Raw genomic sequence first — 57,671 nt, 5'->3', positions numbered from 1 at the left:
AGAAGATGAGATCTTACATTATAACGTAGACAGCTCCAGCCAGTATAAATATACGGTGGTGATCCAGAAGGAAGACCGTCCGGATGAGATCGGAAGCACATTAAAAACCTCGAGGTAGATAAGCGGACTGGGACAGCGAAGGATGTCTCTACAAAAATCGTACTGAACTTATATGAATAAGCAACTGAAAACTTACAAAAACTAAGCTTTTCAAAAAAAGAATTAATTTTACTTATGACATTTCCTGTATTATAATGGGATTATCAACAAGGAGTTAAAGCGCTGGATGTCACGGATGCACAACACAAAAACCGAAATTCTGTACCGTGTGCCAGCGTGAAACGAAGAAGGAGGAAATGTATGGGACGTTTGTATGTCAAGATCAAAGACCAGGATAACGTCGTTGTAGCCGTTCAGGATCTGAAGGCTGGAACCGAAGTTATGGAAGGCCTTGTGACCAATCAGGACATCCCGCAGGCTCACAAGATTGCCCTGTGCGATATTCCGGCAGGCGGCGAGATCATCCGTTACGGTGTTGTTCTCGGCTATGCCATCAACGATATCAAGAAAGGTGACTGGATCAACGAGCATATGCTGGATCTCCCGCAGAGCCCGTCTGTAGACGATATGGAGTACGGCACTAACCTGGTTCCGATGGAGGAGCTTCCGATGCCGACCAGAACCACCTGGATGGGTTACCGTAATGCCGAGGGTCCGGCAGGTACGAGAAACCTTCTGGGAATCGTAACCACCGTTCAGTGTGCGGCTGGCGTATTAAAGGTCGCAGTAGAGCGCATCAAGAAAGAGCTGCTTCCGAAGTATCCGAATGTAGATGGTGTTGTAGCAGTTACCCATCCGTATGGCTGTGGTGTTGCGATCAACGCACCGTTAGCTTACATCCCGATCCGTGCGATCACCAATGTCATCCGGCATCCGAACTTTGGCGGTGAGATCATGGTAGTAGGCCTTGGCTGCGAGAAGCTGACCTATGACCGCGTACTTCCGCCGGAGGATATCACCCCGGAGAACGTTCTGACTCTTCAGGACTATGCTGGTCATGACGCTATGATGAACGCAATCCTTGAAATGGCAGAGAAGAAACTGCAGAAGCTGAACAAGAGAACCCGTGAGGAGCTTCCGCTTAGCGATCTGTTAATTGGTATGCAGTGCGGCGGCAGTGATGCATTCTCCGGTATTTCCGCTAACCCGAGTGCCGGTTATGCAGCAGATATGCTGGTTCGCGGTGGCGCAACCGTAATGTTCAGTGAGGTTACCGAGGTTCGTGACGGCGTACATATGCTTGCAGCACGCTGCCCGGATGCCCATACTCGTGACCGTCTGGCAGAAGAGATGAAATGGTACGACAAGTACCTTGCAGAGGGCGGCGTAGGCCGTGACGCAAACCCGACTCCTGGTAACAAGGCAGGCGGACTTGCAAATATCGTAGAGAAAGCAATGGGAAGTATCGCAAAGAGCGGTACCAGCCAGATCGTGGAAGTACTTTCCCCGGCTCAGAAGCCGACCAAGCACGGCCTGATCTATGCAGCAACCCCGGCCAGCGACATCGTTTGCGGACCGAGCCAGGTTGCAAGTGGTATCGGTCTTCAGGTATTTATGACCGGACGCGGAACCCCGTATGGTCTGGATATCAGCCCGGTTATCAAAGTCTGCAGCCGTAACGAGTTAAAGAACCACTGGTTCGACCTGATCGATATCTCTGCAGGTGACGTAGCTACTGGCGAAAAGACCATCGCAGATGTTGGACAGGAAATCTTCGACATGATCCTGGATGTGGCAAGCGGAATCAAGCAGCCATACAGCGACCAGTACGGATTCCACAACGACATGTGCATCTTCAACCCGGCACCGATAACCTGATCCTGCCGTCAAAACAGAATCTGTATCAAATTCAGAGAGAACTGCTCCATCGTGGGCAGTTCTTTTTTTTTCTAATTTATTTAAAAATCAAATAAATCATGGAGATATATTGATAGATACAATTTCTCATTCCGGGAAATTTATGTTACATTTTATTGAGAATAAATGAGAAAACATGGGTAAAAAGGTATGGGGTATCATCTTCCAGAGCAGTTTGCGGGAAAAAAGAGAATTCTGGTCACAGGCTGTCCCATTGGCGGTGTTCTTCAGAAAACCGTAAAGACCATGGAAGAGAGCGATGCAGTTGTGGTCTGCTTTGAAAATTGCAGCGGAATCAAGGCGGCATTTCAGATGGTAGATACGGAAGCGGAAGATATCGTGGAGGCCATCGCTGCCCGGTATTTAGAAATCGGCTGTTCGGTCATGACTCCGAACACAAAACGGATCGGGCTGATCGAACGGCTGATCCGGGAATACCAGATCGACGGGATCGTGGAGATTGATCTGCAGGCCTGCACGCCGTACACGGTGGAAGCTTATACGATCCGGCAGCTTGCAAAGGAAAAGCATGTGCCGTATCTGGCGATTGAAACAGATTATTCCCAGAATGACAGCGGCCAGCTGGCAACGCGTATTGAGGCGTTTCTGGAACTATTATAGTGAGGAGGACTGTGTGCGCATGCATGAACAGTCGTGTTACAAAAGTTGCAGGGTGGAAAAACATGGAGAAGAAAAAGAATGTAATTTTGTCAGGCTGCAGAACGGAAGAAGATAATTTTTCCAGACAGGAACAGAGGAAAATGGCAGACTTGACCCGTCAGGAACTAAAAGATCTGGAAGCGAAAGAAAAAACAGAGCTGGAAAAGGCGTTTGATATCCTGATCCAGTGTCTGCCCAATGTTTGCGGACTGCTTGCAATCCTGGAATATCTGCTGATCCCGGACAACAGCACCAACCGGAATCCGAACACCTATCTTGGATTTCTGGTGCTGCTGATCCTGGTTTACGATATCTGTGGAATCGCTGCAGCATGGAAGCGCAGATCAGGCGATAAAAAAATGTCTGAGCGGTTCCGGTACCGGGCACCGCTCTGGTCGGCTTTATTTCTTTTATTTACCGGATATGATTATCTGACGTTGAAAACCGGGATCCTGACTCAGCCGTTTGTTCCCTGTATCAACTTTATCCTGAATGCTGCGTGGATCGACCGGGCCATGATCCTGGACTGCACGGTGCATACCCTGGGACTTTTGTTCCTGGGATATTTTTCCGGTGTAGCGCTTGGGCTTGTAACTGGAATTGTCTGCGGGTATTCCCGGAAAGCCCGCTACTGGATCGATCCGGTGATTAAATTTTTGGGACCGATCCCAACCTCAACGTGGATCCCGATCATGATGGTCATTGCCTCCTCGTTGTTTGGCGGAGCGGTGTTCATCATCGCGCTGGGATCGTGGTTTGCGGTAACGGTTGCGACCATGAACGGCATAGCCAATGTAGACCGCGATTATTTTGACGCGGCGAGGACGCTTGGGGCAAGCGAGCGCAGGCTGATCTTTGGCGTGGCGATCCCGCATGCCATGCCATCGATCCTTTCGGGCTGTACCCAGGCTATGAGCAGCTCCTGCACCGCGATCATGATCGCTGAAATGCTGGGAGTAAAGTCAGGACTTGGCTGGTATATGAACTGGAGCAAGTCCTGGGCCAGCTACGATAAGATGTTTGCAGCGTTGTTTGTGATCTGCTTCATCTTTACCGTAGTCACCAAGGTATTAGACCGGATCAAACGCCATGTGCTCAGATGGCAGAATGGAGCGGAAAAGAATTATGGATGATCGCAGTAACGTTGTGCTGAAGCTGAATGGAGTATCCAAAAGCTTCGCAAAGGTAGAACAGGATGAAGTAACCCATGCGCTGGATCATGTAGATCTGGAGATGGAAAGCGGGGAGTTTATCAGTCTGGTAGGACCATCCGGGTGCGGAAAATCAACAGTGCTGCGTCTGGTGGCGGGACTGATCCGGCCGACGCTCGGAAGCGTAACCGTGAATGAAAACGAGGTAGACGGACCATCCCCGCAGCGGGGCATGGTGTTTCAGAAGTCGACGCTGTTTCCGTGGCTCACCGTAGAGAAAAACATTGCGTTCCCACTGAAAGCACAGGGGAAATTGAAAGAAAATGAGGATAAGGTGGAACACATGCTGGATGTGATCGGCCTGCGGCATTTCCGCAATGATTACCCGGGACAGCTTTCCGGAGGCATGGCGCAGCGCGTGGCGCTGGTGCGGACGCTCATCAGCCAGCCGCAGATTTTGCTTCTGGATGAACCATTGGGCGCGCTGGATGCGTTTACCCGCATGAACATGCAGGATGAGATTTTGTCTATGTGGCGGGAAAAGAGGCAGCTTGCATTGATGGTAACCCACGATGTGGATGAGGCGATTTACATGGGAACCCGTGTCATTGTCATGGATGCAAACCCGGGACGGATCATCGCGGATATCAGGATCGAAGAAGATTTCCCGCGAAACCGTTCTTCGCAAGGCTTTATCGCGTACCGGAACATGATTTTAAACCGGCTTCATTTTGCCGGTGAGAAATAGATCATTTTTTTATTAAAGGAGAAGATATTATGAAAACAAACAGATCACTTGCATTATTTTTGTCCCTTTCCATGGGACTGTCTCTGACTGCATGCGGAGGGGCAAAGCAGGCTGAGGAGACGAAGGCAACGGAGAAAGAGCAGCTTGCCGGAGATTTGAATAACGATGGACAGATCGAGATGGGCCAGGACGGTGTTGAGGTTGAGGTCAATGTGTCGGATGTTCATATGAATGCGGCAGATGCCTTTGCAGCAGGAAAATGGGAAGCACTGTTTACCCCGGTAGATATGGAAGGCCGTGCGATCGACATGGCAGACTTTGACCTGACTCCGACTGAGGAAGAGAAAAAAGCCATGGAGAGCGAACCGGCATATGGTGAGCCGGTCCTGTATTACATGTCTGACGGATGTACCTCCGGCCCGACCGTGGCAGATGACCTTGGTTACTATGCAGAGGCAGGACTGACCGCAGAAGGCTTCAAAGGCAATTCCTACATTGAGGCACTGGGAATCCGCCAGGCAACCGTAGCAGTCGGCCATATCGCTACCATGATCGTTCCAATCACCAACAATGTGGATCTTACTTTCGTTGGAGGCGCACATATCGGCTGTAAATCTCTCTACGCACTGGCAGACAGCCCGTACAATACAACCGAAGATTTAAAGGGAACCCAGATTTCCGTACCGAACGGAATCGGTGCTTCTGACTACAACATCACTTCGATCCTGCTGGATGCAGATGGCATTGATCCGCTGAGCGATGTGACCCTGACCCAGGTTTCTTCCGATGCCTGCGTGGCAGCTATGGAGCGCGGTGAGATTTCCGCAGCCCTGTTAAGTGATACATTTGCGTATGCCATGATGAAAGAGGGAAAGTTAAAATGCATCCGTTCCCTGCAGGATGAGGATTTCGCAGGAGATGCCTGCTGTGTGATTGCTATGAACCGCACGTTTGTACAGGAGAATCCGATCATCGCAAAGAAGATCACCCAGGCAATCCAGAAAGCACATTCCTGGATGCGTGAAAATCCGGACGAGGCAACCAAACTGCTTCTTGACCGCGGCTGGAACGGCGGCGATTTTGACATGAACGTCATGATCAACAATGCCCTGCAGTTTGGTCTTTCCGATGAGTGCACTGGTGCATCTTTGAAGAAAATCATTGAGAAGTATGTCCGTCTTGGCCTGATCACTTCCACCGATGATGTGGAGGAAATCTACGGACTGGCATGGACCCCGGTTCTGTAGGTTTATCCGGGAAAACAAGAAGGATTGAAACAGGATAGGAATTTGCATATGACATATTTTACAGGCATCGATATCGGTTCTACTTCTGCCAAAACGATCGTCATGGATGACAAACAGAATATCTGCTTACGCATGCTCCAGCCTACAGGCTGGAGCTGCGTCGATACGGCCGGTGAAATCTTACGGAAGCTGGAAGCGGAAGGCATAAAACGGGAAAGCATGAAGATCGTAGCCACCGGCTACGGGAGAGCCGCGGGAGAACATTGCCTACGCCGTGGTGGATTCCATCGTAAACAAGGTAGCAGCACAGGCCGGAAAGCTTTCAATCGGAACGGGCACAGTCTGTCTGACAGGAGGACTGTGCGGAATTACGTTAACGATATTGTTTATTTTTAGCTGCACATATGACATGCCGCGCATGCGGACGGTGCCGTCGCGCATCCGCCCATGGCGGTTTCGCGCAGTTCTGCCGGAAGGCGTTTGCCTACGGTGTACATGGTTTCTAACATTTCATCGAACGGGATGAGCTGGGAGAGTCCGGCCAGGGACATCTCGGCTGCGATCAGGCGTTTGCCACACCGGCTGCGTTGCGGTTCTGGCACGGGTATTCGACCAGACCGCCGACCGGGTCACAGACAAGTCCCAGCATATTCATCAGAACGATGGTGGCAGCATCGAGGCACTGCTTCGGACTACCGCCGAACAGCTCTACGGCAGCGGAAGCAGCATGGCGGATGCAATGCCGACCTCGGCCTGACAGCCGCCGACTGCTCCGGCTACGGTTGCGTTACGCATCGCCAGATAACCGATCGCACCGGCATTGAACAGTGCTTTGACCAGGTCTTCATCGGAAAAGTGATGACATTCCTGAAGTGATAACAGCATGCCCGGAACTACTCCGGCAGAACCTGCGGTTGGGGCAGCTACGATCAGACCCATGGAAGCATTGGTTTCCAGAACAGCTACCGCGCAGGTGATGGCTTTTTCCAGCACTTCACCCAGGATGTTGCGGCTTGCAGCCTGGTGTGCGGCAAGCTTTCCTGCTTCGCCGCCGATAAGGCCGCCCATGGAGCGCACCGGTGTCTTGATCGGGGTGCGGGCAGATTCTTTCATGATTTCCAGGGCGCGGGCCATACGGCTAAGCGCCTCTTCTTCTGGCATCTCGCCTTCGGTTATTTCCCGGTTCAGCATGATCCTGGAAATCGGAAGGTTCTGTTTCTGACATAATTCTAAAAGTTCTTTTGCGTTTTTAAAATCCATGATCTTGTCACTCTCCCTTCCTTAAATCTGTACGATCATCACATCGTGTACGTTTGCATTTTCTTTTAAGCTTTCTGCTACATCTTCCGGAAGTGTTCCGTCGGATTCTACGATGGTGTAGGCAGTGTGCCCCTTTGCTTCACGGAACAGGCGCATGAAAGCAATGTTGACACCGCGGTCGCTTAAGACTTTGGTGATGTGGGCAACTACTCCTGGTTTATCCTGCTGGACAACAATGACAGCGCTGTATTCGCCGGTAAAGTCTATCGAAACACCGTTGATGCGGACAATGCGCACCTTGCCACCGCCAAGAGACTCTCCGCGGATCGTCATGGTCTGTCCGTTTTTGTTTGTCATGGAGATGTCCACAGTGTTCGGATGGATCTCGGTTTCCGTCTCATTCGGGGTGAAGGTGTAGGACAGACCACTTTCCTGCGCAATCTCAAACGAATTGCGGATGCGCATATCGTCGGTGGAAAAGCCCATGATGCCGCCGAGGAGCGCACGGTCGGTTCCATGTCCGTGATAGGTCTTGGCGAAGGAGCCGTACAGGGTGAAATCAGCCCGGATGACGTTTCCACCGATCATTTTCTGGGCGAGGAAACCGATGCGGGCAGCGCCTGCCGTGTGAGAACTGGAGGGACCGATCATGTTCGGTCCAAGTACATCGAAAACACTGATAAATGACATGTTAAGCCTCCTGAGTTTCTTTTATGATAAATTTGCGATAAATTGTATCTACAATTACGCCGATGGCATTGTCACCGGAAACATTGCAGGCAGTTCCGAAGGAATCCTGTGTGATGTAAAGCGCAACCATGATCGCGCAGATCGGGCCGTTCGGGTCTCCGGCTGTGGTGCCGAATACCATGTAGAGGAACGGCAGTGCGGTCATGATGGAGCCGCCCGGTGCACCTGGGGAAGCAACCATGGCAACGCCCAGGGTCATGATGAACGGAACAACGGTAGCAAGGCTGATCGGCAGCTGGTTCATCAGGCAGACTGCGGTAGCGCAGGCTGTGATGGTGATCATGGAACCGGCCATATGGATGTTTGCGCAAAGCGGAACGACAAAGTTACGGATCTGCTCGCAGACGCCATCGTTGGCTGCGCACTGTAAGTTAACCGGAATGGTCGCTGCGGAAGACTGGGTTCCCAGTGCAGTTGCATAACCCGGAAACTGGTTTTTAATCAGGGTCAGCGGGTTCTTCTTGCTGATGGTTCCTGCAATGATAAACTGGATGGTAATGCAGATCAAATGCATGGCAATGACAACCAGGAATACCTTCCAGAGGATGCCGAGGATTGCAAAGGTTTTTCCGGAAATGGTCATATCCGTGAAGGTACCGCAGATGTAGAGCGGCAGCAGCGGGATGATGACATTGTGAAGGACTTTATCAATAATAGAAGAAAAATCCTTGATTGCATTGTAAAGGGTATCTCCGATCTCCTTGCCGCGCATGGAAGACAGGCAGAGTCCTAAAACAAAGGCAAGCACAACTGCGGACAGAGTGTCCATGACTGGCTGGATGGTGATGATAAAGTACGGAGACAGGGATACTTCTGCGGTAGCAGCGATCTGGTCTAATGCATCTGCGCTCATAAAGCTCGGGAACAGGTTTTCTGCAACCAGGAAGGATGCGGAGCCTGCGATCAGGGTAGAGCTGTATGCAAGGGCAACGGTGATCAGAAGCAGTTTTCCGGCGCCCTGTGACAGGTCTGCGATACCCATGGTTACATAAGCCAGGATCATGAGCGGGATGATAAATTTTAAGAAGTTACTGAAAAAGCCAGACAGTGTTACGACCAGGCGGCAGAAGCCCTCCGGCAGAAACTGTCCGAATAAGATACCGATGATGATTGCCAGGATCAGCTTCGGTACCAGCCCCATTTTAAATTTCTTTTTTTCCATTTGTAAATTCCCTCCAAAAACAAAAATGTGAATCGTTTGGAAATCTGCTGTTTGTGGCTGTCTGCGTGCTGGGCAGACAACTGCGCTTGGTGCAGATTTCAGAAAAATGGCGATTGACGTCTTCGCAGGGGCATTATATCATGGTAATATGAATGAATCAAATTCATAGTTTTCATAATGGTATTGAAAATTTTTCAATCATAGATTGTGAAAGAAGATATAAAATAATGTGCTTTTCGCAACGATTATACTGCAAAAATGTAGAGAGTTCGTGAAATTTTTGATAAAACAAAAGAAAAGAGGTGTGAAGTATGGAATTGCGCCAGTTTCAGACCTTTGTGCAGGCGGCGCAGCTGCAGAGCTTTTCCAGGGCGGCGCAGCAGCTTGGCTATTCCCAGTCGGCAGTGACGGTCCAGATCCGCCTGCTGGAGAAGGAGCTGGGGACCAGGCTCTTTGACCGGATGGGAAAGCAGGTGATCCTGACTGCACAGGGAAGAAAATTTCTGGAGCATGCGAACCGGGTTTTGTACGAGGTGAGCCGTACCCGGCTTTCCATGCATGAAGATGAAGAATTAAAGAATCCACTGCATATCGGGACGATCGAGTCCATCTGCACGGCTAAATTTCCGGCAATCGTCAGTCAATTCCGGAAACTGCATCCGCAGGTGCGATTCCAGATCACCGTTGGGACTCCGGAGGAACTGATCCGCATGATGGAGCAGGATCTTCTGGATATAATCTACATTCTGGACGCACCCAGATGGAATGAAAACTGGGTGAAGGCCATGGAGCAGGCAGAGCCGGTTGTGTTTGTGGCATCGCCGGGATTTTTAGAGAGTCATGGACTTTTGGGAAGAAAAAATCTGGATGATGTTTTGCAGGAACCGTTTTTCCTGACCGAGAAAAATGCCAACTACCGCCAGGCGCTGGACATGCACTTAGCGGGCTGCCACCGCGCACTGTCCCCGGTTTTAGAGATCAGTGACACGGCATTTATCATTCAGATGCTGGAACAGGGACACGGGCTTTCGTTTCTTCCGCTGTTTGCCGTGCAGCAGCAGATCCGGGACGGAAAGCTGGCCGTGATTGAGGTAGAGCAGGTAGAAATTTCCATGTACCGGCAGATCTTTTATCACAAAAATAAATTTAAAACCCGGGAAATGGAGGCGTTTATTGCGTTTGCATCGGAAGAACTGTGATAAATTTTGCCCACGGTTTCGATAGAGTATGATATAATGCCTAAGAAAACGCGCGGAAGTGAGGTGAGTAAAATCATGAATTTTCTAAAAAAGCAGTCCCCGGTGCGGATCATCTCCATGGGCTTTGCCTGGTGATCTTGATCGGCTCTATCCTGTTAAGTCTGCCCTGCAGCATTCAGGATGGGGTTACGGTGCGTTACATTGACGCACTTTATATGTCAACAAGTGCGGTTTGTGTGACCGGACTTCTGACCGTGGATGCGGGAGATACATTTACGCCGTTGGGACAGTTCTTTCTTGGACTTTTGATCCAGATCGGCGGACTGGGGGTTACCGCTGTGGGAACCGGTGTGATCCTGGCGATGGGAAAGAAAATCAATTTAAAGGCCAGAAACCTGATCCGGGAGGCTTCGAACCTGGATTCCGGAAAAGGGGTGGTCCGGTTTGTGCGGATGGTGCTGTTTACGACAGTGACCTTTGAGCTGATTGGGGCGGCTCTAAGCTTTCTGGTGTTTTCCAGAAGCTATTCCCCGCTTCATGCAGCAGGGATCAGCCTGTTTCATTCGGTGGCGGCGTTTAACAACTCCGGCTTTGACATTCTGGGAAACATGCAGAACCTGATCCCATATCAGGATGACGTATTTTTAAACCTGGTGACCTGTGCGCTGATCATATTTGGCGGAATCGGCTTTTTGGTGATCCGCGAGGTGATCGACAAGCGGTTCCGGTGGAAAAAGTTTTCCATGCATACCAAGGTGGTCTTAAGCATGAGTCTGGTCCTGACTGTGGCAGGAACCGTGCTTTTGAAGCTGACCGAGGACATTACCTGGATGGGGGCCTTCTTTACCAGTGTCTCCGCAAGAACGGCCGGTTTTTCAACGTTCCCGCTTGGGTCATTTTCGAATGCCGGACTGCTGACGGTGATCGTGCTGATGGTGATCGGTGCTTCTCCGGGATCCACGGGAGGCGGAATCAAGACGACGACGGCGTTTGTGCTGTTTCAGGGCATTAAGTCCTCGGCAACCAACACATCGGAGAAGGCATTCCGCTATGCGGTACCGGCCGATGCGTTCCGCAAGGCAGCAGTGATTACGCTGCTGGCACTTGGCATTGTGCTGACCGGAACGTATATCCTGGTAATTTTGGAGCCGGGAGTCCCGTTTATGGATGCGCTGTTTGAGATCAGCAGTGCGTTTGGAACGGCAGGACTTTCTACCGGAATCTCGCCGGGACTTTGTGACGCGGCAAAAATCTTAACGATCCTGATTATGTTTATCGGAAGGCTGGGACCGCTGACAATCGCATCGTTATGGTATTTTACGAAGGGCGAGCGGGTCAGCTATCCGGAAGGAAATATCGCGATCGGATGACCAGAGCGGAATTTGGCGATGTTGGGCAAACGGGTTATTGATTCTGCTGTCCTGATGTTGTGGAATGGAAATATGGAAGGACAGGTGGCACGAAACGGTGCGCCTGTCAGAAGAAAGGGTGCAAGAAGCTATGTTTAAAAAGAAGAGTAATGGGAAAAACACCTATGGCATCATTGGTCTTGGCCGGTTTGGACATGCGCTGGCGCTGGAGCTGGCAGCAGCCGGGGCAGACCTGGTCGTGCTGGACCGCGAAGAAGAAAAGGTGCGGGAGCTGCGGGAGTATACAGAGAATGCGTATGTCGTTCACGCGCTGGATAAGAAAACACTTTCGGAAACCGGAATCCAGAACTGTGACGTTGCGGTAGTCTGCATCGGTGAGCAGCTGGATATTTCCATTCTGACTACGCTGAATCTGGTCAGTCTTGGCGTGCCGACCGTCATTTCCAAGGCAGCCAGTGCGGAGCACGGTGAGATCCTGGAGAAGATCGGAGCCCAGGTGGTGTATCCAGAGCGCGATATGGCAGTGCGTCTGGCGCACCGGCTGGAGGCAGTCCGCATGCTGGACTTCATCCAGTTAAGTGAAAAATTAAACATCTCCAAGATGATCATGCCGGAGCGGATCGTAGGAAAAACCGTTCTGGAGGCGAATCTGCGCGGACGCTTTGGGGTCAACATTATTGCGGTGGAAAGCGAAGGCAGGCTGATCGAGACCATCACGCCGGATTATGCATTCAAGAAGGGCGATATCGCATACATTTCCGGAAGCAAGGACGGATTAAATAAGCTGAGCGACTGGAACGGGAAGGCGTAGTAGGAGGATAAGAACATGGGAAATAAATACAATTTCGATGAAGTGGTTGACCGGACCGGGAGCAGCTGCTTAAAATATGATTTTGGCATGCAGAGAAAAGGGCGCACAGACCTTCTCCCGCTCTGGGTCGCAGATATGGATTTTAAGCTTCCAGAGGAGATTCTGGCAGATTTTCATGCGCGGATCGGTCACGGGATTTTTGGTTATACCGATCCGGATCAGGAATATTATGATGCACTGGATCACTGGTTTTTTACCCGTCATGGATATCATGTAGACCCGGCAATGGTTACCGTGGGCTGCGGCGTGGTGTATGGACTTGCAACGGGCGTCAAGGCATTTACCAAAGAGGGCGATGCGATTCTGATCCAGCAGCCGGTGTACTACCCGTTCCGCGAGGTGATCGTGGACAATGGCAGAATTTTTGTGAACAACCGGCTTCATTATGAAAATGGAAGATACACCATTGACTTTGAAGATTTTGAGCGGCAGATCGTGGAGCATGGAGCAAAGGTATTTCTCCTGTGCAACCCGCATAACCCGGTAGGAAGAGTGTGGAGCCGGGAAGAACTGGAGCGCATGGGCGATATCTGTCTGCGCCACCATGTCATCATGATGGACGATGAGATCCACTGTGATTTTGTTTATCCGGGACATCATTTTACCAGTTTTATGACGCTGGATGAGAAGTATCAGGACAATCTGGTGCTTTACACCTCACCAAGCAAAACCTTCAACGTGGCAGGATTCCAGCCAGCTAACATCATCATCAAAAACCCGGAGCTTCGCGCCGCTTACCGGAAGGCCAATGCGGCAGCCGGTTACAGTCAGGGCAATATCATGGGCCAGGTTGCCGTAAAATCTGTGTATACAAAGGGCGCACAGTGGGTCGATGAGCTGCTTGCGTACATTACCGGAAACATGGAATATATGCGGGATTTTGTGAAGACAAACTTTCCGAAAGCACACTTTGTAGAGCCAGAGGGCACCTATCTGACCTGGGTGGACTTTTCCGGGTATGGATTTACCGACGAGGAGCTGGAGCATCTGATGGTAGACGAAGCGAAGCTCTGGCTGGACTGCGGCAAGGTCTTCGGACCAGCTACTGCGCAGTTTGAGCGCTTTAACCTGGCATGTCCGCGTGCCACGATCGTGAAGGCCATGGAGCAGCTGAAAGCCGCTATGGATGCGCATGTGAAGTGGTAATAAAAGAAACAGAAAGAGAGACTAGTTATGGAACAGAAGAAAAAGAATCTTGGCGCGGCGGCGTTTCTTCCGCTTGTGCTGTTTTTAGCCACTTACATTGGATGTGGAATTACGTTTTCCATTTTAGGATGGGAGAGTCCCGTTTCCCTTAGTTAAAGATATTGTTGGGTATCTCAAGATGTGTCATTCGATTTTGCCGATAAAGCGGTAGAAGATTTCCACTTCCTGTTCCCGGCTTCCGTCCTCACTTTTGACCGCTTCATGGACAAGGATTTTTTCAATCAGCGTATTCAGAAGTTCAGCCGTCAATTCTGTGGGATTGACATACTGTTTCATCAGACCTATCCACTTTTCAGCGTCAACCGCTGTCTGGGCGGCGACCTCCATCGCTTCGTGAAGCCGTTCAATTTTTGCGTCCAATTCTCGCTGTTCGCCCTGATACTTTTCGGACAGCATATTGAAATTGTATTCTGTAATGCGTCCGGCAGACCAGTCCTCATACATTTTTGCAAACAGGGTGTCTACTTCTGCTTTGCGCTTTTCCGCCTTTTTCAGTTCGGCTGTCTGCCGCTTCCTTGCAGTATTGCGTTCCTTGTCGCTGGCGTTAAGTAGCCGTTTCAGAAGTTTGTCCCCATCCTGCTGTGCCAGCACAGACCAGTATTGCAGACGGGAAAGGACATAGGCGTAAAGCACATCATAGCGGATATAGTGCATGGAACACTGGTGCAATCCTTGCCCGTACTTGCTACAATGGTAGTGGGCATAGGGATTTTTGTTCTGGCTGTTCATACCATAGGCCAGCGACCAGCCGCAGTCCGCACATTTTACCAGCCCGGAAAATATCTGTGTTGTGCCGTTCTTCTGCCGTCTGCGCCTGTTGCAAATCTGCTCCTGTACTTGACGGAACACATCTTCGGAAATAATCGCTTCGTGGGTGTTCTCCACACGATACCATTCCTCTTTTGGCTTGCGTACTTTCTTCTTGTTTTTGAATGAAATATTGGTCTGCTTATTGTGGACGCTGTGTCCGATATAGGTTTCCTCTTTCAGAATACTTTTCACCTGCGCTATCGTCCACGCATAGGCTTTTTCCTCCGGCGCTCCGGCATAGATATTTGCGAAAGTGCCGTATCTCTGGAAATTCAGCCAGCCGGGAGTAGGTACTTTTTCTTCGACCAAAATCCGTGTAATGCTGGCGGCTCCCCGGCCATGAACGGCAAGGTCAAAAATCTTTTCGATAATCCACCTTGTTTCCGGGTCAATCAGAAGATGGCCTTTCTTATCTGGGTCTTTGACATAGCCAAGCGGAGCATAGGCTCCATAGTGTGCGCCATTTGCGAACCGTGTCCGCATGGCCGCCTTTACCTTTTTGCTGGTCTGGCGGGCGTGCATTTCATTCAGAATGTTGAGGAATGGGGCAAGCTCATTCTCTCCGTTGATGGTGTCCACATTGTCATTGACAGCGATATAGCGGACGCCTTTGCTGGGAAAGTAGATTTCCGTGTACTGGCCGGTCAGAATGTAGTTTCTGCCTAAGCGGGATAAATCCTTCGTAACAACGCAGTTGATTTTCCCGTCCTCAATGTCATCAATCATTCTCTGAAAATCCGGCCTGTCAAAGTTCGTTCCAGACCATCCATCGTCGATATATTCATCTATGACATTCAGGCCATGCTCGGCGGCATATTGCCGGAGCATCATGCGTTGTGTCTGAATACTCCCGCTTTCTCCTTGCAGTTCATCGTCCCGGCTCAATCTCATATAAAGCGCCGTGTTGTAAATCGTAGTATTGTAAGGTTGTTTCACCGTTAAAAATCCTCCTTCTAAAGAAACAACCCACGCTTACAATACTTTTGCTCTATGGCAATTATATCATAAGCGTGGGCGTGTTATCAATGATGGGCTATCAGGTTGAAGCGGCTTTTTCTGCGGTATGCCGCACCACATCTACAATCAGATCACCAAGGGGCTTCCCGCCTGCGGCGAAGTGTTCGGAGATTTTTATACGGTTGTTCCCACATACAAAATACTGCGTGCCGTTCTCTGTTTGTATGACCTGCCCTGTCCGGGGCGTAAAAATATCGCTTTCGCTTTTTGCCATCCAGTGTCCTCCATATTCAGTTTTCAAGGTACAATGCCGCACAGGGGCGGCGAAAATTTCTGCTTATATCTATCACCTGTCCTTTGTCGTGTACCGTTGTTGCCGTTTCACCTGCGCCAGCACTTCCGGCGGGATATGGTCAACGAAATTGCGGAGATTGTGTAATTCGCTTTCCAGCGTTGCCCGTTCCATGCGGTCTTTCATCTTGCCTTGCTCACTGGCCTTTGCCCTTGCTTCCAGCTTTTTGTTTTCTTCCAGCAGGTCATTGATTGTGACCTTGTACTTTTTCAGTTGCCCGGAGAAGTTCTCCATCTGCGGGAACCACTTTTTCAGCATGGAGAGGGCTTCCTCTTTTTTCTTTCCGGCGTTCAATGGGTTAATGCCGTCAAGGGCGGCTTCAATAGCTCTGGCCTGTTTGGAGAGGGAAACCGCCTGTTTGAAAAGCCGGGTGGGGATATGCTTCCGGCCTGTCTTGCTGGCACTTTCCCCACGCTCCAAGTCAGGATATTTCTCCACCATATAGGCGTGAAAATCGTCCTGCCACTTCGTCAGGTTTGCCCGGTTGCCGATAATCTCCTTTGCACACAGGCGGTTGTCCTTTGTCAGCGGAACAAAGGTCAAATGCAGGTGGGGCGTTTTCTCGTCCATGTGTACCACCGCCGACACGATATTTTCCCGTCCTACCCGGCCAATGAGGAAGTCCGCCGCCCTTTGGAAGAACGCCTGTATCTCCTTTGGGGATTTCCCCTTGAAAAACTCCGGGCTGGCGGTTATCAGCGTATCGACAAACCGTGTACTGTCTTTCCTTGTCCGGCATCCGGCCTGCTCGATACGGCTCTGAATGAAGTGGTAATAGCGTCCCGACCGCTTGACGATATGGAAATTGTATTTGCTTCGGCTTGTGTCAATGTCGGGGTTACTGGCGTATTGTTCTTTCTGTCTTTCGTGATGGGCTTCCAGCGGCCTTGCCGGGTTGCCCTTGTGCTTCTCAAACCGCAAAATTGCGTGTTGTGCCATTCTGCTCCTTTCCCCATTCCTTTCCTATCCGGGGGGGGTCCACAAGGAAAATCCCGCCGGAATTATCTCTGATACGATAGGAATGGAATGGATATAAATAAATCATTTTAATCTTTGTATTTCTATATACCGTCCGGTTTTCGTACTTCTCAGGAGTGATTTCCGTACTTCATGGGTACGGTTTTCAGCCCTCCGGCGTACCAGAACGGGATTTCTTGAAGTCGGTGTTTGGAACCGCTTCATAGGATTTTGGGAAAATGCGGTTGGGTTTTCCACAGCCCTGTTTCTGGATTTCCACCAGTCCGGCATATTGCAGTTCCCGCAGGTGTTTACCGCTTTTTGCCGCCCACAGTGGAGTAGGTCAACCACCTCGCAGATGGGATAGTACAGATAAATCCGCCCGTACTCGTCCGCCCACCCATTCTTGCGGGATAACTCTGTCCGGCGCAGGATAAAGGCGTACAGAACCTTTGCCTCGCTGGACAGGGGCTTGAATGTAGGGGCTTCAAAGAGGAAATTCGGGAGCCGGGTGAAGCTGAACGCCTGTTCCGGCTGGTGAATGTAAATCGTATTTGTCATAGTTCGTTTTGTGGACGGTTAGAAGCCCGTTTTCCAGGGCGGGCGATATTTTATACCACCTGCCCCGGTTTGGGGCTTGCGAAGCCTGATAAATCAAGGCTTTTTCCGCTCCTAACTGTCCACAGCAGACCTCCTTTTCCGTTCACTTTCTGTTTTCTGCCGCCTGTGAACTTTGGCGGTGCAGTCCGGGCAGTATTTCCCCCGGTTGGAGCGTGGGACGAAAGCAGCCCCGCAGACCGCACAGCGTTTCATGTCCTTATCCCGGAAAATCTCCGCTTCCAGCGTCCCGTCCAGCGGCAAGACCGCCCAGCGGAACCACTTACAGCAGACCGAGAAAGAAACTGTCTGCGGGCAGGTGCAGGTGTCCCCATCGTCAAGGGCGATACAGTTACCACCCTCACAGTTGCAGCATTCCCGGCGAATGAGGCAGTTGCCCGTTTCCTCTGCGCCGGGGTCATGCGGTAAAGGGAACCGTCCGGTCTGCGTTCCAGCGGCGGCAAGCGTTTGTATGGATTTTCTATCATGCGTCCCTCCATTTTTCGCTTTTGCCGTTCTTCCCGAAAAGGCTTCCTGCCCCATTTCTGCGGCGTGTTCCGGCATTGGCACGCTCCCCACAACTTCGGGACATTTTGTCCCGAAGTCCGGCTCCTTGCGGTGCTTCCCTGGCCGGGGTATTCCTTTTCGGACGGTCATTCTGTTTTCAAGGTGCTGTCCATCGATGAACTACCCTAAGTCTACACGAAAAAAATGCAATTCCCGGAATATTGCGAGAATTGCACTTTGATGAAGTTTACACTTTGGAAATTGCATTTTTGCAATCATTCTGTATAATGGAAGTATGCGGAGGAGGTGCGTATTTATGGCTTTACCCGGAACACCCGGACAGCGGATTTCCGATTTATGCAACGGGAATCACATCACACAAAAGGAACTTGCGGAGAAGATAGGCGTTTCCGCTTCCCAGTTGAGCCGCATTGTCAGCGGCGAAACAAGAACGGTCAGCAGTGATATTCTCATAGGTGTGGCAAAGGAATTTAAGGTATCGACAGACTACATACTGGGCTTGTCTACCGTGAGCGTCCGTAAAAGCTACGATATTTCTGAATTAGGCTTGTCAGAGGGAGCCGTGAGGGGGCTTGTGACGGGTGCTGTTGATGTGCAAATCCTCAATCGCCTGTTGGAACACAGGAATTTTTCCAAGCTGATAGATTTGATACGGATTTATTTTCAGGACACGGCGGCAAAGGGCATAACAGCAAGAAACCAGCTTATCGAGATAGCAACGGCTTCCCTGTCCGACCTGATGAAAGAATACCCGGAACACCGGGCGGAAGCAAAGCAGGATTTACAGCTTTTGAACGCCCAAAAGATGGGGGAACATGAAGCAGAGATTGAGAAAATCAAAAATGTGTTCCTCGCTATCCTGCGGGATATTAAGAAAGACATTGACAACGGGGAACAGCCGGGAGAAGCTGTGACCGCCACTATGTTCCAAGCCATGCAGGACGCACTGGCGGAGCAGAAACAAAACCCGCTTTCCATTGATGATGTAACGGCGATGATAACCGGACAGATCGGCCAGCTTGCACCGATGGATGAAGAAACTTCCGACTTGTTTCAAAAGTTGTTAAAGAAAGTGATGGAGCAAAAAAATGACTGATATTTTGTCAAAGAAAATCACAGTAGCAGGGGAGGATAACCATGAAAGAACAATGGCTTGAATGGGCAATAGAATTACAGAGTCTTGCACAAGCAGGATTGACCTATGGGAAAGATATTTTTGATAGAGAACGCTATGAAAGAATACGGGAAATTTCTGCTGAGATAATGGCATATAAGACAGATATACCCGTTCAAAAAGTGAAAGACCTTTTCTGTAATGAAACAGGATACCAGACGCCAAAACTTGATACCAGAGCCGCTATTTTTCAAAATGGAAAAATTCTTCTTGTTAAAGAAAATAGCGGAAAATGGTCACTTCCCGGGGGGTGGGTTGATGTAAATGTGTCTGTCAAAGAAAATACTATTAAGGAAGTCAAAGAAGAAGCGGGTTTAGATGTAACTGCTGATAAAGTGATTGCAATTCAAGACCGCTCTAAACATAACTTTCCAGTATATGCTTATGGCGTATGTAAAATATTTGTACTTTGCACCATTATCGGAGGTGCGTTCAAAAAAAATATAGAAACTACGGGCTTTGCATATTTTTCAGAAAATGAACTGCCGGAACTAGCCACAGAAAAGAATAATGAAGAGCAAGTAAAAATGTGTTTTGAAGCATATCGAACCAAAAACTGGTCAACTCTTTTTGATTAGACCGAGGGAAAAGGAGGAACAATTCTATGGGTTATAAGCAGATTGTTTTTGATGTAGACGGAACTCTGATTGATACAGAATATGCCGTCATTCATTCTTTGCAAGATACTATAAGAGCAATAAACGGAAAGATAATCTCCGATAAAGAATTAACATTTGCTTTAGGAATCACCGGCGAAAATGCTTTGCAGCGTTTGGGAGTGAGCGACATAGCGTCAGCACTATCCATGTGGGACAAGAACATGGAAAAATACAGGGACACAATTACTGTATTTCACGGAATAAAGGAATTGCTTGAGGCTATTTCGGAATTAAAATTAGGCATAGGCATTGTTACCTCTAAAACCCATGAAGAATTTAGAAGCGATTTTCAGAAATTTGATATATCATCTTACTTTGAAACCGTAGTCTGTGCTGATGATACGCTACAACACAAACCAGAACCAGACCCGCTGTTGAAATACATGGAATGGACAAAATGTCAAGCAAATGAGTTACTGTACATTGGCGATAGTATCTACGACATGCAGTGCGCTAAACATGCAAATGTAAACTTTGGATTAGCAAAATGGGGTGCTGGAAATAGAGTGAATGCTCAAAAATCATTCTGTACGCCTTTTGATTTAGCCAAAAGTCTTGCTTCAACAAAAAGCTAATACTTGATACAAGCAAATAGCAAAGCCAGCCGATCCAGTCAACGGTCAAGATGAACGGCGCATTTCATGCGCCGCCGTTGACAGTCCCGCCTGTCTTTGCTGATGGGCAATCAAGGCGGGAAAGCCCTAAAATGGCTTCCCGCCCATTTCAATTTTTAGAAAAGAAACGCTCCAAAATCAGAAAGAGGCGGCCAAGCACTTTGGGGGATTGGCCGCCTTGTCCACCCATTTAGCGGGACGGCGGGCGGCGGTCAAGGCCGGGTGTAAATCCGTTCATTTCAGCCTTGACAGTTGCCCGCTGTCCTGCTACTTTTCCGGGAGTGTGGTCACAACTTCGGGACACTTTGTCCACAAGTCGGAGCGTAGGACGAGGGACGGGGGCTTTCATATACGCCCAGTCTGCTGTTGAAACCAGACCTGTGCTTACGGCTCTACGCCACGCAAGCACAGCCCTGTTTTCCTGCCGCTTCAAATGCCCTTGCCCTCCCCGGCGGCAACGGCATTTTCACGGCAACGCCGACAGAGCGTATAACACACTACACTTTGCTTCGCAAAGTCGTGTGCCAAAAGGGGGCGTTGCCCCCTTTGGAAACCCCCACAAGAAAAGGCGGTACGCTACCCCTCCACGGGGCGCATACCGCCTTTTCTTGTTATCCAGCCCTCCGGCTGTATCGGTTGAGCAAAAGTCAGCGTGGGATTGATGTGGTATCTTTATCTAAGTGAACCCCCGTTTGGCTATTTCCCGCGCCATGTGGCATTGTTTGTCGGAATCGCGTCTGCACTTCTTCTGGCGCGTGATGTGAAGGTATCAGAAAAGATTGACATTCTGACCGAAGGAATGGGAAGAAGCGGCGTTATGATGATCGTGCTGATCTATCTGATGGCAGGCGGCTTCCAGGGCGGGGCAGCAGCCATTGGCGGAAAATCTTCCGTCATCAATCTGTGCCTACATTACATTCCGGTGCGCTTTCTGGTTCCGGGCGTGTTTCTGATGTGCTGCTTTATCTCCACCTCGATCGGAACATCCATGGGAACCATTGCAGCCATGGCACCGGTTGCCATTGGTGTTGCAGAAGGAGCAGGACTGAACCCGGCAATCGTCTGTGCGGCAGTCATCGGCGGTTCTTACTTCGGAGATAACCTTTCCATAATCTCTGACACGACGATTGCAGCAGCAGAAGGTTGCGGTTCCCAGATGAAGGATAAGTTCTGCATGAACTTCTTTATTGCATTGCCTGCTGCAATTGCTTCGATCATCTTTTATGCAGTGGCAGGTGGTGTGGGAGGCGGAAATATCGAAGCCGGTGCTTACGACATTTTCCAGATTTTGCCGTATCTGGTGGTGCTTGCTTCCGCACTGATGGGAATCAACGTTGTAATCGTGTTATTTATTGGAATCCTTATGACCTTTGTGGTTGGTCTGCTTCAGGGAACTGCAGGATTTTTTGACATTGCCATGGCAGTAGGCGATGGCATGGCCGATATGTTCAGCATCAGCATCGTGGCAATTTTAGTATCCGGAATCATTGCGCTGGTGCGTTACTACGGCGGCATCGAGTGGATGATCGATACCATTACCAAACACATGAAAAACCGCAAACAGGCGGAATATGGCATTGGCTTCTTGTCCGGTATTCTTTCTGCGGCACTGGTCAATAACACGATCGCGATTATCGTCAGCTGTCCGATCGCGAAGGAGATTGGTTCCAAATTTAAGATCGCGCCGAAGCGCCTGGCGAGTCTGGTTGATATTTTTGCCTGCGCGTTTCTGGCGGTTATGCCGCACGACGGCGGTATGCTGATCACATCGGAAATGGCGAAGATCTCCCCGCTTTCCATTTTCCCGTATTCCGTGTATCCGTTCTTTTTGGTGATCGCAGCCTGCGTAACCATTCAGATCGGACTTTTGCGGACGGCAGAAGAAAAGCAGGATTAACGCTGGCAGCAGATTTGTTACTGTTCATGCATGCGTGCCCAGCAACGGGATTTTGCCGAATCTGGAATGCAGATTGACTTTATGCACAGGATATGTTAAGGTTGTACTGTAATACATACAAAACAGATTATAACAATTTCATAAACGGGTAACGTGATTGTATATCCTGGAGATGGGTCCAGAGTCTCTACCAACTACCGTAAAGAGTTGACTACATAGTTACATGAACCGGCGAAGCCGGTGCGTCCATGCGGCTGTGTATTGCTTTTGAAGATCGATGAGAGTTCCGCGTGAGCGGAGCTCTTTTTATATGATAGGAACTTGCGCCCTATGAAACAAAAACTGCTCCGTGGAGATGTGCACTCGGCGAAGCGGCAAGAGGGAGGAAGAATGCTATGAATGGAAAACGAATATTCGCCCTGAAAGGAAATCTCATTTACACAAAAGAGATCGGCACGATAGAGATTGCCATGCAGCATTATCTGGTCTGCGAAGACGGAAAGGTTGAGGGAATCTACGCAGCTCTCCCGGAAAAATTCCGGGAAATACCAGTAGAGGACTTTGGTGAAAGGCTGATCATCCCCGGTCTTACCGATCTGCATGTCCATGCACCCCAGTACTCATTTCGGGGAATGAGCATGGATCTGGAACTTTTGGAATGGCTGGAGACGAACACCTTCCCGGAGGAGAGCAAGTACCAGGATCTGGAATATGCAGAGAAATCCTACCGCATTTTTACAGACCATATAAGGCGCAGTGCCACTACAAGAGTCTGCGCATTTGCCACGATCCACAACGAGGCAACCCTGCTTCTGATGGATCAGCTCGAGGAGGCCGGGATTGCAGCTATGGTGGGCAAGGTGAATATGGACCGCAATAGTCCGGATTACTTGCGTGAAGCATCTGCAAAGGAAGCGGCTGAGGCGACAAAGGCATGGCTTCGGGCGGTGGCAGAGAGGCATTACGGCCATGTGCAGCCGATTCTGACTCCCCGTTTTATTCCAAGCTGCAGTGACGACTGATGGAACTTTTACATGGCATCCAGAAAGAGAGCGGACTTCCGGTGCAGTCGCATTTGTCTGAGAACCAGGAAGAAATTGCCTGGGTACAGAGGCTTTGCCCCTGGTCAAAGTTTTATGGGGATGCCTACGAACATTTTGGCATGTTTGGCGGAGCGTGCCGCACGATCATGGCGCATTGTGTTCACTCTGGTGAAGAAGAAATTCAGCGGATGAAGGCAAATGGTGTGTTTATTGCACATTGTCCGGAGTCGAATACCAACCTTTCTTCCGGGGTCGCGCCGGTACGCCGCTACCTGGAGGAGCAGATTCCGGTGGGACTTGGCAGCGATGTGGCGGGAGGCAGTACGGAAAATATGTTTGTGGCCATGCGCCATGCGATTCAGGATAGCAAGCTGCGCTGGCGCCTGACCGACCAGACGTTAAAGCCACTGACGCTGGAGGAAGTATTTTATCTGGCGACGAAGGGAGGAGGTTCCTTCTTTGGTCAGGTGGGAAGCTTTGAACCGGGGTATGAATTGGATGCGGTAGTGCTGGACGATGCAAGACTTGAACATCCGCAGCCGCTTAGTATCCGGCAGCGTCTGGAACGGATCGTTTATCTGGGGGATGAACGAGAGGTTCTATCCAAATATGCTGCCGGTCAGCGGATTTTGTAAAGCAGAAAGAAAAATCTCATTGCTGGCACGCATGCGTGAACGACAACGTCGTCTGACCAGCGTCAAAAAAGGCTGTGGGAACTTTCGCCCCTTTGATTTACTGTGTTAAATTGTTACTTCCGATTCCACGGTCCGCGTTTATAGAACCAAACGGACATGCACATGGCGACGGTCCATCCGATTGGCCATGCACACCAGATTCCGATAGATCCAAAGACTTTTGCAAGTCCAATGGCAAGTGCCACACGCAGGATCAGGTCAGTGAAGGTGGCAATCATGAAGTTTCTCATGAGTCCGGCACCTCTTAAGATTCCGTCAGCTACCAGCTTTGCGGAGACTACAAAGTAGAACGGAGAGAGGATCCGCAAGAACTGGATTCCGGTATCGATAGCCGGGCCGGTGGAGTTATCCATGAAGAGGAATACCAGGTAACGTCCGGCGAAGAAGTAGGCGAGGAACAGCGGCAGGCAGAGAAGCCATACCAGCTTTAAACCGGCGAGGAAGCCTTCCTTGACACGGTCCATTTTCTGTGCACCGATGTTCTGTGCGGTGTAGTTGGAGATACCGTTTCCCAGTGTTGTGAAGGATGTGATGACCAGATTGTTCAATTTTACCGATGCGGAGTAACCGGCAATGACGCTGGCACCAAAGCTGTTGATGACACTCTGGATGATGATGTTTCCGACTGAAATGAAGCTCTGCTGCAGGATACTAGGAATGGCGATGACAGAGATCTTGCCGAGCAGACGCCAGGAGAAGATGGCGGCACGGCGTTCGGTCTTGACACCAGCCAGTCTGCGCAAAACAACCAGGATTGCGAGGATACAGCTGACACCCTGACAAAGGAAGGTTGCCCATGCAACACCGGCTACGCCCATCTTGAAGGCAGTGACAAACAGAATATCCACTGCGATGTTGGAGGTTGAGGATGCGGCCAGGAAAATGAACGGGGTTTTGGAGTCGCCCAGTGCGGAGAAGATTCCGGTTGCAATATTATAAAAGAACAAAAATGGCAGTCCTAAAATATAGATATTTAAGTAGAGCATGGAGTCATCGAGGATTTCTGCCGGGGTGTTGATCAGCTCCAGAAGTGAGCGGCAGAGTGCCAGTCCGCCTGCCATCAGTACCGCGCAGAGCACTGCACCTGCAATCAGTGTGGTGTAAACGGCGGTCTTCATTTCGCTGTATTGTTTGGCACCGAAGAGCTGGGATACGATGACGGAGCATCCAATGTTGCATCCGAATGCGAATGCAATGAAGATCAGGGTGATCTCGTAGCTGTTTCCGACAGCAGCCAGTGCGTTTTCGCCGACGAATTTTCCGGCTACCAGGCTGTCGGCAATGTTATAAAGCTGTTGGAAGATGATGCTTCCGAACAGGGGCAGACAGAACTGCCACAATACTTTCTGGGGTTCTCCCACGGTCAGATCCTTGTTCATGGGTTTTGTACCTTCCTTCCCTTTTTATGCTAATTGTTTATGTTTAAAAACGGATTTGCCAGAGCGTTGCTTATGTTTCGGGGCACTGGCTATAGCGTTTCGGCCTATGCTTCTGCGTGCTGCTCACGCAGCTTTAAGCACTGCAGGATCAGCTCTACGCATCCGTCGATGCCGAACTGGCTGCTGCTTAACATCATGTCATAGCTTTCGGATTCACCCCAGTGGGTGTCGGCATAAAAGTCAAAGTAGCGTTTCCGCATCCGGTCAACCTTCTGGAGACGTTTTTTTGCGGTCATTTCATCCATCTGGTTTCGTTTCATGACACGTTTGAGTTTGTCATCTTCTTTGGCGTAGATGAAAACGGACAGCATGTCGTTTCGGCCATCCAGAATGGAAGAAGCACAGCGTCCTACGAAAACACCTCCACCCTTTTGGGCAATATCCTGGATCGCATGACGCTCTGCGTCAAACGCCATCTGGCTTTCCGGGTAGAATGCATGAGCCATGCTGACGGTATCTGCAAATGGATTTCCGGTGAGCAGACTGCCAATCGAGAAAGGCTGCTCCTCATTCTGGCTTAAAAAGTGTTCCGTGTATCCGCTTTCCTCTGCGGCTTTCCGGATGAGCAGTTTATCGTAATAAGGAACGCCTAGCTTTTCTGCAAGCTTTTCTGCGATCTCACGTCCGCCGCTGCCGTATTCACGACCGATGCAGATCAGAGGCTGTTTTAAATTCATGGAGTCTGCCATAATAATTCCTTCTTTCGTTTCAATGATTTTCTAACCGTGCTTTATTATAACCGTGATCAAATTAGATAGATAATATATAGTTCATATATTTACTATATAAAAAATATATAGTAAGATAAAAATAGTACGTGAAGACATTTTGTGCAAAGTGGCGAGTGCAATTCAGATTATGGAATTGCAAAGAAAGTTTAGAGGAAGCAAAAAGGGAACAGAAGAACAGAAGGAGAGACATGCATGGCAGCGAATTTCGAACACTATAAGATTTTTTATTACGTGGCCCGCTACGGAAGCTTCACCAAAGCCGCGGAGCTTCTGTACAGCAACCAGCCAAACATCACACGGATTATCCGGATTCTGGAAACGGAGCTTGACTGCAAGCTGATGCAGCGCTCAAACCGGGGAATTACTTTGACAGAAGAAGGCGAACGGCTTTACCGGAGAGTGGCGGTGGCCTTCGAACAGATTGAACTGGGGGAGGAAGAGGTACGCCAGAGTGCGGCCCTGCAGGACGGCAGCATTGTGATCGGTGTCAGCGAGACGGCACTGCACTTATATCTGATGGAGATTTTGCGGGCATTTCACGAAAACTATCCGGGAGTCCGGCTGAAAATTTATAATTATTCCACGCCAGGCGCAGCGAAAGCCTTAAAAGAGGGAATCATCGATCTGGCTGTGGTTACTGCAGCGGATCAGAAAGAATTGGAGGGAGTGGCAGACCATGTGGTTTTGGTGAAATCTTTTTATGATGTACTGATTGCAGGAAGACGGCTGGAAAGCCTTTCCCAGAAAACAAACGAGTTAAAAAGTCTGGAACCATATTCCCTGATCTCGCTGGAGCGCCATACGAGCAGCTACGATTTTTACAGCCATTTTTATCTGCAGCATGGCCTGACCATGCAGCCGGATATTGAAGTGGCAACCGCAGATTTGATCCTTCCAATGGTGGAAAAAAATCTTGGAATCGGATTTCTTCCGTATGAACTGGCAGCGCAGGCATTGGAAGAGGGGCGGGTAGTTGAAATCCCGCTAAAAGAGAGTATCCCGGAACGCCTGATCTGCATGCTCTACGACACAAACCGTGAGAGCGGGACCGCCGCCAAACGGTTCCGGGATATGGTGATGAAAGGACGATAGCAGAGGCAAAACGAGACAGATCCATACGATCCAGTTCCGGCAGTAAAATTTATTCTGTCTGTATAACCGGGTGCTGGGCAGGAAGACATCCGGTCAGCATAATTTTTGTTTTTCCGAGCTGGATCAGACCTTCCCGGTCCATTCGCCCAAGCTCTCTGGAAACAGCGCTCCGGTCACAAAACAGGTAGTTTGCCAGCTTATCACGCCCGAACGGCAGTGTGATGGTGGCAGAATGCTGCTGTCTGGATAAGATGGAGAAATAGAGCAGCAGCTTTTTTCGCAGAGATCCCTGGGTCAGGATGCGGATCTTCATCATCAGTTCCATGTTGTTTTTGGCGATCAGCTGCATCAGGTTTTCCATGACTTTAAAACGGTAGGTGCAGTTACAGTTTTGCAGGGAAGTAAATTCCGGCACATACAAGAATAAAATTTCTGCCTTTTCTGAGGTGAAAATTTCAAAGATATTGGCAGAGGCATGGGCAACGGCCAGGGCATGACCGAACAGCTCACCGACGCAGGCCTGGGTGATCAGGGTATGGTTGCCGTCCGGGTCAGTCAGAAAAATTTCCGCATATCCGTTTAAGACTAGCCCAAGACAGGGAATTGGTTCATCAGAAGAAAACAGCAGGGTCCTGCTGGTAAATACTTTCTTTTTTGCTTTTAAACACTGGAGTACCGGCTCCATTTTTTCTTCCGGGATTCCCATAAATAATGGATTTTTCATCAGTAGTTGATAATAATTTCTCATGAAAGCCTCCTTGTTGCCGCGGCAACTGAAATGACGTTTGATCTTTGCTATTCTAGTTAGCGTTCACTAACTAATGTTAGCAATTACTAACCACTATAACAAAGGGGAGGAAAAAATACAATGAAAAAATCAAAGTTACTGATCGGACTTGCGGCCGTGGCGATGCTGGCGCTGACTGCATGTCAGGGATCAGGCGGAAGCACTGCAGAGACAGAAGCAGAAACGAAAGCAGCGGCAGAAAGCTCAGAAAATGGCGGCGCTGAGAATGGCAGTTCCGAAAATAGTGGTGCTGACAGCCTTGGAGCATCTGAAAAGAAAGCGGATGAAAACGGGAAAAAGACAGCTGCTGAATCCGGAGAAGAAGCTGGAAACGGAGAAGACGTGGTTTTAAAACTGGCAGTACCGAAAGCACCGCCGACACTTCCGCTTCTTCATATGGCAGATGCCGGACTGCTGGGCGATAACGTAAAGATGGAACTGGATATCTGGGATGCGCCGGAGCAGCTGATCGCCATGGTGCAGGATGGGGAGCATGATATGTTTGCATTTCCGCTTACGGTAGCGGCAAAGCTTTATAACAAAGGACTTCCGGTGCGCCTGACCAATGTCAATACCTGGGGTGTAACCTACTTTATCACGACGGATCCAAATCTGACGGAATGGTCCCAGTTAAAGGGCAAGACCGTGTATGTTCCGCTCCAGTCTTCCCCGCCAGATGCCTTAACCCAGTTCTTTTTAAATGAAGCTGGTTTAAAGGCTGGTGAGGATGTCGAGATTGTTTATTCCACTACCGCAGAGATTTCCCAGATGATGGCAGCGGGTAAGATCGAGTATGCAACTCTCATCGAACCGCAGGTAACGGCAGCAAAGATGAACAATGACCAGGTGCGTGTCGCATTTTCCTTCGAAGATGAATGGAAGAAAGTAAAAGGAGAAGATTCCATCGTGCCGAATGCAGGACTTGGAACGACAGAAACATTTATTTCTGAAAAACCGGAGCTGGTGACAGAGTTTGAAGCTGCTTATGAGGAATCTTTAAACTGGGTTTTGGAACACCCGGCAGATGCTGCAGCACTGGCAGAGGAAAAGCTTGGACTTAAGGCTGCGCTGGTAGAAAAAGCAATCCCGAACATGGGTCTGATCTATAAAAATGCGGCAGACGCGAAGACTGACCTGGATGGTTTCTATCAGCTTCTGAACGATTTTGATCCGTCCATGATCGGAGGCAAAGTACCGGATGAAGGCATGTATTACAGCAAATAAGTACCGGATGAAGACCTGCATGACATCAAACAAGGAGCGGATGAAGACTTGTATGACAGCAAACAGGTACCGGATCGCGGCAGCGGCTCTGGTGCTTGGACTCTGGTGGGGAATGAGCAATCTTTATTCCCCACTGGTCGTGCCGCCGATTCCTGCGGTGGCTGCAAAGGTGGCTGAAATTTTAAGCTCTGCAAAACTCTGGTGTGAGATTGGGAAAACGATGGTGCGCCTTGTCTGCGGTCTGGGAATCGGGATCGGGATTGGCTGTCTGGCAGGTTTGTTTGGCGGTGTGCTCAGACCGGTCCGCCAGCTCATTCAGCCGGTACTCGGCATTATCCAGGTCGTGCCGCCGATTTCCTGGCTGATTCTGGCGATTATCTGGTTTGGATTCAACGGACGGGCAAGCATTTTCATAGTAGTGATGGCGGTGGTTCCGACCATGTTTATCTGCATTTGTGACGGCATTTCGGCGATTGACCGGAAGTTGTTGGAGATGGGAAGCGTGTTTGGATTTTCTGTCTGGAAAAAACTTCGCTATATCCTGATCCCGTCGGTAACCCCGTATTTTGCGTCCGGCCTGAAAATTGCAGTCGGTATGGCATGCAAAACGGTCGTGATGGGAGAAGTGCTGACTACGACGTCGGGGATTGGCGGACAGATCATGACAGCGCGGCTGAATATTGAGCCGGAGACGGTCATTGCCTGGACTGTGATCATGGTGGGGATTTACTATGCAGTGGTTCTTGCCGGAAAGCTGCTTCTTTGCAAAAAACATGCGGTACAGCGAAATGAATAATATAGGAAAGGAACGGGGCAGTATGCTGGATGTGATAGATCTTGGAAAAAAATTCGGTGGCCTGCCGGTTCTGGAGCATTTAAATCTCCGTGTGGAGCCAAAAGAAATCACGGCCATTGTGGGTCCTTCCGGCTGTGGAAAATCAACGCTTCTGAACCTGATCACGGGAATTACCGGTGATTATGAGGGGCAGATCAGAAACCGGGCGAAAAAAACGGGGTATGTGTTTCAGGAAGACCGGATTCTTCCGTGGCTGACGGTATATGACAATATCCGGGTGGTGCGGGACGATACCGACGAGGCGCGGATTGCCCAGCTTATCGATCAGGTGCATCTGACCGGATTTGAGGATTATTATCCGGAGCAGCTGAGTGGCGGTATGCGGCAGCGGTGCGGGATCGCAAGGGCATTCTACTATGGAAGCGAGCTCCTTTTGATGGACGAGCCGTTTAAGTCACTGGATTACACTCTTCGCCAGGAAATGCTCACGCACCTGAAGAAACTTTGGGAGCAGGAGCAGAACTCCGTGCTGTTTGTTACGCATGATATGGACGAGGCGCTGCAGATTGCAGACCGGATCCTGATATTTGGTCCGAGACCGTCGTTTGTGGTGAAAGAAATCCGGCTTCCACGTCAGGAAGGACTTCGTGATCTCAGTATAAAAAACCTGGTCGAGGCGAAAGCAGAAATGATCCGGCTGATCGGTTAGGAAGTTTCTGAACAGAAAATTTTGTATGGTGCAGCTGCGGCTGAGAATTTTGCCAATATGTAATAGGAAGCATTGGAAAAGGAGAGAGGAAAGAAATGAGAGGACTGGGAATTGATGCGGGAGCGGGAAGTATTTCCCTGGCGGTAGTGGAAGATGGAAAGCTGATCTACAGCCGTTACGCGCTGCATAAGGGAGAAGCCAAGGCTGTGCTTGGCAGAATGCTGGAAGACATGAAGCAGGAATTGAACCGTACCAATCCGGGAACCATCGACTATGCCGCAGGAAACAGTGCTGCGGCTTTTCTTTTTCCCAAAGCGGGACAGAGGGAGATGGCAGACCGGGTGATGGCGCTTTTGGCAGGACAGAAACTGCTTTATCCAAAGGCACAGAGCATTCTGGAAATCGGTGCACAGACCTCCTGCTTTCTGACGGGACTTGGACATGACCAGGTGCTGGAGTATGCGGTAAACGGAGAATGCGCAGCAGGAACAGGGGCATTTTTTGAAGATCAGATGTATCGTCTGGGATTACCTTTGGAATCTTATTCTGAATATACAGACCGCGCCGCCAGTGTTCCGCGGCTTGCAGGACGCTGCAGTGTGTTTGCAAAGACCGATTTGATCCACCGGCAGCAGGAGGGAGTATCCGCAGAGGATATCCTTCTGGGCCTGGCTTACGCGGTGGTAAGGAATTTTAAAACTTCAGTAGTGCGCAAACTTCCGGTGCACAGACCGGTACTTTTGTCTGGCGGTGTGGTAAATAACCGCGGGGTGATCCGGGCAGTGAAAGAGATTTTTGGGCTGGAAGAAGGAGAACTGCTCTGTGATGATGGTGGAACCATTGTTTCCGCGGCTGGTCTGGCTGTGATTGCCATGGAGCGGAAGGTGCGTGTGGACTGGGAAAGGCTATGTGAGGACGCAGGTAAGGTGATGGTGTCTTCCTGTGAGGGCACCTGTGATGGTATGGCGGCTTTCTGCGACTGCAGCAGGGAAATAAAACGAAAGTCTGAGGGGAAGAGGCTTCCTGCGTTTCCTTACGAGAAGGCGAAGCTTCACAAGACCCGGGCACCAAAGCCGGGAGAAGCAATGTGGCTTGGGGTGGATGTGGGTTCTACCAGCACCAACCTGGTGCTGATCGGGGAGAACCAGGAAGTGCTGGATTACTGCTATATCCGCACTTCAGGCAACCCGGCCCGGGCTGTCGAGGAAGGCCTGGAAGTATTAAAACCAACCATAGATATGGCAGGAACCGCCATTGTCCAGACCGCAGTGACGGGATCTGGCCGTTATCTGATCGCAAAGAAGCTGGGAACGGACCAGATTCTGGATGAAATCACGGCGCAGGCCAGGGCGGCATCGTTCTTAAACCCGGACGCAGACACGGTCTTTGAGATTGGCGGTCAGGATTCGAAATACATTTCCGTGAAGCACGGTCAGGTCGTGGATTTTGAGATGAACAAGGTCTGCGCGGCTGGAACCGGTTCGTTTATTGAGGAGCAGGCAGGGCGGTTAGGAATTCCACTTTCCGGGATTGGGCCGATGGCGCTGGGGGCAAAACATCCGGTGGAGCTTGGCGAACGCTGCACGGTGCTGATGGAGTCAAAAATCTTATCAGAGCTTGCGGCGGGCGCGGGGAAGGAAGATCTCTGCGCTGGGCTCTGCCGTTCCATTGTGCGCAATTATTTAAACCGTGTGGTAGTCAATAAGAAAGTGGGACAGGTGGTCTGTCTGCAGGGCGGCATTATCCATAACGAAGGAATTGTTTCTGCTTTTTATGAAATGTTGGGCAACCGGCTTCGCATCACACCTTATTATGACGTGACCGGTGCTTACGGAGCGGCGCTGGAAGCCAGGGATGCTTCGGAAAAATGCACCTGCGACCAGGAAAGAAATGAGGAAATCTATAAGAAAAACCGCGCATGGTTTTATGCCGGGTATGATGGAACGCTTTTGCCGGACCGGAAAACGATCGGTATCCCGCAGTCCTTAATGATGTATAAATTTTTCCCGATGGCGTACCAGTATTTTACCCAGCTCGGATTTAACGTTCTGTTATCGGAAGAAAGCTGCGAGGAGATCATCCGCATCAGCCAGGATGTGACGCAGGAGGAAACCTGTTACCCGGTGAAACTGCTTCACGGGCATATGGAATGGCTGGCGCGAAAAGGGGTAGACTATATGTTCCTTCCCTGCATCCGTACCATCCGGCATGAAACATCCGGGGTAGAGCACAATTATGGCTGTGTTTACATGCAGACCGCGCCAAAAATCGTGGCGAAAACATTGAAGTTAAAGGAACGCGGCATTCAGATTCTCGCACCGGTTCTTGACATGGATATGGGACAGCCGCAGCTGGCAAAGGCGATGATCCAGACCGGAATCGGGCTGGGAAAAGAGCAGGAAGCCTGTCAGCTGGCAATGAAAAAAGGTGCTGCCGCTATGCAGTTGTGTGACCGGAAGTCGGAAGAACTTGGAAAAGAGATTTTGGCATCTTTAAAGCCGGATGAGAAGGTTCTGGTGCTCATCACCCGGAACTACGGAATCTCAGATCCGGTACTGAATATGGGAATTCCAGGTGAACTTCTAAAACGGGGCTGCAAGGTATTAAACCTTGCACATCTTCAGGGACACAGCATGTATCTCGCAGAGGAATACCCGAATTTATACTGGCCATTCAGCCAGCATATCTTAACCGGAGCCAAGATCATAAAAAATCATCCGAATCTGTATGCGGTGTATCTGACCAATCATGGATGCGGACCGGACACGATGATTTCTCATCTGTTCCGTGAGATCATGGGAGAGAAGCCATATCTGTCTGTGGAGGTAGATGAACACCAGTCGGCAGTTGGTGTGGTGACACGGATTGAGGCATTTTTGAACAGTCTGAAGCATGTGGAGAACCGGGAAAGCAGCAAGAGGGAGGACAATGCCTGGGGAAAATGCAACCCGGAAAGCGGCAGACAGGAACGCAGAGGACAGGAACGCAGCGAACTGGGAAGCAACAGGCGGGAAAGCTGTGCGGCTGGGTACGACGGCATCCCTCTGCTTCATAAATTGCAAAAGAATGCGGTCTTGCATCTGCCGCCGCTTTCTGTCTACACAGAACTTTATGCAAGGTGGCTGCGGAATCGGGGATATATGGTTCATGTCAGCCCGGATTATACGCGAAAAGACATGGAGACCGGAAAAGCAGAAAGTATCTCAAAAGAATATGCAACCTTTTCTGCTATGGCAGGACAGATCCTGCGCCAGGAGAAGAGGTGGAATGAAATTGCAGGTGGAGTTTTGCAGGCAGAATCATTGCAGGAAGAAGAAAAAGCGCAGAAAGAGGGGCGTGAGGGCTGCCTGGTGAAGGCTCTCCAGCCTGAGCAGCGCTGCTATCTGGTACCGCAGACCGAGGGTGCCGAGGCAGAGGGCATGTTTTCTATGGTGATCCAGGCACTTTTGAAGCAATCCGGAGTAGATCCGGCACAGGTCAGTCTATATACTCCATTTACAGAGCACTTATTTCAGATGGAAGACGGGCAGCAGATCTGGCAGCTTATCATGCTGGGAGATGCACTTCTTTGTATGGAAGAAAACGAGCAGAAACAAGCAATCGAAAACATCACGTTTCCTCTGACATGGGAAAAGACAAAGTCTCTGCTTAAAGCATGGCATGAAACATGGAATGGAAACATTCTGAAAAAACAGAAGCGGGTATTCCTTTTTGGGTCCGCCATGGTATTAAACAGCAATGATCTCAACCGGAATATGGCAGATGCCGTGAGAAAACATGGATTTTTGCCGGTTCCGATGATGCTTTCCGAATATCTCTGGTTCTGGATCCGGGAGAGTCAAAAAGAAATTCCGCAGGAAGCAACGAAACAGCTTACCTGGTTCCGGGAAACGTACCGGGATATCTGGGGAGAAAAGGAAACTCTGGAAGAAGCGTTTGCCGGACTGCAGAAGGCGTATCCGGAGGTGGTTGGCGGAAACATCCGTTACCTGTGCAGTCTGGCTGCGAATGTGATACCCGGCGGGGCAGGAAATATGCTGCTGCTTCCGACCTATGCCAACGCCGGATCCGTGATCGAGATGATGAAACACGATTCCCCGGTGCCATTCCTGCATTTCCAGGCAGAAGGAAACGGGGAAGCAGACGAGGTGGAGCGGCGGGAAATCTGGCTGAACCTGCTTGAGAAAGGATGCTGCAAAGAATAAAAAGACATAGAAACAAATTATGTGGGATTATGACAAAATTGTCATTTTTTTGTCATGAACAATTAAACTGCTGCCGGTAGAATAAAACTCAGTAAGAACTTTGTTAAAATTTAGGAGGGACATGACTATGGCAGCAGTTATTGGTTTTCTGATGATCATTGCGATTGTGGCATTGCTTTTAAAGGGCAAAATGTCACCGCGGTAACCGTTGTAACCGCAGTGATCGCAACCATCGCGCATCTGGACGGAACCACCGCAGTTACCGTTCTCATTACCATTCCGGCGATGTATCCGGTTTATAAAAAGATGAAGATTGACCCGCGCATTCTTCTGTGCCTGACCGGTGCCTGCATGGGTGTTATGAACCTGCTTCCGTGGGGCGGTCCGACTGCAAGAGCAGCAACCGTGCTGGAAATGGACGCAACCGAATTATGGCACATGTTGATTCCGCTTCAGATCGTAGGACTGGTTATGAACATTCTTTTGGCTGTTGTGCTCGGTATGTTTGCAATCAAACATGGGGCCGGACTTGGCAAGGGAGAAGAGATTGAAGAGGATGCAAAAGAGAAGAAAGAAGCAGAGGATTTAAGAAAGTCCAACAAATATCTGATCTTCAACTTCCTTTATTACGGATGGCTGCGGGGAAATACAGGCAGCCATGGGAAGAGAGGAAGAGGGCTTTATCACAGCAGATTTTGAGCTGGACCGGCTGATGGAAGACCGTCTTTCCTGGGGACTGTTCCGGGACAGACGTCCTGAGATGTATGGAAAAATAAGTTCCGCAATCTGAACAATCAGAGAAGCTCTCAATCATTGCAAAACGAAAAAGAATGCAGTACAATAAAACGGTACGAAAGAATGGCATAAGGAGAGCGTAAAATCATGAAAAAACAAAAGACTGGGAACAACGGCTTTACGATTGCGGAGCTTTTGATCGTCGTTGCGATCCTCGGAGTTCTTGTTGCGATATCCATGCCTGTTTTTTCAGGACATCTGGAGAAAAGCCGTGAGACGGTTGATCTTGCCAATGTGCGCTCTGCTTACTCGGAAGTGATGACGGCTGTGATGACTGAGGATACAGCAAATTATTCCAGGACAGTGAAATTAAAACAGAAACGGGACAACTGGAATGCCTATGATCCCGTTACGGTTGCTGGGATCACGCATTCAAGGGACGAGGGTAACACGGAGCACTGGATCGGGATCCCTGTTGAACATGGAGAATGTACGCTGTCATATATTCCGGATTTCGGAATGAAGGTAATATGGAGCGGAGCAGGCGGCGATGATACACCGGTTTCTTTTCCGTATAACGCTGATCTGCATGGAGCACTCGACAGAACCGGTATACTGGATGAGCTGAAAAACCAGAATAAGACTTATTTTGAAATAGATTCTAAGTGTCCAAAGTCTGATATGCTGACAAGAGTTAATGAGGAAATCCGGAAGGAAGGCAGCAGCAGTCTGCTGGGAACCGGAACATGGGCCTATATGGGAAGTCCGAAAAATGCATCCAGTCGGTATTTGTTCTGGACATCTATGGATACCAATCAGGTTGGTGCAGGAAAAAAAATTCCGGTCATAGTCAGCAAAGTAGATGGTGGTTTTTATATTTCTGAAACGACAACAGCTGCAAGAAAGAAGGACGGAAAGACGTATGTTGCAATTGCGGATCATATTGCAGACTTTTCCCCTTATACATCCGGCAAAAAATATGACAGTCTGGAAGATGCCTACAATGCATATCAGAAGCTGCTGGCGGATGGAACCTATGAAAAAGCATCTTGACATCCGCACGGTTTTTGGTATATGATGAACTCAATAAAGGGGAGTAACCTACGCTGGTAATTTGCGTTTGTGATGTCGTCAGTACGATGGAAGCATCCGGTGTCACAAAGAAACGGTGAGACTTTTATTGCATTATTATTGTGCAATAAAGGTCTCTTTTTTATTGAAAAACCTTCATTGCATAAGAAATACAGTGGAAAAATGCTTAAACAGAGGAGACAGAAGTGATGAAGGAATTTTATCAGCAAACGGTGAAAGAGGTTCTGGACCGTGTGGAAAGCAGCGAGACAGGCCTCACCAGTGAGCAGGCCGGAAAATTCCGGGAAAGGTGTGGCTGGAATGAACTTGCAGAGGGGAAAAAGAAAAGTATCCCCCAGATTTTTCTGGAACAGTATAAGGATTTTCTGGTACTGATCTTAATTGCATCGGCCATCATATCCGGCATGCTTGGCGATGAGGAAAGCGCGGCCGTGATCTTGATCGTGATCACGATCAATGCGATCCTGGGCACTGTGCAGACCGTAAAAGCGGAACAGTCTCTGCAGAGCTTAAAGAAGCTTGCAGGACCGCAGGCCAAGGTACTGCGCGATGGTTCCACGATCCAGCTTCCGGCGAGAGAGCTGGTGGTTGGAGACGTGATCCTGGTGGAAGCAGGCGACATGATCCCGGCGGACGCAAGGCTGATTGAAAATGCAAGTCTTAAGGTTGATGAGAGTGCTCTTACCGGAGAGAGTCTTGCAGTCGAAAAGGGCCTGGAGGCTATTTTGGCAGAGGCTCCGCTGGGAGATCGGACCAATATGCTCTTTTCCGGCAGCTTTGTGACATATGGACGCGGAAAGGCAGTGGTAACGGACATAGGAATGCAGACGGAGGTTGGAAAGATTGCAGGACTTTTGAAGTCAACTTCCGAAAAACAGACTCCGTTACAGGTGAGTCTGGAAGAGTTTGGAAAGAAATTATCTGTTTTGATTCTGGTATTCTGCGGGATTTTATTTGCAATCAACGTATTTCGAGGTGAAAAGATCAGCAGTGCATTCATGTTTGCCGTAGCACTGGCGGTTGCGGCAATTCCGGAAGCGTTAAGCTCGATCGTGACCATTGTCCTTTCCTTCGGAACACAGAAGATGGCAAAGGAGCATGCGATCATCCGAAAACTGCAGGCAGTGGAAGGCCTTGGAAGTGTTTCCGTCATCTGCTCGGATAAAACAGGAACACTGACACAGAATAAAATGACGGTTGAGGATTACTATGTGGAAGGAAAACGGATCCCGGCAGCAGAAATTGATATAGCAGATCCGGCACAGAACTATCTTCTGGAGTGCAGTATTTTATGTAATGATTCGACGAATGAAAACGGAGTGGAAATCGGGGATCCGACAGAAACTGCATTGATCAATTTGGGAAGCCGGTACGGAATCGAGGCCGCAAGCGTACGAAACCGCTATCCGAGAGAGGGAGAGCTTCCATTTGACAGTGACCGTAAGATGATGTCAACACTTCACAGGATAAACGGTGAAAACCGGATGATCGTAAAAGGAGCGGTTGACCGACTGCTGGAGCTGACGGAATGGATTTGGACAAAAGACGGAATCCGCGAAATTACAGAAGCAGATAAAGAAACCATACAGCAGCAGAACCGGGATTTTTCAATGGAAGGCCTGCGTGTACTGGCATTCACCTATCGCGAAATTCCAAAGGAGCATGTATTAACAGCAAAGGATGAGGCTCATCTCGTATTTCTCGGCCTCATTGCATGATGGATCCGCCGAGAGAAGAATCAAAGGCTGCCGTTGCAGAATGCATCAAAGCAGGAATCCGGCCGGTCATGATTACAGGAGATCATAAAATTACGGCAGCCGCCATAGCAAAAAGAATTGGAATCCTGCATGATTTATCGGAAGCCTGCGAGGGTGCGGATATCGAAAAAATGAGTGATGAGGAGCTGAAGGGTTTTGTCCCGGATATATCTGTGTATGCAAGGGTTTCCCCGGAGCATAAAATCCGTATCGTCCGCGCATGGCAGGAAAGAGGAATGATCGTTGCAATGACCGGAGACGGTGTGAATGATGCCCCGGCGTTGAAGCAGGCGGACATCGGTGTTGCAATGGGAATCACCGGGACCGAAGTGGCAAAGGATGCTGCCGCCATGGTGCTTACCGATGACAATTTTGCAACCATTGTAAAAGCAGTAGAAAATGGACGAAATTTATATCGAAACATTCAGTATGCGATCCAGTTTCTTTTGTCGGGAAATTTTGGAGCAATTTTAGCAGTTCTGTATGCATCGGTTGCAGGACTTCCGGTTCCGTTTGCACCGGTACACCTGTTATTTATTAATCTTCTGACGGATAGCCTTCCTGCCATCGCACTTGGCGTGGAGCCTTCTGACAGTGATGTGATGAATGAGAAACCAAGATCTGCGGACGAATCGATATTGACAAAGGATTTCCTCGGCAAAATCGGTCTGGAGGGCTTTGTGATCGGTGCGATGACAATGATCGCATTTCTGACAGGATATCACCAGGACGGCGCGCTGCTTGGCAGTACGTATGCGTTCGGAACACTTTGTCTGGCACGCCTGTTCCATGGATTTAACTGCAAGTCGGATCATCCGGTTATCTTTACAAATCGGTTCTTTAACAATCCATGGCTGCAGGGAGCCTTTGTGCTCGGCGCAGTACTGATCACCGCAGTATTGACCGTTCCCGGCCTTCATCATGTATTTCAGGTGGAGACTCTCAATCCGGCACAGCTCGGCTGCGTATATCTGTATGCCTTTGCCAGTCTTCCGATCATTCAGTTGTTGAAGTGGATTCGCACGAAATTAGGAAAAAATGGAGAAAGATAATGGATTTCAGTAAGCTATCTATGAAAAAAATTCGGGAACTGATCATTTTCACAGCACTGCTGGCAGCTGCGTTGTGGAAATTTGAAGTTGTGATCGATGTGCTGAAAACAATATGGGGGATCCTATTCCCCTTTGCACTGGGAGGAGCAATTGCTTTTGTCATCAACGTGCCGATGAGCTTTCTGGAAAAGATGATCTTTGGGAAGATCAAAGCCGGAAAGAAAAAAAGTAAAAAGCTTGCCAGACCGGTAAGCCTTCTTCTGACTATGATACTGGCTGTCGGTGTCATGGTACTGGTGATGTTTGGTGTGATCCCGCAGCTCACCCGGACTATGGGAACTCTGATGATGAGCATTGCTGATTTTATTCCGCAGATGCAAGGCTGGATTCGGGATTTTTCACATAATAACCAGGATATTATGAATTATGTAAATCAGATCCAGTTTCAGCCAGATCAGGCCATTCAGTGGGGGATCAGCATTCTTGGCAGCGGAGCGGGAAATATGATGAGCACGACCATGTCAGCAGTGAGCTCGATCGTCAGCGGACTTGCCACCTTTTTCATTGCGTTTTCCTTTGCCTGCTATATTCTTTTTCAGAAAGAACAATTGCACATACAGATAAGAAAGGTATGTTTTGCGTTTCTTTCCAAACAGAAAGCAAATGCACTTCTTAAAATCTGTTCCCTGATTTATCGGACATTTGCCAATTTCCTTACAGGACAGTGCTTAGAGGCTGTGATCCTCGGAAGCATGTTTGCCGTCACGTTAAGCATTTTGAAAATGCCCTATGCACTGCTGATCGGAACCCTGATCGCCTTTACTGCATTGATCCCAATCTTTGGCGCGTTTATCGGATGCGCATTGGGCTGTTTCCTGATTTTTATGGTAAGTCCGAAACAGGCAATGCTGTTTATCCTTGTATTTCTGCTGCTTCAGCAGATTGAAGGGAATCTGATCTATCCGCATGTGGTCGGAGGTTCCGTCGGACTTCCGTCCATCTGGGTCCTTGCTGCAGTTACCATCGGTGGAAATCTTATGGGAATTGCGGGGATGCTCATCTTTATTCCGCTTGTCTCCGTTTGTTATACTGTTTTCAGGGAAGTTGTGTATCTGCGCCTGAAGGAAAAGCATATAAAACGGGTGACAACGACAGCGGTGGAAGAATATACCGCGCAGGAATGGATGGCTGCGGAAAAGAAATTGCAGGAAGGAGCGGCGAAATGACAAACGAAATGGAATCCCACAAGGAAAAAGCAGTATATTATATCCTGGACAGCTGTACCCGCTGCGGGCGATGCGCTCAGAAATGCCAACTTCATGCGCTGGTGCCGCGTCAGGGACATTACCGGATCGATTTACGTTTTTGCGATGGCTGCGGAATCTGTTATGAGATCTGTCCGATCGGGGCGGTGGCCAAGGGAAGCGAAGCGGATCAGTAGTGAGAAAATGAACGGAAGCAGGGCTGGAAGTTAGCAGAAAAAGCAAATTGGAATTCTTTGCGGTTGCCTGAGGCTATGAGCCCTGCCGCATGGAACACATCAAGCATACTGGCCGGAAAACAACAGTGTCGGTTCCGGACAGGTGCTGCACTGTCCTTACATGGCAGCAGATGCCCGCCTGGTGGTGAAGGAGATGACATGGCAGACGGAGCGGAAACAGGAACTGGACGAGTACGAGAAAGCCGCGCTGGATGAATGGGAAAGTGGATTGGGACCGGAAAATAAAACTTCACAATTTCAAAGCCTTTCTTTTGGGAACATTTGTAAAGTTTATTTGTTACAATGAACTTAAAAGAAAACCCAAAGAGAGGATGAGGATCATGAAACAGGAACTGTTGAAAATCATGAAGGAAAGACGCTCTGTGCGCAGTTATAAAAAGGATCTTATGATCCCGGAAGATGTATTGCAGGAGATTCTGGAGACTGCAACTTATGCACCGACAGGCGGTGGGAGACAGTCACCGGTCATCATTGCAGTTACAGATAAAACCATGCGAGATCACATTGCGCATCTGAACGCGAAGATCATGGGAGATGAGAATGCAGATCCGTTCTATGGAGCACCGGCTATTGCGTTGGTTCTGGCAGATGGCAGCAAGAGCACTTGGGTGGAAGATGGTACAAACGTACTTTGCTATCTGATGCTGGCAGCAAAAGCATGTGATGTTTCCAGTGTATGGGTACACAGGGAAAAAGAAATTTTTGACAGTGAAGAAGGAAAGAAGCTTCTGAAACAGTGGAATCTTCCGGAAAACTTAAGAGGTGTCGGTGCAGTGGCACTTGGATACCTGGAAGGCGAGGAGCCGAAAGCAGCTCCCCGCAAAGAAGGTTATATCGTAGAAGTACGTTAAAACCGGACCTTAAATTTATAAAGATAGACAGCGGCCTCCAGCAGGAAATGATCATTCCTGTTATGGAGGTCTTTTTTTTGTAATTTCCTGGATACTCTTGATGCGGTACGCAATGGTATTGTAATGCGTAAACATTTCTTCTGAGATTCTTTTTACATTTCCGGCATATTCAAAATAATAATCCAGAGTCTTTAAGAGATCTGTGTGTTTCTGGTAATCGGTTTCAATCAGCGGACCAAGCAGTTCCTGGACGAATAGGCTGGTTTCTTTTTCTGGGTCCGCAGCGTACAAAAGACGTAACAGACCGAGATTTTCAAAATCAAGAACAGTCTGTTGGTTCAGCAGCGCAGTGCGCAGTGCGGTGCGGGCTTCAGTATCGCTCTGGACGATTCCGCGGATACCCGGGTGAGGGCGGCCACAGCCGGCAGAAATATGAAGATCAGGATATTCCTGGGCAAGTGATGTGATCAGCTTTGGAATATGGTGTGATAAATGTTCCAGATCAGAACTGGATGCAGGGGCGTTCAGCAGGATCAGGTAATCATCGGAAGTAGGGACAATCCGTACGTCCAGTCCCAACCTTGAAAAAACAGAACGGATATTGCCCATAAGGAGTGTGTGCTGAAAATTTTTTTTATATTGATTTTTTTCATCCTGAATCTGTGTTTTTAAACGCAGAATTAGGTGGTTGTCAGCGAGTGTGAGCTTAAATTCATCGGCGCGGGTTTGTTCAAGCTGATGGTCTACGATAGGGTCTGATAGAAGATGGAGTAGAAAACTGGTGAAAAGAGAATCTCCCTGTTCCCGGACACTTTGTTCCCGCGTGATTTCCAGTGGAATGGCGGTGAGAACCTGCGATAAAAGCTCCGGGGGAAGCGCCGGAGACTGGGTCGGGTTGCAGATATAAAGGCAGCCGTAGGAGTGGTCCCCTAATGTCAGATCGTGCGCCTGGGAGCGCTGGATAAGTGTATTGATCATCTGAGATTCGGAGTCTGCCTTAAAATCGCTGCGGTCTTCTTCCTTAAGAAAGATACTGTGGCGGTTGTTGACGCTGTCTACAATGAGGATACTGCCGCCGGTAAGCTGGGAAATCATGAAAGCAATCTCATCTAGATTGGCTCCCTCGGTGATGGTCTGGGTCAGCATCTGGTTTACAGAAAGGGTATTTCGCAAAAGCGCAGTCCGGCGACGGGTCAGTTCGTCGGAAAGTACCTGGGTAATACGGGAAAACTGCATGTCGGGCGGAAGTACAATGAGCGGAAAGCCAGCTTCATTGGCTTGTTGGATCATAATGGGGGGAACAACGTTGTCGAGGTATTGTGAAGGTTTGATGCAGAATGCGGCCATCTGGTTTTGCACTAAAGTAGGAATATAGGCATTCATGGCATCAGGGTCCTGATAGACAGAAAAACAGGTGGATATCATCAGTTCACCCGGGGAAATCCACTGTCCGTAATCAGGGTTGTCGCTTAAGTTAATGCCGGAAACAGTGCGGTTTAACCCACTTTCACCGGCAGCAAGATAGCTGGTCGAAAAAATAGGGAGTTTTAAAAGCTCCTTTACGGTTGGGTAATAGGCTTCTTCAATATAGTAGTTCATCTGGGCTTCCTCCATTCAAAATTGAAACGCTTACCAAAAGTATAAGAAGTTTATTGTGAACAGTCAACATAGAAAATGACAAAATTAGTGATTATAATATGAAACATAACAAAGATAAAAAACAAAGCAAACAAAAAATATTGTGAAGAGTTCACAAGACGGAGAAGGGAGGAGTGGAAAATGAAGGTGCGGGTTCGGATCTGCAGCCGCTTATACGAAGCGCTGTCGGAACAGACACTGGAAGGAACTTTACATTCCTGTTTTCACAGAGCCATGAATATGGCATATGAAAACGGCCTGGTTACCTTTCTTGCAAAAGAAAAGAGCCTTCAGCCTTTTTCCCTAAATCTCGACTGGAGCGGTGATTTCATGTTTGTGAAAGAACTGGTACGTTCCAGGGGAACAGAAATGCGGTTAAATCTGCAGGGGCTCTGGATTGGAACTTATCAGGTGTTTGAGTTTGAAACGTTTGAGATTCTGAATCTGAAGAAAAGGCAGAGTGAGATCCTGAATCCGGTAGCAGCCAATTTCATCCGAAGTTTTCTTTCACATCAGGAGGAAAAAGGAATTCATGGGTTAATTGAAGGAAGAACAGAGGATGTGTTTTCCGCTTTTCTTGCATCGAGGATCGAAGCCTTTCGAGAAGCAGTGCAGAATGGGGAACGGGAAACAGCGGTGTATGCGGCAGGGCAGCTGGCTGGAGGAGGGCCGGGCCTGACACCTTCTTCCGATGATTTTCTCTGTGGCTATATAGTATCGTGGCCAGAGAATTATCCCTGGGAAGGGTTTGCGGAAACAGTCACCGGTGCAGCGGCATCCAGAACAAACGATGTCAGTGGATCTTTGTTGAAACATGCGGGCGAAGGAATGTTTTCAGAGGATGTTCTTGGTCTTCTGGAAGGATTTGCAAACTGCGACACAGAACAGATTCGCACAGCGCTGAAACGTGTTGCCTGTTTCGGAAGCAGCTCAGGATGTGATTTCCTGACCGGCATGTATTATGGAGTTATCGATAGCAATAAGATGGGAGGAAACAGATGTGGTAAAGCTTGAAATCAGAAAAAACACCTATTACGATTCAGTAACCCTGATGATCATCTCGAAAGATGTAAAAAATCTGTCAGGTGTTTCTGAAGCACTGGTAGGCATGGGAACGGATCTGAACCGTGAGATTGCGGGAAATCTTGGCTTAGATGCAGACGGCTTTGAGGATGTAACCGCAAATGACTTTTTTGTGGCAGCGGATTGTGATGACGAGAACTGCTTCAAAAAAGTAGTGGAAAAGGTAGATGAACTGCTGAACAAGAAAGCAGAAAAAAGCAAGGCAGAGTATTTCCCGCCGACTCTGGATGGAGCCATAAAAGTGGAAAAAAATCTGAACATGGCAGTGATTTCAGTTCCGGGACGTTTTGCGGCAGATGTTGCAAAAGACTGCCTGGATCGTGACATCAACGTTATGCTGTTCAGTGATAATGTCACCATCGAGGAAGAAAAAGCACTGAAAGAGTACGCAGTATCCAAAGAACTCCTGATGATGGGTCCAGATTGCGGAACCGCAGTTATCAATCATGTACCGCTTGCATTTGCAAATGTGATTAAGCCTGGAAAAATCGGTCTTGTGTGTGCATCCGGAACCGGTGCGCAGGAAGTTTCCACTATTATCGACCAGCTTGGTGAAGGTGTTTCCCAGCTCCTCGGAACTGGTGGAAGAGATTTAAAGAGTGAGATTGGCGGAATCATGATGAAGCAGTGCCTGAACGCACTGATTGAAGATCCGAAGACAGAGATTATTGTGCTGGTGTCTAAACCGCCGGCAAAGGATGTGGAGGATCAGATTTTAAAGATTGCTGCTAATGCTGGTAAGCCGGTTGTAGTCTGCTTCATTGGTGGTGACGCAGAGAAAATTAAAAAAACCGGATTATATGCAGCAGTATCCCTGGAAGATGCAGCGCATAAGGCAGTGGCACTGGCAAAAGGAGAGGCCGTATCGGATTTTGAAGATTTCACCATGGGCCTTGAGAAAGCGGAAGCGCTGGCCGCAGAGGAAAGAGCCGGCATGATCCAGGGGCAGAAATATGTGAGAGCCTTTATACCGGCGGAACCATTTGCGATGAGGCAATGAAACTTCTGATCGGAAGTATGGGACATATTTATTCCAATATCCCGCTGAAAGCGGAAGATAAACTGGAAAACGCAAGAAATGGAAAGTCACGGGAAAATACTTTCCTGGATTTCGGAGATGATGAGTTTACTGTTGGCCGTCCGCATCCGATGATTGATCCATCCCTTAGAGCAGAGCGTGTGGTCGAGGAGGCAAAGGATCCGGAAACCGCTGTGATCCTGGTAGACTGTGTGATTGGCTATGGTTCCCACGAGGATCCGGCAAAGGATTTATCCGATGCGATTCGGAAGGCAAAGGAACTGGCAGCAAAAGAAGGCCGTTACCTGTCTGTGGTAGCTACTGTATGCGGCACAGAGGGTGATCCGCAAAACCGTACAGCAACATCTCTCCAACTGGCAGGAGCAGGGGCAATTGTACTTCCGTCCAATGCACAGGCAGCGAGATTTGTAGAACTGATCACGAAAAATCTGTAGGGGAGGAGGAAGAACATGAGCAAGGTAAATGAGTTATTTGAGAAAGAATTATGCGTAGTCAATTTCGGTATTGAGTCTTTTTATCAGGACCTGAAAAAGCAGAATGTCAAATCGGTCCATGTTGCGTGGAAACCGGTGGCTGGCGGAGATAAAAAGATTGCCGGTTATTTAAAACAGTTAAAGGATCCGAATCTGGCAGAGAAGATCGCAGCCGCAAACAAGGAGGCACTTCGCAGAATCCTTGCGGCTCAGCCGGCGCTGGTAGGAATGTCAACTGCCGGAGAAGCAATTCCTGGCATGACCAAAACGACGATCCTTCATGCTGGCCCGCCAGTGAAGTGGGAGGACATGTGCGGTCCTATGAAAGGCGCTGTTATGGGCGGCCTGATCTATGAGGGACTGGCAAAGGATATGAAGGAAGCGGAAGAGCTGGCCGGAAGCGGAAAGATTACCTTTGATTCCTGCCATCATCACAATGCAGTAGGTCCGATGGCTGGTATTGTTACTTATTCTATGCCGGTATGGCATGTGGTAAACAAAACTTTCGGAAATGATGCGTACTGCACTATGAACGAAGGACTTGGAAAGGTACTGCGGTTTGGAGCTTGTGATGAAGAGGTATTTGACCGCCTGAGAAAGATGGAAAAGGTTTATTATCCGGTACTGAAAGAAGCACTGGAAATCCATGGCGAGATCGATATGAAAGTTATGATTGCGCAGGCTCTGCAGATGGGAGACGAGGGGCACAACAGAAATAAGGCTGGCACGTCCTTGTTTATCCGTGAGATCCTTTCGGATGTTTACAAGACCCATTTTCCGCTGGAGCAGCAGCAGGAGGCAATTGCATTTATCAATGGAAATGACCATGCATTTCTGAATCTGTCTATGCCGTCCTGTAAAGCTACGATGGATCCGACTCTGGGAATTCCGTACAGCACCATTGTTTCTACCATGTGCAGAAATGGTGTGGAATTTGGCATCCGGATTTCCGGACTTGGCGCAGACCAGTGGTTTACGGCACCGTCCGAATATATCCGCGGTCTTTATTTCCCGGGATATTCCGAAGCGGACGCAAATCCGGATATCGGAGATAGCTGTATTACAGAAACAACCGGAATTGGCGGATTCTGTATGGCAGCTTCACCAGCTATCGTACAGTTTGTAGGAGGCCAGGTTCAGGATGCGATCAACTACTCTTCTCAGATGTACGAGATTACAGAAGGGGAAGGAAATGCCTATAAAATTCCGGTACTGGACTTCAGAGGTAGCGCAACTGGAATCGACATTGTAAAGGTTTTGGAGACTGGAATCCGCCCGATCATCAATACTGGTATTGCTCACAAGGATTACGGCGTTGGACAGATTGGAGCAGGTCTTGTAAATCCGCCGGAAGGCTGTTTTACAAAAGCCATCGAAGCATGCGCAAAAGCATGGACAAACTAGATAATAAAAATATTTATATATTAAGGAGGATTTATAATTATGAGTAAGTGGTCTGACATCAAAATCTACGATTTAAGTATTCCGATTGGAATCAGTACTCCGCCGTGGCCAACCTATGAGCCGCTTCAGGTGAAGTATTTCAAGCGTCTGGCACCGAATGGAGCAAACGGACAGCTTGTGACCCATTCCAATCATGTAGGAACCCATCTGGATGGCCCGCGTCATTTCGACACCGCAGGAAGAGATATTGCAGCTCTGGAATTAACCAAGCTGTGTGCACCGGGTGTTGTAGTTGATTTGTCTGATATGGCAGAGGATTTCGGCATCTATACCCCGGAAGATATCGAGAAGCGCGTTGAGGTACGTGAGGGAGATATCCTGATCATCAACACTGGTTATCATAAGTATGGATTTGACCAGCCGGAGGCAGATGAGCGCCGCTATATGCTGCGTCACCCGGGTCCGTCTCTTGATTTTATCAAGTGGGTACGTGAAAAGAAGATTAAATGGCTGGGAGTTGACTGCGGTTCCGCAGATCATCCGATGAATACTAAGATCCGTGACTGGGAGCCGATGGAGGCTGAAAAGTGCGACGCTATTTTCCGCAAGAAATATGGCAAATCCTTAAATGAGATTTATCCGTGGCCGGAGCATTACCAGGCAATGCATTTAGAGTTGTTTGGCCAGCCGTATGAGGCAATCCATGCAGAGTGCATGGGAGGTGAGATCGATAAGTTGTCCAACAAGCGTGTTGTAATCGGATGCTTCCCGTGGAAGTTCCAGGATGGAGAAAGCTGCATCAGCCGTATCGTGGCATTCGATGGTTTCGAGGATGTATAAAGAACAGTAACAGGCCGGTTCAGAGGGTTTCGTGGGGGAACCCTCTGAACGAAAAGGAGGAGTCTGTATGGGGACAACGCTATATAAAAATGCTGACTGGATCATTACCATGAACGAGAAAAGAGAGAAAATCCGTCATGGTGATCTGCTGATTTCAGGAAAAGAAATTCTGGATGTAGGAACGGATCTGGAGAAAAAATATGAAGGAACATTAAAGATTGACCATGTGGTAGAGGCAGAAGGCACGGTGATTCTTCCGGGTTTTGTAAATGTGCATCATCATACATGGCAGTCTCTGATCCGCAATATCCAGGCAACAAGAGGACTGAAGCTGGAACCGTGGCTGACTGTTATGTATGAGATCTATAAAGATCTGAATACGGATGTGGCTCGTGCTGGTGTTTATTCTGGTCTGGGAGATATGCTTAAAACTGGATGTACGACATCCAATGATCTTTGGTATCCGCATCCTGTGGGAGTAAAATATCTGGTTGACGCGGAAATTGAGGCCGCGGCAGAAATTGGAATCCGTTTCCATCCGACCAGAGGATTCCACTCTGTACCTAGCAGTATTGTACCGCCAGAAGTTGTGGATACAAAAGAGAGTGTTGTGGAAGACACGATCAGACTGGTGAAAAAATATCATGACCGGTCCCGTTTTTCCATGTGCCAGGTTGGCATCGCTCCGAGCATTGCCCAGTATGAAACGGAAGATATCATTGAAGCTGTAGTAGATCTGGCAGAAGAGTATGACATTATGGTTCACGGTCATCTGGCAGAGAGCCAGCATGAGGTGGAATATACGCTGAAGACTTGGGGTTGCCGGCCATTTGAGTGGTTTAAACGGCACCGTTTGCTTGGCAAACGGTTTTATTTTGCCCACTGCATTCATTTGAATGAAGAAGAAATCGCACAGATGGCAGAGACCGGAACCGGAGTGGCACATTGCCCGATCTCTAATATGCTTTTAAGTTCCGGTGCATGTCCGGTGCCTTCTTATCTGGAACACGGTCTCACAAGAATTGGTCTTGGTGTAGATGGAGCTGCCAGCAGCAATTCATCGAATATGCTGGAGGAAATCCGGTGCGCATATCTGTTAAATCGTCTTACCTGGGGTGATAAGGCGGCAACACCGGATGATTATCTGTATATGGCAACGGCAGGCGGAGCAAAAGTTCTTGGACGGGATGACATCGGTTATCTGGCACCTGGAATGGCAGCAGATTTCGCCAGATGGACTGGAATCAGCTGACTTATGCAGGCGGATGCTATGATCCGGTGGCATGCATTGTAGAGAGCGGCGATCCTCGTCTTGTTAAAAATGTAGTAGTAAATGGGGAATTAGTAGTATCTTCTGGAAAACTTACAAAGGTAAGCGAAGAGGAGAAGCGTGACTACGTAAACCAGGTAGGAAAAGATCTTCTCACCAGGGCATCCGCAAGGATTGAAAGTCTGAAAGAGGATATTGGTTAGCAAAAATGTTGAATCATGTAAAATAATGGAGGTTTACATATGCTGGATATTAAGATTACGAACGCAAAAACAAGAAATACCGGAAAAGAACTAGTTGAGATCGGAATTGAGAACGGAAAGATCACGGCAATCGCGTCTGCAGTAGAGGGCGAGGCAAAGCAGGTTATCGATGCAAAAGGAAACCTGGTAACCGAGTCCTTTGTAAACGGACACCTTCATCTGTGTAAGGTTTATACTCTGGAAATGGCCGGACAGGCTGCATTAAAAGAGTACAACGACAATAACATGGGCGGTGCTATGACTTCCATCGAGAGAGCAGCAGATTTCAAGGCATGCTATGATGAAAAGTGGATCATTGAGAATGTCCGTAAGGCATGCGATCTTGCTGTGAAATACGGCAATACCCATATCCGCGCATTTGCAGATGTGGACAGCAAAGCCAGACTGGAAGGCGTAAAAGGTGTTATCCGTGGAAGAGAGGAATATAAGGACCGCCTGGATATTCAGGTCGTTGCATTTCCGCAGGATGGTGTTGCCAGAGAGCCGGGAGCAAAAGAACTGATCAAACAGGCTATGGATCTTGGTGCCGATGTAGTAGGCGGAATCCCGTGGATCGAGTTCACTGAGGAAGAGGAGTTAGACCATGTAAATTCTATGTGTAACTACGCAAAAGAGTATGACAAAGACATTTCCATGCTTCTGGACGATGTAGGTGATGCAGAGGAGAGAACCCTGGAGATGTTATGCAAAAAGGTCATCGAGATGGGCTGGCAGGGAAGAGCAACCGCACAGCATTGCCGTGCCATGGAGCTGTATCCGGAGAACTACTTCAGAAAGCTCGTTTCCCTCTTAAAGAAAGCCCAGATTGGTGTGGTATCCGATCCGCATACCGGTCCGCTGCATGCAAGAGTCAAAGACCTTCTGAAGGCAGGCGTGCCGGTTGCTCTTGGACAGGATGATATAGCAGATGCTTACTATCCATACGGTGAGTGCAATATGCTTCAGGTAGCTTTCCTGGCAAGCCATTTGCTCCACATGGTAAGCTTCGACGACATGGAGCTGCTTTACGACATGATCACAACAAGCGCCGCAAAGGTTCTTGGAATCAAAAACCATGAACTGAAAGAAGGCGGAGATGCAGATCTGGTAGTACTTCAGGATGAGGATGTATACCATGCAATCTGGCATCACACAGCACCGGCTTATGTTATTAAGAACGGCGTTGATATTACCGTAAAGTAACAGCTTCAAAAAGGAGAAGCATATGGAAAATAAGAAAGGAAGATTTGCAGAGATTGCGTATGTCCTGGGAATAATTCTGTGCCCACTGGGGGTCTGCCTGTCGGCGAAAAGCGGATTTGGCGTGTCAATGGTAGTTGCACCGGCCTACGTGCTTTATTTGCGTATTTCAGAAACAATTCCCTGGTTTACTTTTGGAAAATCAGAGTATATCTTTCAGGGATTGCTGCTGATCGTGCTGGCCTTTGCTGTGCGGCGCTTTAAGTGGAAGTATCTGTTATCTTTTGTTACGGCGTTTATTTACGGAAATATTTTGGATCTGTGGTATGTTGTATTAGGTTCGGAACAGTATACCGTATACTGGCAGCGCGGAATGGCTTGTGTTTTTGGAATTCTGATCACTTCACTGGCCATAGCTTTTTTCCTGAGAACGTATCTTCCTCAGGAAGCTTATGAAATGTTCGTAAAGGATGTAACGGATACGTATCAGAAAGATATGACAAAAGTGAAATGGCTGTTTGATCTGTCAGCGCTTTTGATTGCAGTAGTTCTTATGCTGGTGTTATTCCGCCGGTTTGCTTTTAATATGGTCGGATTAAACACAGTTCTTGCAACAATCGTAAATGCTCCGCTGATCGGCTTTTTTGGAAAAATGCTGGATCGTGCCGGAAGTTTTGATTCTTTATTCCCGGAGTTTTACCAGAAATTTCAGAAGATTATGAATTAAAAGTGAGAGCTGCCTTATAAACAGGGCGGCTCTACTTGTAAAATCTTAGAACCAGGAAACTGGAAACTTTTGGGCAGAACGAGGTGAAAATTGTGAAAAAAATATTTGATGCACTGGTAGATGGCAGTGTGGCATTAATCAGCCGTTTTCTTCCGGATGCGTATATTCTGGTGCTGCTTCTTACGGTAATCCTGTTTGTGGTTGCGGTTCCAGTTACAGGAATTGCGCCGGCAGAGGGAATTACCGTGGCGGATCGGCTGGTGAATCTGGTGTACGATGGCTGGTATGGCGGTTTCTGGAATCTTCTTGGCTTTGGGATGCAGATGGTTCTGATTGTGGTGACGGGAACGATGTTTGCCAATACAGAACCGGTTCACCGCATCATCGTAAAGATTGCGTCTATTCCGAAAACTCCGAGACAGGCACTGCTTTTAGTTTCCGCAGTGGGTATGGTCGCGTATTTTTTACAGTGGGGAGCCGCTTTGATTGTATGCGCGGTCCTGGCACAGGAAGTGGCAAAGCAGGTAAAGGGAATTCATTATCCGCTTCTGGTAGCGGCCGCTTATGTTGGAAACGCGTTTTGCCTGGTAGGAATATCCGGAACGATTGCACTCAATGTTGCCGGAGGCTGGACATTCGATGGGGTATGGAGTACAACGGGAATTCCATTTCGTGAAACGGTATTTGCGCCATACAACCTGTTTATTTATCTGGTAGGAGCAATTGTGCTGTGCCTTTTGATTACGGCTATGCATCCGTCTCCTGAAAAAACAAAAACTGTGGATCCGGCAATCTTCGCTGAGGAGACGGTGGAAAAACAGTACAGGCCACGCAGTGAGATGACGCCGGCTGAAAAGTTGGAAACATCTGTACTTTTAAATGGTCTGATTGCGTTTATTGGCTTTTTCTGCGTAATCTGGAGTTTTGTAGATTCTCTTTATATCAAAAAACAGTCATTTTCACTTTCTATTAACCAGGTGAATATGATCTTTCTGTTTGCATCGATCGCAATGTATAAAACTCCTGTACGTACGGTAGCGGCAGTAAAAAAATCTCTGGGCGGAGCGGTTGGCGTTGTGCTTCAGATGCCGTTTTATGCCGGAATTGCCGGATTGATCAGCTATCACGGCGGTTCAACCGGTGTTTCCATCGCACAGGTGATTTCCGGATTTTTTGTACATATTTCCAATGTGCAGACCTTTCCGCTCTTCACTTGCCTGAGCGCGGTGATCGTAAAGCTGTTTGTACCAAGCGGCGGAGCCCAGTGGGCGGTTCAGGGGCCGATTGTAATGCAGGCGGTCCAGAGCTTTATGCCGGCTGTGTCGGAAGGAAAGGCAGCAATGGCACTTTCCTGGGGCAATTCCTGCTGTAATCTGCTTCAGCCGTTCTGGCTGATTCCGGTGCTGGAAGTCGCAAAACTGAAAGTCAGGGATGTTATGGGATATTGTGTGATTTGTCTGCTGGCACTTCTGGTGATTATATCCGTAGGATTACTATTTTTATAAAAACGAATGGAGAAGAATTATGGGAAAACGAATTGTGATAGCTCTGGGAGGAAATGCACTTGGTAAGACAATTTCCGAGCAGGCAGAGGTAGTAAAAGGAACTGCAAAGGCCGTAGCCGGACTGGTTCGGGCCGGTCATCAGGTTGTAATTTCACATGGAAATGGACCACAGGTCGGAATGATCCAGAAGGCAATGACTGCTTTGCATAAGCAGGATCCGGAGCATTATGAGCTTTGTCCGCTGTCTGTGTGCACTGCAATGAGCCAGGGCTATATCGGACTGGATCTGCAGAGGGCACTGCGCAATGAACTCGAGAAATGTGGAATTTTAAAGTCCATCACAACCATTCTTACGCAGGTGGAAGTAAATCCAAATGATGATGCGTTTAAAAATCCATCTAAGCCGATTGGTGCGTATGTCACCGAAGCAGAGGCAGAAGTTCTGAGAAAAGAAAGAGGATTTGAGTTTGCGGAGGATGCAGGAAGAGGCATCCGCAGAGTTGTTCCGTCTCCAAAGCCGCAGCAGATTCTGGAACTGGAATCGATCCGGAAAATGGTAGAAGACGGACAGATTGTGATTGCCTGCGGAGGCGGAGGCGTTCCGGTAGTAAAAGAGGAAGACGGATATTTTGGAACAGAAGCCATTATCGATAAAGACTTTGCTTCAGAAAAACTTGCGGAAGAGTTAAATGCAGATTACCTGATTATTTTAACAGCTGTTGAAAAAGTTGCGATTTTTTACGGCACACCAAGGCAAAAATGGCTGGAGCATATGAGTGTAAGAGAAGCAGAATTTTATATAGAGGATGGGCAGTTTGCTCCGGGCTCCATGCTTCCGAAAGTAGAGGCAGCGGTCGCCTTTGCAAAATCCGGTCATGGAAGAAAGGCTTTGATTACGCTTCTTGAAAAAGCGGAAGAAGGAATTGAAGGCCGGACTGGAACAGAAATATCTATGGTTTAATAAAGAACAGGAAGATTTAAAATGGGAAGGGAGAGATTTTATGTATAATCCAGAACAGCCGGTTTTTGAAGAACAGCCTGAATCAAATATTGAAATTGCATATGGAATTGAGGATGTGCCAAAACCATGCTGGAAGGCCGTTCTTTTTGCATTGCAGATTACTCTGGTAGATTTTACACCGTTTATGTGGGCAGCAGGGTTTGCCTCTTTAGCAGGAATTGACCAGCCGGATTTTGTTCCGACGTTGCTTTGCGCATGTTTCTTCTGTATGGGAATCTGCACATTTTTACAGACAACGGTAGGTAACCGCCTTCCCATTGTTCAGGGATCCTCTTCCGCACTTATGTCATCCATGGGAAACATTGCGGCTGTTTACGGTCTGCCAGCAGTGTGGGGAGCCTCGCTGATTGGAGGTTTGATTCAGACAATCCTCGGAATTACAAAGACAGTAAGCAAGGTAAGAGCTTTCCTTCCTCCGGTAGTAGTTGGTTCTGTGGTGACAGCAATTGGGTTTGTCGCAGCGAGAATCGCGGTTCAGTGGACTTTTTCCAGACAGGAACCATTATATCTGGTTCTTGCGCTGATTTCGTTTTTGTTGGCGCTTATACTGAAATTTAAAACGAAAGGAATGGTATCCCAGGGCTTTATCCTTATTACGGTTGTTATCGTCGGAGTTGTGGTTTCTTCATTTCTGGGAATTTTTGACTGGAATGCAGTTTATGCCGCACCGTGGATAAAGATTCCACGTTTATTTCCATTTACAGGGCTGTCAGGACAGCCAAACGCAGTAATCACGTTTACGGCAGCGGCCATTATTGGTGGATTCAGCGGCTATATGGGAGCTATTTTTGAATCTGTCGGGGATTATGCGGCAACCTGCGCAGCCTGTGATGAGGTTTACCGTGTGAAACATATTGATAAAGGAATCATGGCCAGCGGACTTGGCTGCATGATTACAGCCCTCTTTGGAGGCTTGCCGTGTACTTCCTACACACAGAATATCGGCATTGTTGCAGCTACCGGCGTGGCATCCAGGCGGGTAACCCAATATGCAGGTGTTTTATTCCTGTTGTATGGCTTTTGCCCGAAAATGGCATATATTCTTGCCGGAATTCCGAAACCGGTTATTGGGGCAGTGTTCCTGATCTCTGCGGCTTCCATTATGTTTTCCGGAATTGACTCCATTGTGTCATCACCGAGAACTCTGAGAAACACGCTGGTAGCAGGGATTACTCTGACGCTGGCAGTTATGCTTCCGTATCAGTGCACTTCTACTTATAAAGAGTGGGCAGACAGCCTTCCACCATTTTTAAATATGTTGTGCACCTCACAGGTTTTTATTGCTGTACTTTGTGGTGTGGGACTGAATATATTGCTGAATTTTGTTTTACGGGATAAAGAAGAATAAAAGAATGTGGTACGTTGTACGTGCTGCTAAGGAGAAGACCATGATTCAGAAATTAATTGAAAAGATTCAGAAAACAAAGGCACCGATCTGTGTTGGACTGGATCCGATGTTAAATTATATTCCGGAATATATTTTAAAGAAGTCCTTCAGAGAGTTTGGTGAGACGTTAGAAGGAGCAGCAGATGCTATCTGGAATTTTAATAAGGAGATCGTGGATCATACCTGGGACCTGATTCCGGCTGTGAAGCCACAGATTGCCATGTACGAGCAGTTTGGTATTGAAGGATTGAAGGCATATGACAGGACTGTGAAATATTGCCATGAGAAAGGCCTTGTGGTTATTGCTGACGCAAAACGCGGCGATATCGGTTCTACCTCAGCAGCATACGCATCAGCTCATCTGGGCAGAGTGAAAGTTGGAAACAATAGTTGTTCTATATTCAATACAGATTTTATTACTGTGAACCCGTATCTGGGAAGTGACGGAGTAAAACCTTTTATTGATGTTTGCAATGCAGAGGATAAAGGCATTTTTGTGTTGGTAAAAACCTCGAACCCCTCCAGTGGGGAGTTTCAGGATAGGCTGATTGATGGTAAACCGCTTTATGAGCATATTGCTGACAGGGTGGTCGAGTGGGGCAGGATATCTATGGATGGCGCATACAGTAATGTCGGAGCGGTCGTAGGAGCAACCTACCCGGAGATGAGCGTTATTTTAAGAAAACTCATGCCCAAAACCTACTTCCTGGTACCTGGTTATGGTGCACAGGGCGGTACAGCAAAAGATTTAAAGAATTGTTTCAATGAAGATGGACTTGGAGCAATTGTCAATTCTTCACGCGGCATTATTGCAGCGTATCGTCAGGAGAAATACGCAAAGTTTGGTGCAGAGCACTTTGCAGAAGCATCCAGACAGGCAGTTGTTGATATGGCTGCAGATATTAACAGTGTTCTGTAAGACAGAGCAGGGCACAGCAGTGTACAGAGGAGAAAACAAAATTTTATTTTTCAGTGGAATGTGGTAGAATTAAAAGAAAAATCATAATTTATGAAATTTGAGGACACACCTATGACACTGACACAGCTAAAATACATCGTAGAGACCGCGAAGGCCGGGAGCATCAGCAGGGCAGCTGAAAAGCTGTATATTTCCCAGCCCAGTCTGACGGCAGCTATCCGGGAACTGGAGCATGAGTTTGGCATTACCATCTTCCAGAGAACCAACAAGGGAATTATCCTGACTTCGGAGGGTGAGGAATTTCTCGGCTATGCCAGACAGGTCATTACCCAGACAAGCCTGATGGAGGAACGTTATTCCGGCGCGGCTCCGGTGCGTCATCAGTTCTGTGTCTCTACCCAGCATTATTCCTTCGCGGTGGAAGCCTTTGTGGAACTGCTCAAGACTTACGGAGGTAAGACTTACGATTTCCGGCTCCGGGAGACCCAGACCTATGAGATCATTGAGGATGTGGCAAAGCTGAAAAGTGAGATTGGGGTGCTCTATTTAAACCAGTTCAACGAGAACGTTCTGCGAAAAACCTTCAAGGAGCATAATCTGAAATTTGAACGGCTGTTTCTGGCAAAGCCTCATGTGTTTGTCGGATCGGGAAATCCGCTGGCCAAGCTGGAAAAGATCACTCTGCAGGATCTGGAGCCATATCCGAGGCTTTCCTACGAGCAGGGAGATCACAATGCGTTCTATTTTTCCGAGGAGATTTTAAGTACGCTGGAGAGCCGGAAAGACATCCGGGTCTGTGACCGGGCAACATTGTTTAATTTGCTGATCGGCCTGAATGGCTATACCATCTGCAGTGGTGTGATCAATGAAACCCTGAATGGCAGGGACATTGTGTCGGTGCCGCTGGAGGCAGATGATTACATGGAAATCGGGTATATCACGCACAAACAGGTGGTGCCGGGAAAATTTGCCATGCATTACATAGAAGCACTGAAGCGTTTTGCGGTAGACTAACATAAAAGGGGCTGTCGCACTAACGTGCGGCAGCTCATTTTATATATCCAACACAAAACGCCGAGCTTCGAAAAGCCCGGCGTTCGTGGTATAATCAGTTTATGCGACTAAACA

Annotated in this window: 52 protein-coding genes, 5 pseudogenes and 1 riboswitch (1 of these 58 running past the window's edge); of the genes and pseudogenes, 45 read left to right on the top strand and 12 right to left on the bottom strand. The window is 48.6% G+C overall.

The features are described from left to right. From DXA97_RS12815 to DXA97_RS12785, 7 genes are all read left to right on the top strand, one after another. Window positions 1-118 carry the end of a hypothetical protein gene (locus tag DXA97_RS12815; RefSeq protein WP_118720501.1) on the top strand. Its footprint begins 338 nt before the window's first position, so 118 of the gene's 456 nt are visible here — the last part of the coding sequence; the start codon falls outside the window, past its left edge; the stop codon is at window positions 116-118. 242 nt (window positions 119-360) lie between these two features. Further along, window positions 361-1,878, top strand: coding sequence for a galactarate dehydratase (gene garD, locus DXA97_RS12810; protein WP_118720499.1), 1,518 nt, complete (start codon window positions 361-363; stop codon window positions 1,876-1,878). Between the two features lie 189 nt (window positions 1,879-2,067). Further along, on the top strand, window positions 2,068-2,538 hold the full coding sequence (locus tag DXA97_RS12805; protein ID WP_118720497.1) for a 2-hydroxyacyl-CoA dehydratase family protein: 471 nt from the start codon (window positions 2,068-2,070) through the stop codon (window positions 2,536-2,538). 62 nt (window positions 2,539-2,600) lie between these two features. Next, on the top strand, window positions 2,601-3,710 hold the full coding sequence (locus tag DXA97_RS12800) for an ABC transporter permease (protein WP_347561601.1): 1,110 nt from the start codon (window positions 2,601-2,603) through the stop codon (window positions 3,708-3,710). Beyond that, on the top strand, window positions 3,703-4,476 hold the full coding sequence (locus tag DXA97_RS12795) for an ABC transporter ATP-binding protein (RefSeq protein WP_118720495.1): 774 nt from the start codon (window positions 3,703-3,705) through the stop codon (window positions 4,474-4,476). The genes DXA97_RS12800 and DXA97_RS12795 overlap by 8 nt, the downstream gene beginning before the upstream one ends. Window positions 4,477-4,505: 29 nt before the next feature. After that, window positions 4,506-5,723: an ABC transporter substrate-binding protein gene (locus tag DXA97_RS12790; RefSeq protein ID WP_118720493.1), complete on the top strand. Its 1,218-nt coding sequence runs from the start codon at window positions 4,506-4,508 to the stop codon at window positions 5,721-5,723. A gap of 48 nt (window positions 5,724-5,771) precedes the next feature. Beyond that, window positions 5,772-6,119: a hypothetical protein gene (locus tag DXA97_RS12785; protein ID WP_118720491.1), complete on the top strand. Its 348-nt coding sequence runs from the start codon at window positions 5,772-5,774 to the stop codon at window positions 6,117-6,119. Here the strand turns inward: DXA97_RS12785 and sdaAA are convergent. The 3 genes and pseudogenes from sdaAA to DXA97_RS12770 form a co-directional block, all read right to left on the bottom strand. After that, window positions 6,116-6,983: pseudogene (sdaAA, locus tag DXA97_RS12780) on the bottom strand (L-serine ammonia-lyase, iron-sulfur-dependent, subunit alpha). The gene DXA97_RS12785 and the pseudogene sdaAA sit on opposite strands and share 4 nt — an antisense overlap. 21 nt (window positions 6,984-7,004) lie before the next feature. Further along, a complete protein-coding gene (sdaAB, locus tag DXA97_RS12775) occupies window positions 7,005-7,673 on the bottom strand; it encodes an L-serine ammonia-lyase, iron-sulfur-dependent subunit beta (RefSeq protein ID WP_118720489.1) in 669 nt (222 codons plus the stop codon). A gap of 1 nt (window position 7,674) precedes the next feature. Then, entirely contained in the window at window positions 7,675-8,895 is a 1,221-nt protein-coding gene (locus DXA97_RS12770) for a dicarboxylate/amino acid:cation symporter (protein WP_118720487.1), read from the bottom strand. A gap of 311 nt (window positions 8,896-9,206) precedes the next feature. Here DXA97_RS12770 and DXA97_RS12765 point away from each other — a divergent pair, with 311 nt between their 5' ends. The 5 genes and pseudogenes from DXA97_RS12765 (at window position 9,207) to DXA97_RS21610 (ending at window position 13,637) form a co-directional block, all read left to right on the top strand. Beyond that, on the top strand, window positions 9,207-10,094 hold the full coding sequence (locus tag DXA97_RS12765; protein ID WP_118720485.1) for a LysR family transcriptional regulator: 888 nt from the start codon (window positions 9,207-9,209) through the stop codon (window positions 10,092-10,094). Window positions 10,095-10,169: 75 nt separating this feature from the next. Beyond that, window positions 10,170-11,464 (top strand): annotated as a pseudogene (locus tag DXA97_RS12760) (potassium transporter TrkG). 130 nt (window positions 11,465-11,594) lie between these two features. Continuing rightward, window positions 11,595-12,275: a TrkA family potassium uptake protein gene (locus DXA97_RS12755; protein WP_118720483.1), complete on the top strand. Its 681-nt coding sequence runs from the start codon at window positions 11,595-11,597 to the stop codon at window positions 12,273-12,275. Between the two features lie 15 nt (window positions 12,276-12,290). After that, window positions 12,291-13,481 carry a MalY/PatB family protein gene (locus DXA97_RS12750; protein WP_118720481.1) on the top strand — a complete coding sequence of 397 codons (1,191 nt, stop codon included), beginning with the start codon at window positions 12,291-12,293 and terminating at the stop codon, window positions 13,479-13,481. A gap of 27 nt (window positions 13,482-13,508) precedes the next feature. Next, window positions 13,509-13,637, top strand: a complete 129-nt coding sequence (locus tag DXA97_RS21610) for a hypothetical protein (protein ID WP_279221168.1) — start codon at window positions 13,509-13,511, stop codon at window positions 13,635-13,637. A 27-nt stretch (window positions 13,638-13,664) separates the two neighbouring features. Here DXA97_RS21610 and DXA97_RS12745 read toward each other — a convergent pair whose 3' ends face one another. The 5 genes and pseudogenes from DXA97_RS12745 to DXA97_RS12720 form a co-directional block, all read right to left on the bottom strand. Then, window positions 13,665-15,287, bottom strand: a complete 1,623-nt coding sequence (locus DXA97_RS12745) for a recombinase family protein (protein ID WP_024404582.1) — start codon at window positions 15,285-15,287, stop codon at window positions 13,665-13,667. Between the two features lie 100 nt (window positions 15,288-15,387). Then, window positions 15,388-15,582 carry a hypothetical protein gene (locus DXA97_RS12740; protein ID WP_015536347.1) on the bottom strand — a complete coding sequence of 65 codons (195 nt, stop codon included), beginning with the start codon at window positions 15,580-15,582 and terminating at the stop codon, window positions 15,388-15,390. Between the two features lie 72 nt (window positions 15,583-15,654). Further along, window positions 15,655-16,599 (bottom strand): MobV family relaxase, encoded by a 945-nt coding sequence (gene mobV / locus DXA97_RS12735; RefSeq protein WP_118720479.1) that lies wholly within the window; start codon window positions 16,597-16,599, stop codon window positions 15,655-15,657. Between the two features lie 184 nt (window positions 16,600-16,783). Beyond that, window positions 16,784-17,178 (bottom strand): annotated as a pseudogene (locus DXA97_RS12725) (replication initiator protein A). A gap of 111 nt (window positions 17,179-17,289) precedes the next feature. Beyond that, a pseudogene (locus DXA97_RS12720) lies at window positions 17,290-17,702 on the bottom strand (cysteine-rich VLP domain-containing protein). Between the two features lie 335 nt (window positions 17,703-18,037). Here DXA97_RS12720 and DXA97_RS12715 point away from each other — a divergent pair. From DXA97_RS12715 to DXA97_RS22250, 6 genes are all read left to right on the top strand, one after another. Continuing rightward, complete coding sequence (locus tag DXA97_RS12715) at window positions 18,038-18,838, top strand: helix-turn-helix domain-containing protein (protein WP_118720475.1); 801 nt, start codon at window positions 18,038-18,040, stop codon at window positions 18,836-18,838. A gap of 41 nt (window positions 18,839-18,879) precedes the next feature. Then, window positions 18,880-19,494: an NUDIX hydrolase gene (locus DXA97_RS12710; protein ID WP_118720473.1), complete on the top strand. Its 615-nt coding sequence runs from the start codon at window positions 18,880-18,882 to the stop codon at window positions 19,492-19,494. Between the two features lie 26 nt (window positions 19,495-19,520). Next, window positions 19,521-20,150, top strand: a complete 630-nt coding sequence (locus DXA97_RS12705) for an HAD family hydrolase (RefSeq protein ID WP_118720471.1) — start codon at window positions 19,521-19,523, stop codon at window positions 20,148-20,150. Window positions 20,151-20,850: 700 nt separating this feature from the next. Further along, window positions 20,851-22,086 (top strand): Na+/H+ antiporter NhaC family protein, encoded by a 1,236-nt coding sequence (locus DXA97_RS12690; RefSeq protein WP_118720531.1) that lies wholly within the window; start codon window positions 20,851-20,853, stop codon window positions 22,084-22,086. A 137-nt stretch (window positions 22,087-22,223) separates the two neighbouring features. Continuing rightward, a riboswitch (purine riboswitch) is annotated at window positions 22,224-22,320 on the top strand. Between the two features lie 161 nt (window positions 22,321-22,481). Beyond that, the gene (locus tag DXA97_RS22255; RefSeq protein WP_347561599.1) at window positions 22,482-23,108 is read left to right on the top strand and encodes an amidohydrolase family protein; all 627 of its coding nucleotides are present in this window, start codon (window positions 22,482-22,484) and stop codon (window positions 23,106-23,108) included. Continuing rightward, complete coding sequence (locus DXA97_RS22250; RefSeq protein ID WP_347561598.1) at window positions 23,108-23,764, top strand: amidohydrolase family protein; 657 nt, start codon at window positions 23,108-23,110, stop codon at window positions 23,762-23,764. Before DXA97_RS22255 ends, DXA97_RS22250 begins: the two co-directional genes overlap by 1 nt. 113 nt (window positions 23,765-23,877) lie before the next feature. Here DXA97_RS22250 and DXA97_RS12680 read toward each other — a convergent pair whose 3' ends face one another. Both DXA97_RS12680 and DXA97_RS12675 read right to left on the bottom strand, forming a co-directional pair. Beyond that, window positions 23,878-25,203 (bottom strand): MATE family efflux transporter, encoded by a 1,326-nt coding sequence (locus DXA97_RS12680; protein ID WP_118720469.1) that lies wholly within the window; start codon window positions 25,201-25,203, stop codon window positions 23,878-23,880. A 104-nt stretch (window positions 25,204-25,307) separates the two neighbouring features. Then, on the bottom strand, window positions 25,308-25,952 hold the full coding sequence (locus DXA97_RS12675) for a cytidylate kinase-like family protein (protein ID WP_118720467.1): 645 nt from the start codon (window positions 25,950-25,952) through the stop codon (window positions 25,308-25,310). A gap of 234 nt (window positions 25,953-26,186) precedes the next feature. On the opposite strand from DXA97_RS12675, the gene DXA97_RS12670 reads away from it, so the two are divergent. After that, entirely contained in the window at window positions 26,187-27,086 is a 900-nt protein-coding gene (locus DXA97_RS12670) for a LysR family transcriptional regulator (RefSeq protein WP_118720465.1), read from the top strand. A gap of 49 nt (window positions 27,087-27,135) precedes the next feature. Here DXA97_RS12670 and DXA97_RS12665 read toward each other — a convergent pair whose 3' ends face one another. After that, complete coding sequence (locus tag DXA97_RS12665; protein WP_118720463.1) at window positions 27,136-27,834, bottom strand: Crp/Fnr family transcriptional regulator; 699 nt, start codon at window positions 27,832-27,834, stop codon at window positions 27,136-27,138. A gap of 120 nt (window positions 27,835-27,954) precedes the next feature. Here DXA97_RS12665 and DXA97_RS12660 point away from each other — a divergent pair, with 120 nt between their 5' ends. The 12 genes and pseudogenes from DXA97_RS12660 to DXA97_RS12615 all read left to right on the top strand — a co-directional run bounded on the left by DXA97_RS12660 (window position 27,955) and on the right by DXA97_RS12615 (window position 41,795). Continuing rightward, a complete protein-coding gene (locus DXA97_RS12660) occupies window positions 27,955-29,097 on the top strand; it encodes an ABC transporter substrate-binding protein (protein ID WP_243107655.1) in 1,143 nt (380 codons plus the stop codon). Further along, window positions 29,072-29,893: an ABC transporter permease subunit gene (locus DXA97_RS12655; protein WP_118720461.1), complete on the top strand. Its 822-nt coding sequence runs from the start codon at window positions 29,072-29,074 to the stop codon at window positions 29,891-29,893. Before DXA97_RS12660 ends, DXA97_RS12655 begins: the two co-directional genes overlap by 26 nt. Next, on the top strand, window positions 29,886-30,602 hold the full coding sequence (locus tag DXA97_RS12650; protein WP_243107654.1) for an ATP-binding cassette domain-containing protein: 717 nt from the start codon (window positions 29,886-29,888) through the stop codon (window positions 30,600-30,602). Before DXA97_RS12655 ends, DXA97_RS12650 begins: the two co-directional genes overlap by 8 nt. A gap of 95 nt (window positions 30,603-30,697) precedes the next feature. Beyond that, window positions 30,698-34,807, top strand: a complete 4,110-nt coding sequence (locus DXA97_RS12645) for an acyl-CoA dehydratase activase (protein ID WP_118720457.1) — start codon at window positions 30,698-30,700, stop codon at window positions 34,805-34,807. Between the two features lie 219 nt (window positions 34,808-35,026). Then, complete coding sequence (locus DXA97_RS12640; RefSeq protein WP_182436891.1) at window positions 35,027-35,506, top strand: SLC13 family permease; 480 nt, start codon at window positions 35,027-35,029, stop codon at window positions 35,504-35,506. Next, window positions 35,466-35,597 carry a hypothetical protein gene (locus tag DXA97_RS21605; RefSeq protein ID WP_279221166.1) on the top strand — a complete coding sequence of 44 codons (132 nt, stop codon included), beginning with the start codon at window positions 35,466-35,468 and terminating at the stop codon, window positions 35,595-35,597. The genes DXA97_RS12640 and DXA97_RS21605 overlap by 41 nt, the downstream gene beginning before the upstream one ends. A 92-nt stretch (window positions 35,598-35,689) precedes the next feature. Beyond that, on the top strand, window positions 35,690-36,595 hold the full coding sequence (locus DXA97_RS12635) for a type II secretion system protein (RefSeq protein WP_118720453.1): 906 nt from the start codon (window positions 35,690-35,692) through the stop codon (window positions 36,593-36,595). Between the two features lie 227 nt (window positions 36,596-36,822). Beyond that, a pseudogene (locus tag DXA97_RS21600) lies at window positions 36,823-39,443 on the top strand (cation-translocating P-type ATPase). Next, window positions 39,443-40,669 (top strand): AI-2E family transporter, encoded by a 1,227-nt coding sequence (locus DXA97_RS12625; RefSeq protein WP_243107652.1) that lies wholly within the window; start codon window positions 39,443-39,445, stop codon window positions 40,667-40,669. Before DXA97_RS21600 ends, DXA97_RS12625 begins: the two are co-directional and overlap by 1 nt. Then, the gene (locus DXA97_RS12620) at window positions 40,666-40,884 is read left to right on the top strand and encodes a 4Fe-4S binding protein (protein WP_182436890.1); all 219 of its coding nucleotides are present in this window, start codon (window positions 40,666-40,668) and stop codon (window positions 40,882-40,884) included. The genes DXA97_RS12625 and DXA97_RS12620 overlap by 4 nt, the downstream gene beginning before the upstream one ends. Window positions 40,885-41,044: 160 nt before the next feature. Further along, a complete protein-coding gene (locus DXA97_RS20225) occupies window positions 41,045-41,230 on the top strand; it encodes a hypothetical protein (protein ID WP_182436894.1) in 186 nt (61 codons plus the stop codon). Window positions 41,231-41,264: 34 nt separating this feature from the next. Next, complete coding sequence (locus tag DXA97_RS12615; protein WP_118533798.1) at window positions 41,265-41,795, top strand: nitroreductase family protein; 531 nt, start codon at window positions 41,265-41,267, stop codon at window positions 41,793-41,795. Window positions 41,796-41,855: 60 nt separating this feature from the next. Here DXA97_RS12615 and DXA97_RS12610 read toward each other — a convergent pair whose 3' ends face one another. Beyond that, window positions 41,856-43,394 (bottom strand): PucR family transcriptional regulator, encoded by a 1,539-nt coding sequence (locus tag DXA97_RS12610; RefSeq protein WP_182436889.1) that lies wholly within the window; start codon window positions 43,392-43,394, stop codon window positions 41,856-41,858. A gap of 180 nt (window positions 43,395-43,574) precedes the next feature. Here DXA97_RS12610 and DXA97_RS12605 point away from each other — a divergent pair, with 180 nt between their 5' ends. The 14 genes from DXA97_RS12605 (at window position 43,575) to DXA97_RS12545 (ending at window position 57,557) form a co-directional block, all read left to right on the top strand. Then, the gene (locus DXA97_RS12605) at window positions 43,575-44,447 is read left to right on the top strand and encodes a DUF2877 domain-containing protein (protein ID WP_118533796.1); all 873 of its coding nucleotides are present in this window, start codon (window positions 43,575-43,577) and stop codon (window positions 44,445-44,447) included. Further along, entirely contained in the window at window positions 44,434-45,516 is a 1,083-nt protein-coding gene (locus DXA97_RS12600) for a hypothetical protein (RefSeq protein WP_243107651.1), read from the top strand. Before DXA97_RS12605 ends, DXA97_RS12600 begins: the two co-directional genes overlap by 14 nt. After that, a complete protein-coding gene (locus DXA97_RS20965; protein WP_243107650.1) occupies window positions 45,513-45,989 on the top strand; it encodes a hypothetical protein in 477 nt (158 codons plus the stop codon). The genes DXA97_RS12600 and DXA97_RS20965 overlap by 4 nt, the downstream gene beginning before the upstream one ends. Window positions 45,990-46,004: 15 nt before the next feature. After that, window positions 46,005-47,432 (top strand): DUF1116 domain-containing protein, encoded by a 1,428-nt coding sequence (locus DXA97_RS12595; RefSeq protein ID WP_118543544.1) that lies wholly within the window; start codon window positions 46,005-46,007, stop codon window positions 47,430-47,432. 39 nt (window positions 47,433-47,471) lie between these two features. Further along, complete coding sequence (locus tag DXA97_RS12590) at window positions 47,472-48,272, top strand: cyclase family protein (RefSeq protein ID WP_118533793.1); 801 nt, start codon at window positions 47,472-47,474, stop codon at window positions 48,270-48,272. 67 nt (window positions 48,273-48,339) lie between these two features. Further along, complete coding sequence (locus DXA97_RS12585; protein ID WP_118720447.1) at window positions 48,340-49,524, top strand: amidohydrolase family protein; 1,185 nt, start codon at window positions 48,340-48,342, stop codon at window positions 49,522-49,524. After that, window positions 49,506-49,745, top strand: coding sequence for a hypothetical protein (locus DXA97_RS12580; protein ID WP_118720445.1), 240 nt, complete (start codon window positions 49,506-49,508; stop codon window positions 49,743-49,745). Before DXA97_RS12585 ends, DXA97_RS12580 begins: the two co-directional genes overlap by 19 nt. Before the next feature lie 39 nt (window positions 49,746-49,784). Further along, window positions 49,785-50,987: an amidohydrolase family protein gene (locus DXA97_RS12575; protein ID WP_118533791.1), complete on the top strand. Its 1,203-nt coding sequence runs from the start codon at window positions 49,785-49,787 to the stop codon at window positions 50,985-50,987. A gap of 22 nt (window positions 50,988-51,009) precedes the next feature. Further along, on the top strand, window positions 51,010-51,711 hold the full coding sequence (locus DXA97_RS12570; RefSeq protein ID WP_118543545.1) for a DUF6198 family protein: 702 nt from the start codon (window positions 51,010-51,012) through the stop codon (window positions 51,709-51,711). A gap of 92 nt (window positions 51,712-51,803) precedes the next feature. Further along, window positions 51,804-53,216, top strand: coding sequence for a TIGR00366 family protein (locus tag DXA97_RS12565; protein WP_182436888.1), 1,413 nt, complete (start codon window positions 51,804-51,806; stop codon window positions 53,214-53,216). Between the two features lie 19 nt (window positions 53,217-53,235). Further along, entirely contained in the window at window positions 53,236-54,177 is a 942-nt protein-coding gene (arcC, locus tag DXA97_RS12560; protein WP_118533788.1) for a carbamate kinase, read from the top strand. A gap of 40 nt (window positions 54,178-54,217) precedes the next feature. After that, entirely contained in the window at window positions 54,218-55,585 is a 1,368-nt protein-coding gene (locus DXA97_RS12555; RefSeq protein WP_118543556.1) for a solute carrier family 23 protein, read from the top strand. A gap of 40 nt (window positions 55,586-55,625) precedes the next feature. Then, window positions 55,626-56,543 (top strand): orotidine-5'-phosphate decarboxylase, encoded by a 918-nt coding sequence (gene pyrF, locus DXA97_RS12550; RefSeq protein ID WP_118533787.1) that lies wholly within the window; start codon window positions 55,626-55,628, stop codon window positions 56,541-56,543. Between the two features lie 111 nt (window positions 56,544-56,654). Continuing rightward, on the top strand, window positions 56,655-57,557 hold the full coding sequence (locus tag DXA97_RS12545) for a LysR family transcriptional regulator (protein ID WP_118720525.1): 903 nt from the start codon (window positions 56,655-56,657) through the stop codon (window positions 57,555-57,557). The last annotated feature ends 114 nt before the right edge of the window (window positions 57,558-57,671 follow it).

This window comes from Clostridium sp. OF09-36, assembly GCF_003481985.1.
Taxonomy (GTDB): domain Bacteria; phylum Bacillota; class Clostridia; order Lachnospirales; family Lachnospiraceae; genus Brotaphodocola.
This window is presented reverse-complemented; position numbering and strand designations above follow the sequence as displayed.

Bases quoted from the DNA above. Each gene is read 5' to 3' on its own strand.
- DXA97_RS12800 (WP_347561601.1), top strand. From the start codon at position 2,601: ATGGAGAAGAAAAAGAATGTAATTTTGTCAGGCTGCAGAACGGAAGAA.
- DXA97_RS12545 (WP_118720525.1), top strand. From the start codon at position 56,655: ATGACACTGACACAGCTAAAATACATCGTAGAGACCGCGAAGGCCGGG.
- DXA97_RS12690 (WP_118720531.1), top strand. From the start codon at position 20,851: ATGTGGTATCTTTATCTAAGTGAACCCCCGTTTGGCTATTTCCCGCGC.
- DXA97_RS12585 (WP_118720447.1), top strand. From the start codon at position 48,340: ATGGGGACAACGCTATATAAAAATGCTGACTGGATCATTACCATGAAC.
- DXA97_RS12755 (WP_118720483.1), top strand. From the start codon at position 11,595: ATGTTTAAAAAGAAGAGTAATGGGAAAAACACCTATGGCATCATTGGT.
- garD (WP_118720499.1), top strand. From the start codon at position 361: ATGGGACGTTTGTATGTCAAGATCAAAGACCAGGATAACGTCGTTGTA.
- DXA97_RS12635 (WP_118720453.1), top strand. From the start codon at position 35,690: ATGAAAAAACAAAAGACTGGGAACAACGGCTTTACGATTGCGGAGCTT.
- DXA97_RS20225 (WP_182436894.1), top strand. From the start codon at position 41,045: ATGGCAGCAGATGCCCGCCTGGTGGTGAAGGAGATGACATGGCAGACG.
- DXA97_RS12555 (WP_118543556.1), top strand. From the start codon at position 54,218: ATGTATAATCCAGAACAGCCGGTTTTTGAAGAACAGCCTGAATCAAAT.
- DXA97_RS20965 (WP_243107650.1), top strand. From the start codon at position 45,513: ATGAAACTTCTGATCGGAAGTATGGGACATATTTATTCCAATATCCCG.
- arcC (WP_118533788.1), top strand. From the start codon at position 53,236: ATGGGAAAACGAATTGTGATAGCTCTGGGAGGAAATGCACTTGGTAAG.
- DXA97_RS12790 (WP_118720493.1), top strand. From the start codon at position 4,506: ATGAAAACAAACAGATCACTTGCATTATTTTTGTCCCTTTCCATGGGA.
- DXA97_RS12765 (WP_118720485.1), top strand. From the start codon at position 9,207: ATGGAATTGCGCCAGTTTCAGACCTTTGTGCAGGCGGCGCAGCTGCAG.
- DXA97_RS12620 (WP_182436890.1), top strand. From the start codon at position 40,666: ATGACAAACGAAATGGAATCCCACAAGGAAAAAGCAGTATATTATATC.
- DXA97_RS12655 (WP_118720461.1), top strand. From the start codon at position 29,072: ATGAAGGCATGTATTACAGCAAATAAGTACCGGATGAAGACCTGCATG.
- DXA97_RS12795 (WP_118720495.1), top strand. From the start codon at position 3,703: ATGGATGATCGCAGTAACGTTGTGCTGAAGCTGAATGGAGTATCCAAA.
- DXA97_RS12575 (WP_118533791.1), top strand. From the start codon at position 49,785: ATGCTGGATATTAAGATTACGAACGCAAAAACAAGAAATACCGGAAAA.
- DXA97_RS12595 (WP_118543544.1), top strand. From the start codon at position 46,005: ATGAGCAAGGTAAATGAGTTATTTGAGAAAGAATTATGCGTAGTCAAT.
- DXA97_RS12805 (WP_118720497.1), top strand. From the start codon at position 2,068: ATGGGGTATCATCTTCCAGAGCAGTTTGCGGGAAAAAAGAGAATTCTG.
- DXA97_RS12605 (WP_118533796.1), top strand. From the start codon at position 43,575: ATGAAGGTGCGGGTTCGGATCTGCAGCCGCTTATACGAAGCGCTGTCG.
- DXA97_RS12665 (WP_118720463.1), bottom strand. From the start codon at position 27,834: ATGAGAAATTATTATCAACTACTGATGAAAAATCCATTATTTATGGGA.
- DXA97_RS12785 (WP_118720491.1), top strand. From the start codon at position 5,772: ATGACATATTTTACAGGCATCGATATCGGTTCTACTTCTGCCAAAACG.
- DXA97_RS12625 (WP_243107652.1), top strand. From the start codon at position 39,443: ATGGATTTCAGTAAGCTATCTATGAAAAAAATTCGGGAACTGATCATT.
- DXA97_RS12740 (WP_015536347.1), bottom strand. From the start codon at position 15,582: ATGGCAAAAAGCGAAAGCGATATTTTTACGCCCCGGACAGGGCAGGTC.
- DXA97_RS12705 (WP_118720471.1), top strand. From the start codon at position 19,521: ATGGGTTATAAGCAGATTGTTTTTGATGTAGACGGAACTCTGATTGAT.
- mobV (WP_118720479.1), bottom strand. From the start codon at position 16,599: ATGGCACAACACGCAATTTTGCGGTTTGAGAAGCACAAGGGCAACCCG.
- DXA97_RS22255 (WP_347561599.1), top strand. From the start codon at position 22,482: ATGAATGGAAAACGAATATTCGCCCTGAAAGGAAATCTCATTTACACA.
- DXA97_RS12715 (WP_118720475.1), top strand. From the start codon at position 18,038: ATGGCTTTACCCGGAACACCCGGACAGCGGATTTCCGATTTATGCAAC.
- DXA97_RS22250 (WP_347561598.1), top strand. From the start codon at position 23,108: ATGGAACTTTTACATGGCATCCAGAAAGAGAGCGGACTTCCGGTGCAG.
- DXA97_RS12645 (WP_118720457.1), top strand. From the start codon at position 30,698: ATGAGAGGACTGGGAATTGATGCGGGAGCGGGAAGTATTTCCCTGGCG.
- DXA97_RS12675 (WP_118720467.1), bottom strand. From the start codon at position 25,952: ATGGCAGACTCCATGAATTTAAAACAGCCTCTGATCTGCATCGGTCGT.
- DXA97_RS12580 (WP_118720445.1), top strand. From the start codon at position 49,506: ATGGACTGGAATCAGCTGACTTATGCAGGCGGATGCTATGATCCGGTG.
- DXA97_RS12670 (WP_118720465.1), top strand. From the start codon at position 26,187: ATGGCAGCGAATTTCGAACACTATAAGATTTTTTATTACGTGGCCCGC.
- DXA97_RS12570 (WP_118543545.1), top strand. From the start codon at position 51,010: ATGGAAAATAAGAAAGGAAGATTTGCAGAGATTGCGTATGTCCTGGGA.
- pyrF (WP_118533787.1), top strand. From the start codon at position 55,626: ATGATTCAGAAATTAATTGAAAAGATTCAGAAAACAAAGGCACCGATC.
- DXA97_RS12680 (WP_118720469.1), bottom strand. From the start codon at position 25,203: ATGAACAAGGATCTGACCGTGGGAGAACCCCAGAAAGTATTGTGGCAG.
- DXA97_RS21610 (WP_279221168.1), top strand. From the start codon at position 13,509: ATGGAACAGAAGAAAAAGAATCTTGGCGCGGCGGCGTTTCTTCCGCTT.
- DXA97_RS12590 (WP_118533793.1), top strand. From the start codon at position 47,472: ATGAGTAAGTGGTCTGACATCAAAATCTACGATTTAAGTATTCCGATT.
- DXA97_RS12650 (WP_243107654.1), top strand. From the start codon at position 29,886: ATGAATAATATAGGAAAGGAACGGGGCAGTATGCTGGATGTGATAGAT.
- DXA97_RS21605 (WP_279221166.1), top strand. From the start codon at position 35,466: ATGGGAAGAGAGGAAGAGGGCTTTATCACAGCAGATTTTGAGCTGGAC.
- DXA97_RS12770 (WP_118720487.1), bottom strand. From the start codon at position 8,895: ATGGAAAAAAAGAAATTTAAAATGGGGCTGGTACCGAAGCTGATCCTG.
- DXA97_RS12710 (WP_118720473.1), top strand. From the start codon at position 18,880: ATGAAAGAACAATGGCTTGAATGGGCAATAGAATTACAGAGTCTTGCA.
- DXA97_RS12660 (WP_243107655.1), top strand. From the start codon at position 27,955: ATGAAAAAATCAAAGTTACTGATCGGACTTGCGGCCGTGGCGATGCTG.
- DXA97_RS12610 (WP_182436889.1), bottom strand. From the start codon at position 43,394: ATGAACTACTATATTGAAGAAGCCTATTACCCAACCGTAAAGGAGCTT.
- DXA97_RS12615 (WP_118533798.1), top strand. From the start codon at position 41,265: ATGAAACAGGAACTGTTGAAAATCATGAAGGAAAGACGCTCTGTGCGC.
- DXA97_RS12750 (WP_118720481.1), top strand. From the start codon at position 12,291: ATGGGAAATAAATACAATTTCGATGAAGTGGTTGACCGGACCGGGAGC.
- sdaAB (WP_118720489.1), bottom strand. From the start codon at position 7,673: ATGTCATTTATCAGTGTTTTCGATGTACTTGGACCGAACATGATCGGT.